The organism is Caballeronia sp. LZ008, assembly GCF_031451435.1.
GTDB lineage: Bacteria > Pseudomonadota > Gammaproteobacteria > Burkholderiales > Burkholderiaceae > Caballeronia > Caballeronia zhejiangensis.
This window is the reverse complement of the sequence record NZ_JARUXK010000001.1, coordinates 1,890,932-1,947,308: the sequence shown is the minus strand read 5'-3', so window position 1 is coordinate 1,947,308 and position 56,377 is coordinate 1,890,932. Positions and strand designations below refer to the sequence as shown.

Below are 56,377 nucleotides of genomic sequence, written 5' to 3'. Positions count from 1 at the left end.
AGAGGGTGGGATTCCCGTCTACGGCCCGGCTGGCGAGCGCATCGAGCATCTGACGCAGCGCGTCACCGGCGGCGACAGGGTGCGCATCGACAAGCCGGCGCTCGAACTCTCCGTGATCGACGTGCCGGGTCACACGGCCGGACACATCGCCTATTTCCAAGCGGGCGATCCGAACGGCACGCCGCATCTTTTCTGCGGCGACACGCTCTTCGCGAGCGGCTGCGGCCGTCTTTTCGAGGGCACGCCGCAGCAGATGCTCAGTTCGCTCGACGCGCTCGCCGCGCTGCCGGACAACACCCAGGTTCACTGTGCGCACGAGTACACGCTGTCGAACATCAAGTTCGCACGCGCGTGCGAGCCGGACAACACCGCGCTGCTGCGCTGGAGCGAGGACGCGCAGGCGTTGCGCGCCGCCGGCAAGCCGACTTTGCCGACGACCATCGGCCACGAAAAAACGGTGAATCCGTTCCTGCGTGCGGACGTCCCGGCGATCCACGCAACGCTTGCGTCGCAATTCGGCGCGCCCGTTTCGGACCGGCTCGAAGCGTTTCGAATGATGCGCGGCTGGAAGGATAAGTTCCGCTAACCCGAACCTATTTGGGGCTAACTTCAACCGAAACGTTGGAATCGACGTTAGATGCAGGATTTTGCAGGGGTTTTGCGCGCATTCTTATTGACGTCTTAAGTGCTGTTCCGTACTATCGGCTGCAAATTTCCAAGCATCATCTTTTGGAAGCAGAGACGTTCTCCATGCGACTAACCCTTAGCGCGCTGTCCGTCCTGATGCTCGCCGCGTGCGCGAGCCAAGGACCTACGGCGTCAGATCCAATTACAGCAACAGCCAACTCCAACGCTTCGCCGCAACAAGTCGCCGACACGATTCGCCGCACCGCAGCAGCCAAGGAAACCATTAACGTCGACAAGACGCCCGTGACTTCGCTCGCGGGTTCGTCCGATCTCTGGAACCGCATCCGCGGCGGCTTCCAGATTCCCGATCTGCAAAGCGACCTCGTCGACATGCAGGTCAACTGGTACGCGCAACGCCCGGATTACGTCGAGCGCATGACCACGCGCTCGCAGAAGTATCTGTATCACATCGTCGAGGAACTCGAGCAGCGGCATATGCCGACCGAGCTCGCGCTCCTGCCGTTCATCGAATCGGCATACAGCCCGCAGGCGCTATCGGTCGCGAAGGCCGCGGGCATGTGGCAGTTCATGCCGGGCACCGGCCGCGATTACAACCTCAAGCAGAACATGTGGCAGGACGAGCGCCGCGACGTGCTCGCGTCGACGTCTGCCGCGCTCGACTACCTTTCGCGTCTGCACGACATGTTCGGCGACTGGCATCTCGCGCTCGCCGCATACAACTGGGGCGAGGGCAACGTGCAGCGCGCGATCGCGCGCAACGAAGCGGCGGGCTTGCCGACCGACTACGAAAGCCTGCGCATGCCCAACGAGACGCGCAACTACGTGCCGAAGCTGCAGGCCGTGAAGAACATCGTGAGCAATCCGCAGATGTACGGTCTCACGTTGCCGGACATCCCGAATCACCCGTATTTCGTGACGGTCACGACCGCGCGCGACATCGACGTGACGATGGCCGCGAAGCTTGCCGGCATGAGCGTGGAAGAATTTCGCTCGCTGAATCCGTCGTTCTCGAAGCCGGTGATTCTCGGCGCGACCAATCCGCAGATTCTGCTGCCGTTCGATAACGCTGCTTCGTTTCAGCGCAACCTTTCGTCGTACTCGGGCGCGCTGTCGTCGTGGACGACGTACACCGTCACCGAGCGCGCGCGTCCGGCGGCGATCGCCGAAAAAATCGGCGTGGACGCTGACACGCTGATGTCCGTCAACCGCATTCCGGCGGGCATGCGCCTGAAGCCGGGCTCGACGATCGTCGTGCCCCGCACGGACGATGACGACGAAGACATCAGCGCCGACGTCGCGGCCAACGCGATGCTCGCAATCGAGCGCGACGTGCCCGACACGCGCCGGCTCGTCATCCGCGTGCGCCGCAAGCAGTCGATCGGCACGCTGGCAGACCGCTACAACGTTTCGCCGGCACAGTTGCGCGCATGGAACCGCACGCGCGGAGACATGTTCATGCCGGGGCAGGTGGTCGTGCTGCATGTGCCGTATGGCCGACCGGTTCCGGCCGAGCCGGGTCCGGCGCGTGTGGAGACGGTGGCGGCGTCGAGCCGTTCATCGGGCGGCGTGTCGAAGATCGGCACGCGTGTACCTGAGCCGAAGACATCGCGCGGCGGCAAGACGAGTGCCCATACGTCGGGGAAGGTGACCAAGGTGTCGTCTTCTTCGGCATCGCATGCTGCAAAGCCTGCTGCCGCGGCCAAGACCGCGAAGCCGGCTGCCACGTCGAAGAGCAGCAAGAAGAAATAACGCACGCGGTTTTGCCGGCGCGATAACCCACGCCGTCACCAAGGTGACGGCGTGTTCTTTTGCGGACGCCGCTAAACTGTCGATCCGAAAGAATCGATGAAGCGTCCGTTTCATATGTCGTCCACCGTTCGTCTCCGCGTTTTCATCCTCTTTGCCGCCGGCTACTTCGTCTCGTACGTGTTCCGCGGCGTCAATCTCGGCTTCGCGCCGCTCATCACGCACGAACTCGGCTTGTCGGCCGCCGATCTCGGCCTGCTGACGGCGCTGTACTTCATCGGCTTCGCTGCCGCGCAGATTCCTGTCGGCGTACTGCTCGATCACTTCGGGCCGGCGCGTGTGACGGCCGGCATGCTCGTGTTCGCCGCGGCGGGCATTGGCGTGTTTGGGGCATCGAATAGCCTGGCAGGGCTGATGGCCGGGCGCCTGCTCATCGGCGTGGGCGTGTCGGTGTGTCTGGCGGCGGCGTTCAAGGCGTCGGCGCAGCATTTCCCGATCTGGCGCCTGCCGCTCATCAACGGATTCACGATGGCCGTCGGCGGATTGGGCGGCGTCGTCGTCGGATCGCCGCTGTCGGCGCTGCTGCAATTCGCAACGTGGCGTCAGGTGTGCTTCGGGCTCGCGGTGTTCACGCTCGTCGTCGCGGCGGCGATTGCGCTCTTCGCGCCGCGCAAGGCGGATACGCATCATCAGGCGGACATCGTCACGCAGTTCAAGGGCACGTGGCACATCATGAGAAGCGCCGCGTTCTGGAAGATCGCGTCGTTTCCGGTCGTCACGCAGGGCGTCTTCTTCGCGATGCAGTCGCTCTGGATCCGTCCCTATCTCATCGACGTGATGAATCTCACGCCCGCGCATTCGTCGGCGATCGTCTCCGTGCTCGGTTTCGCGATGATGTTCGGCTCGGTGGGCTTCGGCGCGGCGGCGCGCAGTCTGGAGCGGCGCGGCGTGTCGGTGTACGCGTTCTGCGGCGCGGGCATGGTGCTTTTCGTCGCCACGCAGTTGCTGATGGTGCTGCGCGTGCCGCTGCCGCCCGCGACGCTCATCGCCGCGTATGGCGTATTCGGCGGCACGGGCATCCTGAGCTATGCGGTCGCGGCGAAGTATTTCCCGTCGCACATGGCGGGGCGCGTGAATACGACGCTCACGCTCGTCATCTTCCTGCTGATCTTCGGCTTTCAGGTCGGGGTCGGCACTATGTTGTCGCTTTGGCCTGCGGAAGCGGGGCGCTATCCGGCATCGGCGCATATTTCGGTGTGGGCGGCACTGATTGCGCTGCAAGTGGCGAGCGCGATCTGGTACATGTTGCCGGGCCGCGCGCTGCACGAACGCGAGGCGGAAGTGGAAAACGCGGCGTCGTGATCGGGGGGGGGGGGCGGGAGGCAAGCAGAGCGCTCCCAAATTTGGCAGATGTGTCAATTTAACGCTATAATTCGAAGGTTTGAGCACATCAACCCGCACCCTAGCGCCTACCTCCCACACACCGTCGTTCGCTGCGCCAGTCGGCGCGCGCCGCACGCCGCCAGTCGCCTGCTTCGTCACTGCGTTTGCCCCATGCAAGCGAGCTGAACCGAACCGCGACGCGCGCCTCGCGAGCCGCCGCCACACTGCGCGAAGGAAACCCCTCGTTCTTCGAGCGACGGGAAGCCAAGCCTGAATTTCGGACAGACAGGTCGGTAACAGGGTGTTCCCCAAGGAGCTTCCCGTGTTGCCGTCATTTTCCCCCGCACTTCTCGCACTTGCCGACGGCACGGTCTTTCGTGGTCAATCGATCGGCGCGCCCGGTTCGACGATCGGCGAAGTGGTGTTCAACACCGCCATCACCGGTTATCAGGAAATCCTGACCGATCCGAGCTATGCCCGCCAGATCGTCACGCTGACCTATCCGCACATCGGCAACTACGGCGTGAACGCCGAAGACGTCGAAGCCACCAAAGTCCATGCCGCCGGCCTCATCATTCGCGACCTGCCGGTGCTCGCATCCAACTTCCGTTCCGAGCAGACGCTCTCCGACTATCTCAAGGCGCAAGGCGTCGTCGCGATCGCCGGCATCGACACGCGCAAGCTCACGCGTATCCTGCGCGAGAAGGGCGCGCAGAACGGCTGCATTCTCGCCGGTTCCGATGACGAAGCGAAAGCGCTCGAGCTCGCACGCTCGTTCCCGGGCCTCGCGGGCATGGACCTCGCGAAGGTCGTGTCGACGGACCAGCCCTACGAATGGACACAGACCGAATGGCGTCTGGGCAGCGGCTACGGCAAGCAGGAAGCGCCGAAGTTTCGCGTCGTCGCGTTCGACTATGGCGTGAAGTACAACATCCTGCGCATGCTGGCGGAGCGCGGTTGCCACGTGACCGTGCTGCCCGCGCAATCGACCGCCGCCGATGCGCTCGCGCTCAATCCGGACGGCATCTTCCTGTCGAACGGCCCCGGCGATCCGGAGCCGTGCGATTACGCCATCGCGGCCACCAGGGAATTCATCGAGCGCGGCATTCCGACGTTCGGCATCTGCCTCGGCCATCAGATCATGGGTCTCGCCGTCGGCGCGAAGACGATGAAGATGAAGACCGGCCACCACGGCGCGAACCATCCGGTGAAGGACATGGACGACGGCCGCGTGGTCATCACGTCGCAGAACCACGGTTTCGCGGTCGATGCGTCGACGCTGCCCGCCAACGCGAAAGTCACGCACGTCTCGCTCTTCGACGGCACGCTGCAAGGCTTCGCGCTCACCGACAAGCCCGCCTTCTGCTTCCAGGGCCATCCGGAAGCGTCGCCCGGCCCGCACGACATCGCGTATCTGTTCGACCGCTTCATCAAGCTGATGGAAGCACAGAAGGTCGCAGCCTAAGAACAGAACATCGCAAATATACAGAGCACAGTTATGCCGAAGCGCACAGACATCAAGAGCATCCTCATCATCGGCGCGGGTCCGATCATCATCGGCCAGGCGTGCGAGTTCGATTATTCGGGCGCGCAAGCATGCAAGGCGCTGCGTGAGGAAGGCTACAAGGTCATCCTCGTCAACAGCAATCCGGCGACGATCATGACGGATCCGAACACGGCCGACGTCACGTATATCGAGCCGATTTCGTGGGAAGTGGTCGAACGCATCATCGCGAAAGAGCGCCCGGACGCGATCCTGCCGACCATGGGCGGACAGACCGCGCTCAACTGCGCGCTCGACCTGTTCCATCACGGCGTGCTGGAAAAGTACAAGGTCGAGCTGATCGGTGCGTCGCCGGAAGCGATCGACAAGGCGGAAGACCGCCAGAAGTTCAAGGACGCGATGACGAAGATCGGCCTCGGTTCGGCCAAGTCGGGCATCGCGCATTCGATGGAAGAAGCGCTCGCCGTGCAGCAGCAGATCGCCGAAGCGACCGGCAGCGGCGGCTATCCGACCGTGATTCGTCCGTCGTTCACGCTGGGCGGCTCGGGCGGCGGCATCGCGTACAACAAGGAAGAGTTCGAAGAGATTTGCCGTCGCGGTCTCGATCTCTCGCCGACGCGCGAGCTGCTCATCGAAGAATCGCTGCTCGGCTGGAAAGAGTACGAGATGGAAGTCGTCCGCGATAAAAAGGACAACTGCATCATCGTCTGCTCGATCGAAAACCTCGACCCGATGGGCGTGCACACCGGCGATTCCATCACGGTCGCGCCGGCGCAGACGCTCACCGACAAAGAGTATCAAGTGCTGCGCAACGCGTCGCTCGCGGTGCTGCGCGAGATCGGGGTCGATACCGGCGGCTCGAACGTGCAGTTCGCGATCAACCCGAAGGACGGCCGCATGGTCGTCATCGAAATGAATCCGCGCGTGTCGCGTTCGTCGGCGCTGGCATCGAAGGCAACGGGATTCCCGATCGCCAAGGTCGCCGCGAAGCTCGCGTGCGGCTACACGCTCGACGAACTCAAGAACGAAATCACCGGCGGACAAACGCCCGCATCGTTCGAACCGACGATCGATTATGTCGTGACGAAGGTGCCGCGCTTCGCGTTCGAGAAATTCCGCGAAGCCGATTCGCGCCTGACCACGCAGATGAAGTCCGTCGGCGAAGTCATGGCAATGGGCCGCACGTTCCAGGAATCGTTCCAGAAGGCGTTGCGCGGTCTGGAAGTCGGCGTCGACGGTCTCGATGAGAAGACCACGAGCCGCGACGAAGTCATCCGCGAAATTGGCGAGCCGGGTCCGGACCGCATCTGGTATCTCGGCGACGCCTTCCGTCTCGGCCTGACGATGGAAGAAATCTTCGAAGAGACGTCGATCGATCCGTGGTTCCTCGCGCAGATCGAACAGATCATCCTCAAGGAAAAGGCGCTCGAAGGCCGCACGCTCGCGAGCCTCACGCGTGACGAACTGCTGTATCTGAAGAAGAGCGGCTTCTCGGACCGGCGTCTGGCGAAGCTGACCGGTTCGACGCAAGCAGACGTGCGCAAGAAGCGTCACGAAATGAAGGTGCGCCCGGTGTACAAGCGCGTCGACACGTGCGCGGCCGAGTTCGCGACGAAGACCGCCTACATGTACTCGACGTACGAAGAAGAGTGCGAAGCGAATCCGACCGACAAGAAGAAGATCATGGTGCTGGGCGGCGGCCCGAACCGGATCGGGCAGGGCATCGAGTTCGACTACTGCTGCGTGCATGCCGCGCTCGCCATGCGCGAGGACGGCTATGAAACCATCATGGTCAACTGCAATCCGGAGACGGTTTCCACCGACTACGACACGTCCGACCGTCTGTACTTCGAATCGCTGACGCTCGAAGACGTGCTCGAAATCGTCGATCTGGAAAAGCCGGTCGGCGTGATCGTGCAGTACGGCGGCCAGACGCCGCTCAAGCTCGCGCTCGATCTGGAAGCGAACGGCGTGCCGATCATCGGCACGTCGCCGGACATGATCGACGCCGCCGAAGACCGCGAGCGCTTCCAGAAGCTGCTCAAGGATCTCGATCTGCGTCAGCCGCCGAATCGCACGGCGCGCGCCGAAGACGAAGCGCTGAAGCTCGCGGAGGAAATCGGTTATCCGCTGGTCGTGCGTCCGTCGTACGTGCTCGGCGGCCGCGCGATGGAAATCGTCCACGAGCCGCGCGACCTCGAGCGCTACATGCGCGAAGCCGTGAAGGTGTCGAACGATTCGCCGGTGCTGCTCGACCGCTTCCTGAACGACGCGATCGAATGCGACGTCGACTGCATCTCCGATGGCGACGACGTGTTCATCGGCGGCGTGATGGAGCACATCGAACAGGCGGGCGTGCACTCGGGCGACTCGGCTTGCTCGCTGCCGCCGTATTCGCTGTCGCAGGAAACCGTCGACGAACTGAAGCGGCAAACCGCCGCAATGGCGAAGGCACTGAACGTCATCGGCCTGATGAACGTGCAGTTCGCGATTCAGCAAGTCGCGCAAGACGACGGCTCCAAGAAGGACATCATCTACGTGCTCGAAGTGAATCCGCGCGCATCGCGCACGGTGCCGTACGTGTCGAAGGCAACCGGTTTGCCGCTCGCCAAGATCGCCGCTCGCGCGATGGTCGGCCAGAAGCTCAAGGCACAAGGCGTGACGAAGGAAGTCATTCCGCCGTACTTCAGCGTGAAGGAAGCGGTGTTCCCGTTCGTGAAGTTCCCGGCGGTCGATCCGGTGCTCGGACCCGAAATGCGCTCGACCGGCGAAGTGATGGGCGTGGGCCGCACGTTCGGCGAAGCACTCTTCAAGTCGCAGCTCGCGGCGGGCTCGCGTCTGCCGGAATCGGGCACGGTGCTTCTGACCGTGATGGACGCCGACAAGCCGAAGGCCGTCGAAGTCGCGCAGATGCTGCACGAGCTCGGCTATCCGATCGTCGCGACCAAGGGCACGGCCGCGGCCATCGCGGCGGCAGGCGTGCCGGTGAAGGTCGTCAACAAGGTGAAAGACGGCCGTCCGCACATCGTCGACATGATCAAGAACGGCGAGATCGCGCTCGTCTTCACGACCGTCGACGAAACGCGCGCCGCCATCGCCGATTCGCGCTCGATCCGCATGAGCGCGCAGGCCAACAAGGTCACGTACTACACGACGATGTCGGGAGCGCGCGCGGCGGTCGAAGGGTTGAGGTATCTCCGAGATTTGGAAGTCTATGATTTACAAGGCTTGCATGCTCGCCTAAACTAAGGCTTCGATTACTGGTCTAAGTATCACGAGCCGCGGTTAAGCGGCGTCTCCTGCTCTGTGGGAGATGCGCTTAACCGCGGTAATTTTTTTGACGAAATTGTTTGTGAGTGGTCTATGAGCACGATTCCTTTGACGAAGCGCGGCGCGGAGTTGCTGCGCGACGAATTGCAACGCCTGAAGGCCGTGGAGCGTCCGGCGGTCATCAACGCGATCGCGGAGGCGCGCGCGCAAGGCGACTTGTCGGAAAACGCGGAATACGACGCCGCGAAGGAAAAGCAGGGGTTCATCGAGGGCCGCATCGCGGAAATCGAGTCGAAGCTGGCCGCCGCGCAAGTGATCGATCCGACGCAGGTCGAAGCCGAAGGTCGCGTGGTGTTCGGCGCGACCGTCGAACTCGAGGACCTGGAATCGGGCGACATGGTGACGTATCAGATCGTCGGCGATGACGAAGCCGACATCGATCACGGCCTCATCTCCGTGAGCTCGCCGATCGCGCGCGCACTGATCGCGAAGTCGGAAGGCGACGTGGCATCGGTGCAGGCGCCGAGCGGCGCACGCGAATACGAGATCATCGCGGTTCGCTACGTCTGATGGAGCACCGGCTCTTTCGCACCATCAGCATGGTCTGGGTCGGCAGTCTGCTGACCCTCGGCCTGGTCGCTGCGCCCGTGCTCTTTTCGATGCTCGACCGCACGTCGGCGGGCTCGGTGGCGGCGCAGCTCTTCCGCATCGAGGCGATCATCGGCGTGATCAGCGCGCTGGTGCTGATCCTCATCGGCAATCGCTTCGTGAAAAGCGGCATCGTCGATTACAAACGCGTGCGGTGGATCGTCGCGGTGATGCTCGTGTGCGTGCTGGTCGGCTATTTCGCCTTGCAGCCGTTCATGAACTCGCTGCGAATGGCGGCGCAGGAAGCGGGCACCGATCTCGCGAGCTCGCCGTATGCGAAGGAGTTCGGCATTCTGCACGGCCTATCCAGCGCGATCTATCTGATCGAATGCCTGTTCGGCATTGCGCTGGTGTGGCGCTTGCCGGGCGCGGCGCCCGTCAAGATCGTGCCGAAGGGGAAATCCGCCAAGGTGGCGGCGAAAAGAGCGCGAAGCTGAATCGCGCTTGCTCGGGACGGCGCGTGCGTTTCATTGGAAATGCACACGCCGTTCGATCATTTGACCGTCTGATGCTGGCGCTTCGAGCTGGTCTGACGTTTCTTCGCGCGCTTCACGTTGCCGCCGGCGGTCACACGTTCGTTGCCCAGTACCTTCAGCGTCTGCTTTTTGGGTTTCTTGAACGCGGGCGCATCGCGGGTGATTTTCACTGCCTTCACCGTGCGCGGCGCGCGGCCCTTCGTCTCGCGTTCGGCGGCTTCGCCTGCGCTCGGAGGCATCGTGCTGCGCGTGCGGGTGGCGCGGGTTTTCGGAGCGGCGCCTTCGGGCCTCCAGATCACGAGCAGCTTGCCGATATGCTGAATAGGCGCGGCGTTCAGGCGATCGCAGATTTCGTCGTAGATTTCGACGCGTGCTTCGCGTTCGTCGCCGAATACGCGGACCTTGATGAGCTGATGCGCTTCCAGGTGGACGTTGATTTCCTTCAGCACGGCATCGGTCAGACCCTCCGCGCCGACGAGCACGACGGGCTTGAGCGCATGGGCCTGGGAGCGCAGATCGGCGCGTTCGGCGGGGGAGAGTTTAAGAGCTGGCATGAGAAATTTCGGACTCGACTAAAATGTGGGCGGCGTGAGGTAGATTCGCGAGGCGGTTTGAACACGCTGCAGCGAAAGCGCACGGCTTCGTGCCGGATCTTCGGCGCATCGGTCGCGCCACCGCCCACCAGAAACAGAACAGGCCGGATGCACGGGTTTTCGGAGCGCGAGCGCGCCGAGGACCGGTCCGGCCGACAAGACGCGTATTATCCGCTAAAAGCCTCGCGCGATGCAGCAAAATACGCACCGGGCGTGCTGTCAGCGCGCCACATGAGCTCAGTTTGAATGGCAAAGAACCGTTTTAATCATTCGTGGTTGCATGACCACATCAACGATCCCTACGTAAAGATGGCGCAGCGCGAGGGCTATCGCGCGCGCGCCGCATACAAGCTGAAGGAGATCGACGAGCAGGACAAACTCATCAAGCCGGGTCAGGTCATCGTCGATCTCGGCTCGACGCCCGGCTCCTGGAGCCAGTACGCGCGCAACAAACTCGCGCAGGGCGCGAAGCGCGATGCCGAGCGCCAGGGCGGCATCGACGGCACGATCATCGCGCTGGATATTCTGCCGATGGAGCCGATTTCGGACGTCACGTTCATCCAGGGCGACTTTCGCGAGGACGAAGTGCTTGCGCAACTCGATGAAATCGTCGGCGAGCGTCAGGTGGACCTTGTAATCTCCGACATGGCCCCCAACCTCTCAGGCGTGGCGAGTGCGGATGCCGCGCGCATCGAGCATCTATGCGATCTGGCGCTGGAGTTCGCGCAGAACCATCTGAAACCGGAGGGTGCGCTGCTGGTCAAATGTTTTCACGGCAGCGGGTACAGCCAGATCGTTGAGAAGTTCAAGCAACAGTTCAAGGTGGTTGCGCCACGCAAGCCGAAAGCTTCTCGCGACAAATCGTCGGAGACTTTTATTCTCGGGCGGCGGCTCAAGCAACCGAACTGAACGGCCCGCTCGAGCGATTCGGCGAATTACGGCGATATTTTCGCGGAATATGCCGAAAAAAACCTCTCTGCCGCTATTTGTGCGGTAGTTAAACCTTATGGCAGGGGTTAGCGGTCTGGATTAGAATGCTTTGGTGGCGTCGCAAGGTTTATGTAGGCGCCCGTCTATGAGTGAGGAGTGGTGCTTTGAACAACAATATGTTCTCTAAAGCGGCAGTGTGGCTCGTGATCGCACTGGTGCTGTTTACGGTGTTCAAGCAGTTCGATAAGCCCCGCGTCCAGGAAGGTGTGTCCTATTCGCAGTTCATGGACGACGCGAAGAACGGCAAAGTCAAGAACGTCACCGTTCAGGGCCGCAATCTGACGGTCACTCCGAACGACGGCCAGAAGTACCAGATCGTGTCGCCCGGCGACATATGGATGGTCGGCGACTTGATGAAATACGGCGTTCAGGTCAGCGGCAAGGCTGACGATGAACCGAATGCGCTCGTCTCCGCGCTGTACTACCTCGGACCTACGATCCTGATCATCGGCTTCTGGTTCTACATGATGAGGCAGATGCAGGGAGGCGGCAAAGGCGGGGCGTTTTCGTTCGGGAAGTCGCGAGCGCGGCTGATCGACGAAAACAACAACGCAATCAATTTCACCGACGTCGCGGGTTGCGACGAAGCCAAGGAAGAAGTCTCGGAACTCGTGGACTTCCTGCGCGACCCGCAGAAATTCCAAAAGCTCGGCGGACGCATTCCGCGCGGCGTGCTGCTGGTCGGCCCGCCGGGAACTGGTAAGACGCTGCTGGCGCGCGCCATCGCGGGCGAAGCGAAAGTGCCGTTCTTCAGCATTTCGGGTTCGGACTTCGTCGAAATGTTCGTCGGCGTGGGCGCGGCTCGTGTGCGCGACATGTTCGAGCAGGCGAAGAAGCATGCGCCGTGTATCGTGTTCATCGACGAAATCGACGCGGTCGGCCGTCATCGCGGCGCCGGCATGGGCGGCGGCAACGACGAGCGCGAGCAGACGCTGAACCAGATGCTCGTCGAGATGGACGGCTTCGAGGCGAATTCCGGTGTGATCGTGATCGCGGCGACGAACCGTTCGGACGTGCTGGACAAGGCGCTGCTCCGTCCGGGCCGTTTCGACCGTCAGGTCTATGTCGGTCTGCCGGATATCCGCGGCCGCGAGCACATCATGAAGGTGCACCTGCGCAAGGTGCCTATCGCGAACGACGTCGATGCATCGGTCATCGCGCGCGGCACGCCGGGTTTCTCGGGCGCCGATCTCGCGAATCTCGTGAACGAGGCTGCGCTGTTCGCGGCGCGTCGCGGCAAGCGCATCGTCGAGATGCAGGATTTCGAGGACGCGAAGGACAAGATCTTCATGGGTCCGGAGCGCAAATCGGCTGTGATGCGCGAAGAAGAGCGTCGCAATACGGCATACCACGAGTCGGGTCACGCGGTGGTTGCGAAGCTGCTTCCGCATGCCGATCCGGTGCACAAGGTCACGATCATGCCGCGCGGCTGGGCGCTGGGCGTTACGTGGCAGTTGCCCGAGCATGACCGCGTGAACCTGTATCGCGACAAGATGCTGGAGGAAATCGCGATCCTGTTCGGTGGCCGCGCAGCGGAAGAAGTGTTCCTGAATTCGATGTCGACCGGTGCGTCGAACGACTTTGAGCGCGCAACGAAGATGGCGCGCGACATGGTGACGCGCTACGGCATGTCCGACGTGCTCGGCACGATGGTCTACGTCGATACGGAAGACAACGGCATGTTCGGCAAGATGGGCGCGAAGTCGGTGTCCGAAGCCACGCAGCAGAAGGTCGATGCGGAAATCCGCCGCATCCTCGACGAGCAATATGCGCTCGCCCGGAAGCTGCTGGAAGACAACCGCGACAAGGTCGAAGCGATGACCAAGGCGCTGCTCGAATGGGAAACCATCGACGCGGACCAGATTGGCGACATCATGTCGGATCGTCCGCCGCGTCCGCCGAAGAACATGCCGCCGCCGTCCGGCGACACGCCATCCGGTGGTAGCAGCGGCACCGAGGTCAAACCGGGTAACGCGCCGGCAACGGCCTGAGTTTCCTGCATGAGTTCATGGGCCGGTGTGCATAGCACGCCGGCCCATTTTCACTTTCTGGCGTCCGTTTTTAATCAGGTGCTGAACGCGGCGCCGTCTCCGTCCCTCCGTTCCGTTCTATCCGCTTGGCCACTTCAACCCCATCCCCGATTTCAGCCGCGCCGCTCCAATGCGGACGCTTCACGCTGACCTTCGACCGCCCGCTCGTCATGGGCATCCTCAACGTTACGCCGGACTCGTTCTCCGATGGCGGCCGCTTCATTTCGCGCGACGCCGCACTGGCTCGCGCCGAGCAGATGCTCGCCGACGGCGCCGACATGATCGATATCGGCGGCGAATCCACGCGTCCCGGCGCGCCGCCCGTGCCGCTCGACGAGGAACTCGAGCGCGTGGTGCCGATAGTCGAGGCATTGCGCGCCGTTCGAGTGCCGCTTTCCGTCGACACGTACAAACCAGCCGTGATGCGCGCCGCGCTCGACGCCGGCGCGGACATGATCAACGACATCTGGGGCTTGCGTCGGGACGGCGCGATCGACGCCGTCAAGGGCAGCAACTGCGGACTTTGCGTGATGCACATGCTCGGCGAGCCGCGCACGATGCAGCTTCACGAGCCGGTGTACGAAGACGTCGTCGCCGACGTGCGCGCGTTCTTCGCGGAGCGCGTCGCCGCGCTCGGGCGCGCGGGCATTGCGACAGACCGCATCAGTCTCGATCCGGGTTACGGCTTCGGCAAGACGGTCGAGCATAATTACGCGTTGCTCGCGCATCTCACGGACACGTCGCCCGCCGGGACGAACTTTCCGTTGCTCGCGGGCATGTCGCGCAAGTCGATGCTCGGCGCCGTCACCGGACGCGGCGCGGGCGAGCGGCTCGCGGCGAGCGTCGCCGCGGCGGTGTGCGCGGCAGAGCGGGGCGCGGCCATCATCCGCGTCCACGATGTCGCCGAAACCGTCGATGCGCTGAAAGTCTGGCAGGCAACAAAGAATGCTGCCGGGAATGGGCATTATTGACACTGGCCTCATTCATCAGCAATTTGGGCGCAGGCGCGCGCCGATAGAACTCATTAACTAAAATCGTGGACCGATACGATGCGCCGAACGGTCGCGAGGAGGGTCAAGCAACAATGGCACGTCAATATTTTGGAACCGACGGCATCCGCGGCCGCGTAGGCGTCGCGCCGATCACGCCGGATTTCGTACTCAAGCTCGGCTACGCGGCCGGAAAGGTGCTTGCGGGCGCCGACCGCGCACAGCAAAAGAAGGGCAATCGTCCGACGGTATTGATCGGCAAGGACACGCGCGTGTCGGGCTACATGCTCGAAGCCGCGCTGGAATCCGGCTTTTCGGCGGCGGGTGTCGACGTGATGCTGGCCGGCCCGATGCCGACGCCTGGCGTCGCCTATCTGACGCGGGCACTGCGGCTGTCGGCGGGCGTCGTGATCAGCGCGTCGCACAATCCGTACGACGACAACGGCATCAAATTTTTCTCCGCCGACGGCAACAAGCTGCCCGACGAAGTCGAACTGGAAATCGAGCGCCAGCTCGAGCAGCCGATGGAATGCGCGCCTTCCGAGCGCCTCGGTAAAGCCCGGCGTCTGGATGATGCAGGCGGACGCTACATCGAATTCTGCAAGAGCACCTTTCCCGCGAGTTTCGACTTGCGCGGTCTGAAGCTCGTCGTCGATTGCGCGCACGGCGCCGCATATGACGTCGCGCCGCACGTTTTCCACGAACTCGGCGCGGAAGTCGTGTCGATCGGCGTGTCGCCGAACGGCTTCAACATCAACGACGGCGTTGGCGCGACCGCCCCGGACGCGCTCGTGCGCGCGGTGGTCGAGCACAAGGCGGATATTGGCATCGCGCTCGACGGCGACGCGGACCGTCTGCAGGTCGTCGATTCGTCCGGCCGTCTCTATAACGGCGACGAATTGCTCTACGTGCTGGTCAAGGATCGCATCGCGACCGATGGCAAGGTGGAAGGCGCAGTCGGCACGCTGATGACCAACATGGCCGTCGAGGTGGCGCTGAAGGAGGCGGGCGTGCAGTTCGTGCGCGCAGCGGTCGGCGACCGCTACGTCCTCGAAAAATTGCGCGAGAACGGCTGGCTGCTGGGCGCGGAAGGCTCGGGCCACATCCTTTCGCTGGACCGTCACTCGACCGGCGACGGCATCGTCTCGGCGCTCCTCGTGCTGGCAGCGATCCAGCGCAGCGGCAAGTCGCTCGCCGATCTGCTTCGCGGCGTCAGCCTGTTCCCGCAAAAGCTCATCAACGTGCGGATGAGCGCGGGCGCGGACTGGAAAGGCAGCGCCGCGATTCGCCGCGCGGTCGAGCAAGCCGAGCAATCCCTCCAATCGCACGGCCGGGTCTTGATTCGCGCGTCGGGAACCGAACCGGTCTTGCGCGTGATGGTGGAAGCATCGGCGCAACAGGACGCGGTTCGATACGCGGAAACGATTGCGCAGGTCGTAAAGGACGCGACTTCGTAGGCGTTCACTGAAGTTCATCGCGTTTCGCTAAAAGCGGGCTTCGGCCCGCTTTTTTATTTGCGCCACCGGCTTGACGGATCGGCTGTGATCAAACTTTCAGCGCGTAAGCGCATTGACATGCTGGCTTCACGATTAGTCATATTACTGTCACAGACTCCTCCTATATTTCGCGGTGTCGTCTACACGCTCACGCGACACACGCTCACTACTGGAGATTAAGAATGAAATTGATGCAAACCGCGCTGGCCGGCCTGATTGGTGCAGTGTTCGCCATCTCCGCTCAAGCAGCCGACATCACCGGCGCGGGTTCCACCTTTGCAGCGCCGATCTACACGAAGTGGGCGGACGCCTACCAGAAAACGGGCGGCGGCAAGGTGAACTACCAAGGCATCGGCTCGTCGGGCGGTATCAAGCAAATCATCGCGAAGACCGTGGATTTCGCGGGCTCGGACGCTCCGCTGAAAGACGACGAACTCGCGAAGAACGGCCTGTTCCAGTTCCCGACGGTCGTCGGCGGCGTGGTGCCGGTCATCAACGTGCCGGGCGTGAAAGCTGGCGAAGTGACGCTATCGGGCCAGGTGCTCGGCGACATCTACCTCGGCAAGATCAAGAAGTGGAACGACCCGGAAATCGCCGCGCTGAACCCGAAGGTCAAGCTGCCGGATACGGACATCGCGGTCGTGCGGCGCGCCGACGGCTCCGGCACGAGCTTCATCTGGACGAACTATCTGTCGAAGGTGAACACCGAGTGGAAGTCGAAGGTCGGCGAAGGTTCGACGGTCAACTGGCCGACGGGCACGGGCGGCAAGGGCAACGACGGCGTCGCGGCATTCGTGCAGCGTCTGCCGGGCGCGATCGGCTACGTCGAATGGGCGTACGCGAAGCAGAACAAGATGACCTACGTCGGCATGAAGAATTCGGCCGGCACGGTCGTCGAGCCGAAGACCGACACGTTCAAGGCAGCGGCAGCGGGCGCGGACTGGTCGAAGTCGTTCTATCAGATCCTGACGGACGAGCCGGGCAAGAACGCATGGCCGATCGTCGGCGCGACCTTCGTGCTGCTGCACGCGACGCAAGAGAAGCCGGCGCAGGGCACGGAAACGCTGAAATTCTTCGACTGGGCGTTCAAGAACGGCGGCCAGGCTGCGAACGATCTCGACTATATCTCGCTGCCGGATTCGGTCGTCGCCGAAATCAAGACGCAATGGAAGGCGAAGGTCAAGGACGCATCGGGCAAGGCGGTCGCGGAATAAGGGAAGCAAGCAGTCGTTTGAAACTGTCCTAAGCTTCTGATTCGCGGGACAGCAACGCAGCAAGGAAGCCGCGCGGCGAGCCAACGTTCGCCGCGCGGTCTGACACGTAGCGAAACCAAGGCTCCCATGTCGGACATCAACCTATCGTCGGCCGTGCCGGCGGCGCATACGCAGCGCGCGCCGAGCCGCATCGGCGACATCATTTTCGGCGGCGTGACGCGGCTTGCGGCTGTCATCACGCTGCTCCTGCTCGGCGGCATCATCGTTTCGCTGATCATCGCGTCGATGCCGACCATTCAGAAATTCGGCCTCTCGTTCCTCTGGCGTTCGGAATGGGATCCGCCCAGCGACTCGTTCGGGGCGCTCGTGCCCATCTACGGCACGATTGCGACGTCGATCATCGCGCTCATCATCGCGGTGCCGGTGAGCTTCGGCATCGCGCTCTTTCTGACCGAACTGTCGCCCGCGTGGCTGCGCCGTCCGCTCGGCGTCGCGATCGAACTTCTCGCGGCGATTCCGTCGATCGTCTACGGCATGTGGGGCCTGCTCGTGTTCGCGCCGATCTTCGCGCAATACTTCGAAAAGCCCCTCGGCAAGCTGCTCGGCGACGTGCCCCTGATCGGCATCTTCTTTCAAGGCGCGCCGATCGGCATCGGCATTCTGTGCGCCGGCGTGATTCTCGCGATCATGATCATTCCGTACATCGCATCCGTGATGCGCGACGTGTTCGAAGTAACGCCCGTGCTGCTGAAGGAATCGGCATACGGCATCGGCTGCACGACGTGGGAAGTCATGTGGAAGATCGTGCTGCCCTATACGCGCGCCGGCGTGATCGGCGGCGTCATGCTCGGCCTCGGCCGCGCGCTCGGCGAGACGATGGCTGTGACGTTCGTCATCGGCAATACGAACCTGCTCGACAACGTGTCGCTCTTCTCGCCCGGCAACAGCATCACCTCGGCGCTCGCGAACGAATTCGCGGAAGCGAGTCCGGGCCTGCATACGTCGGCGTTGATGGAGCTCGGTCTGATTCTTTTCGTCATCACGTTCTTCGTGCTCGCGCTCTCGAAGCTGATGCTTCTGCGCATGGAACGCGGGGAGGGCCGTAAATAATGAGCCGTCCCGTTACGTTCAACCAGGATTCGAGCCGCGTGGAAGCCACGCGTCAGAAGCTGCAGCGCCGCCGCCGCGGCACGAACGCGGTTGCGCTGACGCTCTCGCTCGCCGCGATGGCCTTCGGCCTCATCTGGCTCGTGTGGATTCTCTTCACGACGCTCAGGCTCGGCATCGGCGGGTTGTCGGTCGATCTGTTCACGCAATCGACGCCGCCGCCGAACACCGATGGCGGCGGTCTCGCCAACGCGATCGTCGGCTCGCTGATGCTCGTCGTGCTCGCAACGTTCGTCGGCACGCCGCTCGGCATTCTCGCGGGCGTCTACCTCGCGGAGTACGGCCAGAAGCGCTGGCTCGCGAGCGTCACGCGCTTCATCAACGACATCTTGCTGTCGGCGCCTTCGATCGTCGTCGGTCTCTTCGTGTATGCGATCGTCGTCGCGAAGATGGGCCGCTTCTCGGGCTGGGCCGGCGTGATCGCGTTGGCGCTGCTGCAGATTCCGATCGTGATCCGCACGACGGAAAACATGCTGAAGCTCGTGCCGAACGCATTGCGCGAAGCCGCGTTCGCACTCGGCACGCCCAAGTGGAAGATGGTGATGTCGATCACGCTGAAGGCGTCGGTGGGCGGCATCGTGACGGGCGTGTTGCTGGCGGTCGCGCGTATCGCCGGCGAAACCGCGCCGCTGCTTTTCACGGCGCTGTCGAATCAATTTTTCTCGTGGGACATGAATCAGCCGGTGGCCAATCTGCCGGTGACGATCTACAAGTTCGCGATGAGTCCGTTCCCGCAGTGGCAATCGCTCGCGTGGGCCGGTGTGTTCCTGATTACGCTCGGCGTGCTGGGTCTGAATATCCTGGCGCGCGCGATCTTCTCGAAGAAATAAGGGTGGAGTGATTCCATGAACATGGTCGAAAGCGGTGTCAACCACCAGGAAAAGCAGATCGAGCGCGGCCCGGTGCCGGGCAGCGTGCGCCCGACGCACAGTTCGCAGCCTGCCGATTCCATCAAGCCGAAGATCGAGGTGAACAACCTCAACTTCTTCTACAACAAGTATCACGCGCTGAAGAACATCAACCTGCGCATTCCCGAGAAGAAAGTGACGGCGTTCATCGGTCCGTCGGGCTGCGGCAAGTCCACGCTTCTGCGCACGTTCAACAAGATGTATGCGCTTTATCCGGAGCAGCGCGCCGAAGGCGAAATCCTGATGGACGGCACGAACCTGCTCGACACGACGAAGGATATTTCGCTCCTGCGCGCGCGCGTCGGCATGGTGTTCCAGAAGCCCACGCCGTTCCCGATGTCGATCTACGACAACATCGCGTTCGGCGTGAAGATGTTCGAGCAACTGTCGCGCTCGGAAATGGATGACCGCGTCGAATGGGCGCTCACGAAAGCCGCGCTCTGGACCGAAGTAAAGGACAAGTTGCAGCAAAGCGGCTACGGTCTGTCGGGTGGCCAGCAGCAGCGTCTGTGCATCGCGCGCGGCATCGCGATTCGTCCGGAAGTGCTGCTGCTGGACGAACCTTGCTCGGCGCTCGACCCGATTTCGACGGGCCGTATCGAAGAGCTGATCGCCGAACTGAAAAGCGATTACACGGTCGTCATCGTCACGCACAACATGCAGCAGGCGGCGCGTTGTTCGGACTACACTGCCTATATGTATCTCGGTGAATTGATCGAGTTCGGCGACACCGAAAAGATCTTCATCAAGCCGGCCCGCAAGGAAACGGAAGACTACATCACGGGCCGCTTCGGCTGATCGTCAGCCAGGTGAAACAGAAGGCTTAAGGAGCATATATGTCCGATAAACATCTTTCGAGCCAGTTCGACGCCGACCTCAACGCGGTGTCGTCGAAAGTGCTGGAAATGGGCGGTCTGGTCGAGTCGCAGATCATCGCGGCGATGCAGGCGCTGAACGAATTCGACATCGGCATCGCGGATCAGGTGATCGCGGCCGAAGCGCGTCTGAACATGATGGAAGTCGAGATCGACGAAGAGTGCAGCAACATCATCGCGCGCCGTCAGCCGGCTGCGCGTGACTTGCGTCTGTTGATGGCGATCTCGAAGACGATCACGAATCTCGAACGCGCCGGCGACGAAGCGGAGAAGATCGCCAAGCGCGTGAAGCGCATCAACGAAGACGGCGCGGGCCGCACGGTGAACATCGCCGAGATCAAGCTGTCGGGCGAAATGGCGGTATCGATCCTGCGCCGCGCGCTCGATGCGTTCGCGCGTCTCGACACGGTTGCCGCCGCGCAGATCGTGCGCGACGACAAGGCCATCGACGAGGAATTCCGCGCCTTCGTGCGCAAGCTCGTGACGTACATGATGGAAGATCCGCGCACGATTTCGGCGGGCCTCGATTATCTGTTCATCGCGAAAGCGGTGGAGCGCATCGGCGATCACGCGAAGAACATCGCTGAGTTCATCATCTACATCGTCAAGGGCACCGACGTGCGGCATATTTCGCGCGATCAGCTCGAACGTGAGGCGCTGAGTTAATCGCGCGCAATCGTTTCATTTCAAGCAAAAGGTCAAGAGGTGCCGATGCCCAGCAGTATCCTCGTCGTCGAAGACGAACCCGCGATCTCCGAACTGATTTCGGTGAACCTTCAACATGCGGGACATTGCCCGATTCGTGCGTATAACGCGGAACAGGCGCAAAACCTGATCAGCGACGTGCTGCCCGATCTCGTGTTGCTCGACTGGATGTTGCCGGGCAAGTCGGGCATCGCGTTCGCGCGAGAGCTGCGCAACAACGAGCGCACGAAGCACATTCCGATCATCATGCTGACAGCGCGCGGCGACGAGCAGGACAAGGTGCTTGGCCTCGAAATCGGCGCGGACGATTACGTCACGAAGCCGTTCTCGCCGAAGGAACTGATGGCGCGCATCAAGGCGGTGTTGCGCCGGCGCGCGCCGCAGTTGACCGAAGACGTCGTCGCGATCAACGGGCTGCGTCTCGATCCGGCGACGCATCGCGTGGCGGCGAGTCATTCGGGCAACGACATCAAGCTCGATCTCGGTCCGACGGAATTTCGCCTGCTGCACTTTTTCATGACGCATCCTGAGCGCGTGCACAGCCGCACGCAATTGCTGGATCAGGTGTGGGGCGATCACGTGTTCGTCGAAGAGCGCACGGTCGATGTGCATATCAAGCGTCTGCGTGCTGCGCTCAAGCCGGCGGGTTGCGATGCTATGATCGAAACGGTGCGCGGCAGCGGATACCGGCTTGCGAAGAGCGCCTGAGTTCTGCTTCAACGTTATCCGCTCTAACTTGCCGCATCAACGTCACTCAGACTCACCGACAACATGAACATCATCTGGACGCGTGCGATCGTGTCCCTCGCGCTGCTCGCCGCGCTCTGCGCCGCGATCGGCGCATTCGCGGGCTTGCGCATCGCGCTTGCCTTCGCGGTGCTCATGCTCGTCGTGCAGGGCTTCTTCGTCACGTATCACATGCAGCGCCTCTGGCGTCTGCTCGAAGCGCCGGTTTACGGCGAGGTGCCGAGCGCGCTCGGCATCTGGGGCGAGATCTACTATCGCCTGCACAAGCTCGCGAAGCGCTGGCACGCGCAAGTGCGTCAGGTCGAGCAACAGCATGCGCGCTTCATTCAGGCGATCCAGGCGTCACCGAACGGCGTCGCGATGCTCGACGATCACGATCAGATCGAGTGGTGTAACGACATCGCCGAGAAGCACTTCGGTCTCGATGCGAAGCGCGACTTGCGCCAGCACATCACGCATCTCGTGCGCAATCCCGATTTCGTCCGCTATCTGAACGCGCACCACTACGAAGAGATGCTTGTGATGCGCGGCATGGGCGTGAATCGCAAGTACACGGTTTCGGTGCAGGTGTTTCCGTACGGTGACAATCGCAAGCTGCTTCTGACGCAGGACATTACCGAACTGGAGCGCACGGATTCGATGCGCCGCGATTTCGTCGCCAATGTCTCGCATGAGTTGAAGACGCCGCTTACCGTGCTATCCGGCTTTCTCGAAACCATGCGTGAGTTGCCGCTCGATGAAGCCGATCGCATGCGTTATCTCGACATGATGGAGCAGCAGGCGTCGCGCATGCAGAACATCGTGCGCGATCTGCTCGTGCTCGCGAATCTCGAAGGCGACATGCGGCCGCCTGGCGATGAACTGCTGGATATGCGCGCCGTGCTGCGTCATTTGGAAGACGACGCGAACAATCTGTCGAACGGGCGCCATCGCATCACGTTTCATAGCGACGATGCGCTGACGGTTGCGGGCGTCGAGACCGAAGTGATGAGTGCGCTCGGCAATCTCGTGACCAACGCCGTGCGTTATACGCCTGATGGCGGGACCATCGAGGTGACGTGGCAGCGCATGAAGGATCGTGCGGTTTTTACGGTGCGGGATACGGGGCTCGGGATTCCTGCGGAGCATATTCCGCGTTTGACGGAGCGGTTTTATCGAGTGGATCGGAGCCGGTCGCGGGATACGGGGGGGACAGGGCTTGGGCTTGCCATCGTCAAGCATGTGCTGCAACGGCACGGTGCAGAGCTCGACGTTAAAAGCGAAGTGGGGAAGGGGAGTATGTTTATCGTGAGGTTTCCAGGGTCGCGGACAGCGTTTAGGAAGTCGCTTGCGGCTTGAGTGGGTTCTGGTGATTGTCGCCGGATCCCGTTGTCGTGTCGGGCTTGTGCTTGTTTGCTTCCGCTTTCGTAGAATCCTGTTTTCGCGTCGGTCTATTAGCGTTGCCCCTGTGCGGGGCGGCAGTGCTAATAGACCGACACGAACGCAGGATTCTACGAAAGCGGAAGCGAACAAGCACAAAGCCCGACACGAATACCGAATCCAGCGAAGAAGAAAACACGCACGAAAAAGGGCAAAAAACATCAAGAACAAAACTTAGCCAGCAACCCCAACTGCGCGTTGCGAATAGACTTACCCGGACGGCGCTTCCGATAATGCCCATCGCTCTGCATGACCCAAGCCGATTGATTATCGCCAAGACAAACCGATAACCCTTCAGCAATAACCCGCCGCTTCAACCGCCTATCGCGAATCGGAAACGCCACTTCCACACGACGAAAGAAGTTGCGATCCATCCAGTCAGCGCTCGACAAAAACACATCTTCCCTGCCATTCGCATAGAAGTAAAAAATCCGATGATGCTCGAGAAAGCGCCCGACGACTGACCGAACCGTAATGTTCTCCGAAAGATCCTCGACGCCGGGCTTCAACGAACAAACCCCGCGCACGATCAGATCGATCTTCACCCCCGCATGCGAAGCCTCGTAAAGCGCGGCAATAACCGTAGGCTCGAGCAGGGCATTCATCTTCGCGACGATGCGCGCACGCCGTCCCGCCCGCGCATGCTCGGCCTCGGCGCGGATCGCATCGATCAGCTTCGCATGTAGCGTGAAAGGCGATTGCCATAACTGATGCAGCGGAATCTCTCCGCCAATGCCCGTCAGTTGCTGAAAGACGTGATGCACGTCCTCGCACATTTCCTGATCGGAAGTCATCAGACCGAAGTCGGTATAAAGACGCGCCGTGCGCGGATGATAGTTGCCCGTGCCCAAATGGGCATAACGCTTCAACACGAACTTGCCGCCTTGCGACACGCGCCGCACGATCAGCATCATCTTCGCGTGGCACTTATGGCCGACGACGCCATACACCACATGCGCGCCAACCGCTTCGAGCTGCGACGCCCAATTGATGTTCGTCTCTTCATCGAAGCGCGCGAGCAGTTCCACGACGACCGTCACTTCCTTGCCATTGCGCGCGGCCTGCATGAGCGCATCCATGAGCGGCGAATCGGTGCCCGTGCGATAAATCGTCTGTTTGATCGCGACGACCTGCGGATCCTTCGCGGCCTGAAGCAGCAGCTCCAGCACCGGCTGAAAACTCTCGTACGGATGATGCAAAAGGATATCGCCCTGATCGATCGCATCGAAAAGATTCGACGTGTTCACGATGGCCTTCGGCACCGACGGAATATGCGGCACGAACTTGAGATCGGGTCGATCGACCATCTCGGGCAACTGCATGAGCCGCACGAGATTCACCGGCCCGTTCACGCGATACAGATCGCGTTCGCTCAGCTGACCTTCGTCGAGCAGACGCCGCACGAGATGCGGCGGCGTTTCCGCCGACACTTCGAGACGCACCGCGTTGCCCAGATGCCGCGCCGGCAATTCGCCCTGCAGCGCGACGCGCAGATTGGTGATTTCGTCCTCATCGACGAAAAGCTCGCTGTTGCGCGTGATGCGAAACTGATTGCAACTGCGCACGACGAGATGCGGAAACAGCTCGTTCACGAAGTGCTGCATGAACGAACTCAGCAGCACGAAACCATGCGGATAGCCCGACAGCGCTTCGGGCATGCGAACGAGCCGCGGCAGCGCGCGCGGCGCCTGCACGATGCCCATCATCGCCTGACGGCCGAAGGCATCGGTGCCTTCCAGCTCGACGACGAAGTTCAGGCTCTTGTTCAGCACGCGCGGAAACGGATGCGCGGGATCGAGCCCGATAGGCGTCAGGACGGGGAGCAGTTCGTTGTAGAAGTAGTCGCGCGCCCATCCGGTCTGCTGCTCCGTCCAGTCCTCCGCGCCGTGAAAATAGATGCCTTCCATTTCGAGCGCGGGCAGCACGATGTCATGCAGCATCGAATATTGCTGGCGCACGAGCCGCTGCGCGCGCTCGGAGACGAGGTCGTAGACGTGCTGCAGCGACATGCCATCCGGCGAGAGCGAGCCGGGGTTGTCGCGCATCTGCTCTTGCAGACCCGCCATACGGACTTCGAAGAATTCGTCGAGATTGCTGCTGGTGATGCAGATGAAACGCAGGCGTTCCAACAGGGGAACCGTCGTATCGGCGGCTTGCGCGAGGACGCGCTCGTTGAAACCTAGTATGCCCAGTTCGCGGTTGAAGAGCGGATAGCGTATGGACATCGGAGGGAGGGAAGGTGTCTCGATCAGATGGGCAAGGGAACTCTCGGATGCTCTCACAGTATGATGTATTTTTTATGACATAACGGATGTCACAAATTCTACTCACATTGCCGATAGCGTTGCCAGCGCAAACGCGCGGTTCCGAACGGGACGGCAAGGCCCGCTCGCCAACCCGGCATAGAATAGAATTCGTGCGCTGCAGCAGCGCCGCTGTGACAGTGCTTCCCCCCACTTCACGATTTCTGGATATCCGATGGTCACACATCCCCATCTACTTGCCGCGGTCGACCTCGGATCGAACAGTTTCCGGTTGATCGTCGGACGGGTCGAGGAAACGCCCGCCGGCAGCCAGATCTATCAGGTCGACGCGCTGCGCGAGCCCGTGCGCCTCGGCGGCGGCCTCTCCAAGGACAAGATGCTCGACCGCGCATCGCAGGTGCGCGGCTGGGACGCGCTGAAGCGCTTCGGCGAACGTCTGCGCGATTTCCATCCCGACCAGGTGCGCGCCGTCGCCACCAACACGCTGCGCGTCGCGAAAAACGCGCCCGACTTTCTCGCCGAGGCGGAAGCCGCGCTCGGGTTTCCGATCGAAGTCATCGCCGGGCGCGAGGAAGCGCGCCTCATCTACGCGGGCGCCGCGCATTCGGTGCCGGCGAGCGCGGGCAAGCGGCTCGTGGTCGATATCGGCGGCGGCTCGACGGAATTCATCATCGGATCGCATTACACGCCGATCCACATGGAAAGCCTCTATATCGGCTGCGTGAGCCATAGCCGCCAGTTTTTCCCGGCCGGCAACGTCGACGAATACACGATGCGGCAGGCCGAACTCGCCGCCAAACGCGAGATCCAGATCATTTCGAGCGAATACAAGGGCACCGGCTGGGATCAGGCGATCGGCTCGTCGGGCACGGCGCGCGCGCTCGCGGAACTGATCGAGGCGAACGGCTTCAACGACGAAGGCATCACGCACGGCATCTCGCGCGGCGGGCTGGAGAAGCTCAAGCGCGCGCTCATCAAGGCCGAGAACGTGAACCGGCTGAAGCTCGTCGCGTTGAAGCCCGATCGCGTGCCGGTGCTGGCGGGCGGGCTTTCGATCATGCTCGGCGTGTTCGAGGAACTGGGCATCGACTATGCCGATACGACCGATGCCGCGCTGCGCCTCGGCGTGCTCTACGACCTGCTCGGACGCTCGCAGCATCAGGACATGCGGACGGTGACGGTCGAAGGCTTCAAGCGCCGTTATGGCGTCGATGCCGCGCAGGCGGAGCGCATCGGCGAACTGGCGATCAGCTTCTACGACCAGCTCGGCGAACCCGACGAAGACGTGCGCGAGGAGAACCGCATGTTCCTCGCGTGGGCCGCGTCGCTGCACGAGATCGGACTGTCGATCGCGCACAGTGCGTATCACAAGCATTCAGCGTATATCGCGAGCAACGCCGACATGCCGGGGTTTTCCCGCACCGATCAGGCGCGTCTCGCCGCGCTCGTGCTCGGCCACGCCGGCAAGCTCGGCAAGCTCGCGCAGGCGCGCGACGTCGAATGGACGCTGCTGTTTTGCCTGCGGCTCGCCGCGCTGCTGTCGCGCCGGCGCACGGATGTCGGGCTGCCCGGCATCGAAGTGAGGCAGGCGAGTGGCGGTTTCGAAGTGCATCTGCCGAACGAGTGGGTGGCGAACAATCCGCTCACCGACTACAGCCTCGTTCAGGAAGCGATGGAATGGGAGAAGATCGGGCGGCCGTATCGCGTGGTCTATACGGGCGACTGATTTTCGCGTCGTGAGAAAAGAGAAGGCCCCGTCGAGTCAACGGGGCCTTTTGCGTTTCAGGGCTTCAACGTCCCTGCATGTCGCCGATGAAATGCCGCGCGTAACGAGCGTTGATATCGGACAGACGGAAGAGCGTGAGGAAGTCGGCGGTGTTGAAATCCGGATCCCATGCCGGCGCGCCGCAAATCCTCGCGCCGAGCCGCAGATAACCCTTCACGAGCGGCGGCGGGCTCACGTTCGCGCCGGTGCGCAACTCCTCGACGGGCAGCGGCGTGTGCGGGAACGCGCGGTACTCAGGGGCGGTGAGCGCATCGGCGGGTAGCGACGTGTAGAGATTCGCGGCGTAATGACCGCCGTCGATCATGCCGACGCTCGCGCAGCCGAGCATCGTCTCATAGCCGTTTTGCATCATGTACGCGGCGAGGCCGCCCCACAGCGACATGATCACCGCGCCGTTGCGATAATCCGGATGCACGCACGAGCGTCCTACTTCGACGAGCTTCGGGCGCAGGTGCGTGAGGCGCGACACGTCGAATTCGCTTTCAGCGTAGAGACGCCCGATGCGCGCCGCCTGATGCGGCGGCAGCACGCGATACGTGCCCACGACCTGCAGCGTGTCGAGATCGCGCACGAGCAGGTGATCGCAATAGGCGTCGAAGGCGTCGACGTCGAGCCCTGCGGGGCCGGACAGACGCGCGCCCATTTCCTCCGAGAACACGCGAAAGCGCAGGCGCTGCGCGTCGCGCAGGGCGTCGTCGTCGCGCGCCCACGCGACTTGCAGGCGCTCGCGGCCCGTGTTCGTTTCCGACGTGCGCGGAAGGTGGCGGCGCGAATCGAGCGAGAGCGATGACGCTCCGAGTTGCAGGAAAGGCGTCGGCAGTTCTTGCATTGGCGTTCCTCGACAGGACGTTGCTGTGGCTTCAAGTCCTCGCCAATGTAGTAATGCACGGTGACGCTCGCATGGCATCGCAATGACGTTTCGATGAAACGACATCCGCATGAACGCGAGCTTACGACGCCTGAAGCAGGTCCGGATTGATCACCGCGCGCAGCACGCTTTGCCCGTCGCCGCCGCGCGTGCGCGACTGGAGCCACCAGATGCCCGACTTCTTGATCGACCAATCCGCTTCGTGGCCCGTCATGAGGAGCGCGGCCACCCGGCCGAGCGTCGGCTGATGCCCGATGACGACGACCGTCTCCGCAATGCCGTCCGGCCAGCCCGCCGCATCGAGCACGGCCTGCGCGCCGTTGCCGGGCGCGAGCGCGTCGACGACGCGATAGCGGTCGCCGAAGGCTTCGGCCGTCTGGATCGTGCGCGTCGCGGGACTGGCGAGCAGCACGGCGTCATCGTCGATGCGCGCCTTCAGCCACTTCGCGATGCCTTGCGCCTGTTTGCGCCCGCGCGGCGTGAGCTGCCGCGCGAGATCGCTCGACGCCTGATCTTCTGCTTCGGCGTGTCGCCAGAGAATGAGGTTCATCGATTGTCTCCGGATGATGAGGTTCGCTTTCGGATGCAGCAGAAAGTTGCGTGCCTGAGTTCGGCATTGCGGACGCGGGTCAGGCACGCTACAATCTGCGGCTCGTCGGAGCGTAGCGCAGCCTGGTAGCGCATCTGATTTGGGATCAGAGGGTCGAAGGTTCGAATCCTTTCGCTCCGACCACGATACACGAAGGGGTTACAAGTTACGGCTTGTAACCCCTTTGTCTTTTCTACGCTCTTCCAGGAGTCTCAATGCGCGCTGTTTCCGCCTTCGCTTGCGCCGTTTTCTTTACGCTCGGTCTCGCCGCCTGTGCGGAGTCTGGCCATCAAAAGCACGAACCGAAAGATCCGCCCGACTACAAGGGCGTGCCGACGGACATGACGCCGCCGTCGATGATCTCCGATCCTGCCAAGCCTCAGTAAGCCCCGCAAAGACGAAGCCCCGATGCGGGCGCACCGGGGCTTCTGACCCGCGCCAACCGTTCGCGCGGAGATACGGCACGGGCTGCCGCCAGTCTAGGAATTCGAGCGCGTCACGGCTGTATGCGCTTGTTTCCGTGCGTAACGGGATGCAAGGCGCGCCTCGTGCAGGGATGCAAGAAACCGTAATGCGTAACTCTTTCCGTTTCGGCGATTTCGGCGGGATTCATCCAACGAAACTTTTGCCGCTCGGGTATCATCGCCCGAACTTGTTGCAAAATGTATCTTCATGGATCTGCTCTGGATTTTTGCTGCTGTCGCGCCGCTCGCCGTCGCTTCGCTCGTGGCGTTTGCCGCGCATATCGATCCGTTGTCGGGGCATTGGCGCACGTGGGCGCCGAAAGACCGCTGACGGGCGTTACTGCTTGCAGCGGATCACCATCGAACGGTTCTTGATGTTCGCGCCGAAGATTCCGCCCACCGTGCCGCCTGCGGTCGCGCCGTTGTCGGCGTCCTTCGAAATCACGTCGTAACCATACGCGCCGCACGTTTCACCCGCCTGCTTGTAGCAGGCCGCCCAGCTCGTCGCCGCGTCGCCGCCGCTGCAGTTGATCGCGAAGCCCGTGTCGCCCGAAGGCAGATAGGTCATCGTCGGGCCGCTCGCGCAGCCGGCCAGCGCGCCGGTGAGCGCGAGAGCCGCGCCGAGCGCGGCAGTGTTGATCCTCATCGTCAATCTCATCGATCTTCCTTAAAGCGGCCGCCGGCTGTCAGCGCGGCGGCAGATAGCGCGCCGGGTCCGTCGAGCGGCCCAAGTAGCGCACTTCGAAATGCAGCATGGTGCGATTGCTGTCGGTGTCGCCCATTTCGGCGATTTGCTGGCCCTGCTGCACGGTCTGGCCTTCCTTCACCAGAAGCACGCGATTGTGGGCGTAGGCGGTCAGATAATCGTCGTCATGCTTGACGATCAGCATGTTGCCGTAGCCGCGCAGACCGTTGCCGGCGTAGACGACATTGCCGCTCGCGGCGGCGACGACGGGCGTGCCCGCCGCATTGGCGATGTCGATGCCCTTCGAGTTCTTGCCGTCGAAGCTGCGAACGACGCTGCCCTGCGCCGGCCACACGAGCGTGACGCCCGGTCCGGCCTTGCTCTGCGAGGACGCCTGCGCGCCGGCTTCGCTCTTCGCGCTGCCCGTTGCCGCCGCACCCGATGAATCCGCGGTGCTCGCGCTGCCCGCAGGCGGCGCGATGCGCAGCACCTGTCCGACCTCGATGGCGTCAGGATTCGCGAGCCCGTTCCAGCGCTTGATGTTCGCGATCGTCGTGCGATTCTCGCGCGCGATTTTGGAAACCGTGTCTCCACGCTCTACACGATAGAAACCCGGCGCGACCGGCCCCGTTCCACAAGCGGCCAACACTGCGATGAGCGATGCGCAGACGAGCCGTCGAATTGTTTTTTGCAAACCTGACCTCGCAAAGCATCGCCGCGAGCAGTGCGAGCACAGCCGCGCGGCGAATCGAAAGGCAGGATTTTACCGTCTCGGGTTTCCCCGGACAGAATGACGCCGCTTCGCCTACGCCTGCTCGCCGACGACGAGCCGCAGCGAAGCCGTCTCCGTCTTGCCCGGCGCGAGCCAGCGCAGGCCGCGCCCGTTGTGGATGGCATCGGGCAGGCCGATCCACGGTTCGACGCAGTAGAAGTCCGATGCGTCGGATTCGGTCCAGGTCGTGACCGCGTACCACGGCACGGAATCGGGCTGCTGCAACTCGAAGGCGATCGTGCGCTTGAGGCCCGGCAGATTCAACAGCACCGGTTCGTCGGACTGCCGCGTGAGGCAATGAAACGTATCGACGATGCCCGGATCGGCGAGCGAATAACGCGGCAGGCCGGGCTCGGCTTCGGTGATCGAGCCGTCCGGAAGCTGACGGCGCCGTTCGGTATGCGGCAGCGCGACGCTGCTCTCGCCGCGCTGGCCGTGCGGCAGATGAAAATAGAAGTGATGCCCGGCGTAGTAGGGCAGCGCGACCTCGCCCGGATTCGACGTCGTCAGCTCGACTTCGAGCGTATGGCCGTCGACGATGCGGTACGCCGCCTCGAAGCGGAACGCGAACGGATAGCCGTCGCGGGTGGCGTCGCTGTCGACGAGCGTCATGCGCAGGCCGTGGCCGTCGGCGTCGCGCGTGTGGGAAAAGGGCAGGTTGCGCGCGAAGCCGTGCGTCGGCAGCGCATGCACGATGCCTTCCGGATCGCGCCACTTGCCGATTTCGCCATCGACGAAATGCCGTCCGAGAAACGGAAAGAGCAGCGGATTGCCGCCGCGGATCTTCGCGGGATTGGACCAGTCGGCGGCGTCGGGCCAGTGCACGACGGGCTTGCCGCCGACGCGCCAGGTCATGAGCCGTCCGCCCGCGTGCGGCGCGAGCTGGATGGCGGCGCCGTCGCGCTCGATTTCGATGATGTCGGATTCCGGTGACATGATGGCAGGCGCTCCGTTGGATGGCGAGACGCCGCGCACGCTCCTGAGCGACGCGGCTTAACCCGACGATTCTGCCTTGGAATTCTGTCCGGAAAAACCCTTTGCGGGAAATTGCGACTAAGCAAGGCTTATGCAATATGTTGTTATATGCTCCCTGTGTTGGGAATCAGACGGACAAGGAGTAACCATGGATCTGGCGATGGCAATGGGCGTCGCGATGTTCGGGCTCTTCGGGGCAAGCACGGCGCTTTTCCTCTACAAGCTGAAGGCCTGACGGGCGATCGCCGAATTGCGAGTCCGCGTCCCGTTCGGAGGCGCGCTCGCTTTCGTATTGCCTGTCATCGACTTTCGATAATGCTTCGTTTTGCCGACGATTGACTGTCGGCGCAATTTGTGTGCGGTAAGCGCTTGGCGCTCGATTTAGCCGACGGCATAATCGGTCCCGTTTGCGCGCCGTATCGACTCATCCTTCCTGTTCCACATTCCCTGTCCGGCATCTTTGGCTTCGCGTGACGCGAGGAATGGAACTGCACGGCGCGTCCTCCACCTTCCCCGAAAAAGGACCGACGCGTGACTTTGTGGTTTCTCGTTTTCTTAAGCGTGCTCCAGGGCGTAACCGAGCTCTTTCCTGTCAGCAGCCTCGGGCACACGCTCCTCGTTCCCGGCCTGATCGGCATGCACATCGACAAGCACGCGCCGCAACTGCTGCCGTTTCTCGTCGCGCTGCATCTGGGCACGGCCGTCGCGCTGCTCTGGTATTTTCGTGAACGCTGGATCGCGCTGATCCGCGGCTTCTTCGCGTCGCTCGGCGGACGCAAGAACGACGATGGGCACATGATGTGGGCGCTCATCATCGGCACGATTCCGACGGGCATCGTCGGCTTGCTGCTCGAGAAGCGGCTCGAGGCCATCTTTCACGATCTGCGGATCGTCGCGGCGGCGCTGATCGTCAACGGCGTGCTGCTGTGGCTCGGTGACCGTCTGCAGCGAAGCCGCGCGACGCGGGCGCCGGAAAAGCTCACGTTCAGGCAGGCGTTTCTGGTCGGGCTCGCGCAGATCGGCGCGCTGATTCCGGGCTTTTCGCGCAGCGGCCTGACGATGATCGCGGGCGTGGGCGCGGGTCTCACGGCTGAAGCGGCGGCGGAATTCTCGTTCCTGCTCGGCACGCCGATCATCTTCGCGGCGGGCGTGCTCGAATTGCCGAAGCTCTTTCACGCGCCGGGACAACTCGCCGATTCGGTGCTGGGCGGGGTGCTGACGGGCATCGCGGCGTATCTGAGCGTGCGCTTCCTGATGCGCTACTTCGAAGGCCACGGCAAGCTCGCGTCGTTCGGCGTGTATTGCGTGATCGCGGGAATCTTCTTCCTCGGCTGGTTCATGATGCATCCGCAGCCGATGTGACGAGCCGGGACAAGGGCAGCGGCGAATGAGGTAAAATCGCGATCTCTTCTGATTCGCGGCGGTTTTCGCGGTTGTCTCGCGTCTTACTCGCGTTGCTTCCGCCGCGCGCTCCGGTTCTCCGCCCTTAGCTCAGCTGGATAGAGCAACGGCCTTCTAAGCCGTAGGTCACACGTTCGAGTCGTGTAGGGCGGGCCAAACGGCCTGCACACAGGCAAAAGCCCAGTCTTCCTTCGGCCGGGCTTTTTGCTTTGCGCTCCGCGCAAAGCAAGCAGCGAGGCACCATCGCCTGGCCCGCTTCCTGCCCGTCCTTCCCCCGCGTGCGCGCCCGATCCCCGCAACTCCGCGCCACACAACGCTTCACAAATTTAACCATCTCGTACAAGCAGACGTGCCGCCCATCGACGGTGCGCCGATGCGTCATCGTGGCGCGCGGTGCGCCACAACGGTGACGGTGCGTACCGCATCGTCGAAAGAGGGTGACTTGAACAATCGAGCATACGAAACCAGCCCGGCGCAATGCTCGCTATGGAATCGCAAGAAGCTGCGCCTGCAACCGGAATCGCGCCGCGTGCTGCTCGCGCTGCCGGAACGCGTGCTCGGCGCGTCGCTTGCGTCGCTGTTCGAGCTGAAGGGCTTTCCGGCGCAGCTTGCGGCGGATGTGTCATCGGCCAGAAACATCGTCGAGCAATGGCGTCCGCATGTGCTTTTTCTCGATACGCGCATCGGAGGTTCCGGCAACTACGCGCTGGTGCGGGCGCTGCGCGAAGCCGATGACGACGCCACTCGCCTCATCATCGCGATGAGCGGTTTCCTGCCCGAAGAGCCGATCGCGCATCTCAAGGAAGCGGGCTACGACGGCCATTGCCGCCGTCCGTGTCCCGTATGGCAGATGACCGATCTGCTCGACGAGTTCTTCGCCTGTCACGCGGTTCGCTGACCCGCGCGGACCGCATCGCGCGCGCGTACCCGCGCGGGCCGAACACGACGTCGAGCGCGATCATCGCGACGAGGCTCGCGGCGAGCATCATCCACGACATCGAGAAGCCGCCGCTCACGTCGCGCACGATGCCCGCGACGACCGGCGCAATCGCCGCGATCACGAACCCCACGCCCTGCACGAACGCGACGAGCCGCGCGGCCAACGCGGGATCGTCGGCGTGATCGAGCGTCAGCACGAGCGAAAGGGCGAACACACCGCCAAGGCCCGCGCCGAGCAACGCGACGACGGCGAGCGGCGCGGCAAGCGGCGCCACTAGCAACAGCGCGAACCCCGCGAGCTGCGCGGCGAGGCCGAGCGCGATCCACGGACGACGATCCCTGCCGCGTCCGAAACGCGCCGCCGCCATCGGCAACAGCAGCGCGGACGACGCCTGGAACGCCGTGAGCATCGCCAGCAGCGCGCCGCTTTCGGTCACGCCGCGGCCGAGTTGCTGGTAATACGCGGGCATCCACGCGACGAGGCTCGTATAGCCGCCATTGACGAGCCCGAAGAAAATCCCGAGCGTCCACGCGCGACGATTGAGAAAGAGCGACGGCGCGGGCTTCGCGCGGCCCGTCGATGCGACGCGCGGCAGCGCATCGGCGCGCATCAGCATCATCCAAGCCGCGAGCGCCATCAGCGCGGGAACAGCCCAGAACGCGAGTCCAGCCTGCCACGTCACGCGCGATGCGACCGCCGGCGTGATGCTCGCGCCGAGCCCGCCACCCGCCATGATCGATGCGGAATAGAGGCCCATCGCGAAGGGCAGGCGCGCGGGAAAGCGCGTCTTCATCACGCCCGGCAAGAGCGCCTGAATGACGGCGACGCCCGTGCCCGCGATGGCCGCGCTCGCGACGAGCGCCACCGCGTTCCCCGCGACGAGGCGCGCCGCGCACGCCGCGACGATCGCGATGAGCCCGAGCGCCACGCCGCGCGCATTGCCGACCGAGCGTGACAGCGCGCTCGCGCCGAACGCGCACGCGCCCATCGCGACGACGGGCAAGCCGGTCAGCATCGACGCCCCGCGAAACGACAGTCCTGTCGCGTGCAAGATCACGCCCATCAGCGGACTGACGGACGTGAGCAGCGGCCGCAGATTCAGGCCGATCGCGACGATCACCGCGAGCCACGCGACGTTCGATGCTTTCATGTGACTCATCCTCGGTGCGAAATGGTTGACCATTCTATCTATTTTTGGTCAACCAAAAATACGACGAACCGAATAGGGCGCATTCGTACGCGGCGGTGCGCGCTCGCTACAATGCGATTCATCGCAAGCACGGCGGGCATCATGGCATCACGCAAGGACACTTCATCGAAGGACATTTCCGCGGACGAGCGCGTCTACGCGGCAATCGCGTCCGCGCTTTTGCAGGGCAAGCTCGCGCCCGGCGCGCAGCTCGTCGAGCGCGAGCTCGCCGCAGCCTTCGAGTGCACGCGCGGCACGATCCGCAAGGTGCTCGCGCGCCTCGGCGCGGAAGGCAAGCTCACGCTCGAAGCGAATCGCGGCGCGTTCGTGCCGTCGCCGACCGTCGACGACATCCGCGAGGTTTATCGCGCGCGGCAAGTGGTGGAGGCGGGCATCGTCGCATCGCTGTGCGGCGCGTTGAGCGTGAAGGCGTTGCGTGCGTTGCGCGCTCACGTCAAGGCCGAACAGCGCGCGCTGAAAGCGGGAAGCGTCGCGGAATGCGTGCGTCTCGCGGGCCACTTTCATGTGCTCCTCGCGGAACTCGCGGGCGCGCCGGAAGTGGAGGCGTTTCTCGCGAGGCTCGTCGCGAAGACCGAGCTCTACAAGGCGCTTTTCGATCCATCGAAGCTGTCGAACTGCTCATCCGATGAACACGCGCAACTCATCGACGCCCTCGAACAGGGCGATCTCGATGCCGCGCTAACTGCGATGCGTACGCACATCGACGAACTGGAAGCGCGCGTTCTCGCGCAAGCGGGCGCGTCGCGCACGAGCGATCTGGCGACGATCTTCGCGCTCGCGTGATCGTCGGCAAAAAGAAAGGGCCGCGGCTTCGAAAGCCGCGGCCCTGTCATTGTTGCGTGCGCGCGATGCTTACTGCGAGAAGTCGAGCGCGTTGGTCAGATCGCCCATCTTCGGCGCGCCGTTCGCCACCAGCGCGGCGTCGCGCGAGGCGAGGCCCGGCAGCGTCGGCAGGTTGAAGCGCTTCGTGATGAAGCGAAGGATCGACGTGGTGTCGTACTGCGTGTGATCGACGAAGCCCTTCTTCGCGTACGGCGAAATGATGAGCGCCGGAATGCGCGTGCCCGGACCCCAGCGATCGCCCTTCGGCGGCGCGACGTGATCCCAGAAGCCGCCGTTTTCGTCATACGTCACGACGACGACCATGTTCTTCCACTGCGGGCTCTTCTGCAGATGCGAGATCAGATCGGCGATGTGCTGGTCGCCCTGCGCGACGTCCGTGTAACCGGCGTGCTCGTTCAGGTTGCCCTGCGGCTTGTAGAACGCGACTTGCGGCAGCGTGCCCGCGTCGATCGCCTTGATGAACTCCGAACCGTTCGTGCCGCCGTCGAGCAAGTGTTGCGCGCGGTTCGCCGTACCGGGCGCGAGATCGGCGAAGTAGTTGAACGGCTGATGATGCGTCTGGAAGTCAGGCACGACGTTGACCGCGCCGTTGATGACCGAGCGGTTCGCGAGCGCCGCCGCCCACGAGCCGCCGTACCACGCCCAACTCACGCCCGCGCTGTTCAGCAGATCGCCGATGTGCTGCTGCGTCTGCGGCGGCAGCGTGTTGGCCTTGGTCGCATCGCCGAGCGCCGGATCGACGCCCGCGGGCGCCGGGTTGCCGCTCGGCTGATACGGCGGCTGCATCGTGTTGACGGCGTAGAAGTCGGGCGTGAGCGTGCCCGAGTTCACGAACTGCGCGTCCGCCGAGCCGGTGAGCGCCGAAGGCGGCGGATTCGTCTTGAGCTTCAGCGACACGCCATCGGCATTCACGGCCGAAATCGAGCCGGACGCGACGCTCTTGTCCGCGTTCGGATAGATCGGCGTGCAGGCGCAGACGAGCCACTGGTGATTCAGGAACGAGCCGCCGAACGCGCCCATGAAGAAGTTGTCCGCGAGCGTGTATTGCTGCGCGATCTTGTAGAGGGGCAGCTTGTCCGGCGGCGTGTCGTAGTGACCCATCACGAGCGCGCCCGAATCGCCCCACGCGGCGAACTTGTCGTTCTTGCCGCCGTCGATCTGCATCTGATTCTCGTAGAAGCGGTGATACAGATCGCGCGTCGTGACGTTGAGCTGGATGTTGAAGCCCTTCGGATCGTCGATGGCGAAGGGCGCGTTCGGCAGATTCGTCGTCATCGCCGCGGTGATCGCGGGCGTCACGCCCGTCGCCGTCAGGCCGGTCCAGATCGTCGGCAATGTCGGCAGAACGCTGCCGTCGCGGTCGAGCTGCTGCGCGCTCGCCGCCGTTACGTTTTGCAGGCCGTTCGCGCCGGGGAAATGCCCGTACAGATTGTCGAAGCTGCGATTTTCCGCGTAGATCACGACGACGTTCTTCACCGAAGAAATATCGCTGCTGTCGTGATGGTCGTCGCCACCGCATGCGTAGAGGCCGAATGCGGCAGTGGCCACGATCGGCACCGCGCAAACGAGTTTCTTGTTCATTGAGGATCTCTCTTGTGTTGGGGACCGGCGCACGGCGCGGCTTCATCGTCGAATGAGTCTTTGCTCGCCGGCGTGCGCAGTGTCGCAACGCAAATTGACGCAACCATGTAATAACGCTTTCGTTTGCGTAATGTTTGCTTAATAAATTTCGCGTAAATGGTTCGATGTGAAAGCGTCGAGGCTTGTCACATGAAAGACACGCAGACGACATACGCTTCGGCATCTTTCGATTCCGCCTCCTACGCCATGTCTTCGATGCGCCTGCCGTTCGTCCTGTGTTCCATCGCGCTTGCCGCGTTTTCGGCGGCGATGAGCGGCTGCGATTCGCACGCGGCGAACGTCGCGGCCAGGACGGTGAATGCGGCCAACGCGGACAACACGGCGCCGCACGGTCAATCGCGCGCGGAAGTATTCGCGCATGTGAAACAGATCACCTCGCTCGGCGAGAAGCTTTTCTTCGATCCGTCGCTGTCCGGGTCGGGCAAGCTCGCGTGCGCGTCGTGCCATAGCCCGAGTCATGCGTTCGGGCCGCCGAATGCGCTGTCCGTGCAGCTCGGCGGCAACGACATGCATCAGGCGGGCTTTCGCGCGGTGCCGTCGCTCAAGTACTTGCAGTCGGTGCCGGCCTTCACGCGTCACTTCCACGATTCCGACGATGAAGGCGACGAAAGCGTCGATGCCGGACCGACCGGCGGCCTGACGTGGGACGGCCGCGTCGATCGCGGATCGGATCAGGCGCGCATCCCGATTCTGTCGTCGTTCGAAATGGGCAGCACGCCGGGCAAGGTCGTCGCGGCGGTGAAGGCGTCGTCCTATGCCGATGATTTCCGCCGCGCGTTCGGCGCCGATGTCTTCGCAAGCGACGACAAGGCGTTCGCGTCGGTGCTGGAATCGCTCGAAGCGTTCGAGCAATCGCCCGACAAGTTCTATCCGTACACGAGCAAGTACGACGCGTTCCTCGCCGGCCGCGCGAAGCTCAACGACGCCGAAATGCACGGCCTGCAACTCTTCAACGACGAGAACAAGGGCAATTGCGCGTCGTGCCACATCAGCCAGCGCGCGAAGGACGGCTCGCCGCCGCAGTTCAGCGACTTCGGCCTGATCGCGATCGGCGTGCCGCGCAACCGCGCCTTGCCGATCAACAAGAATCCGAATTTCCACGATCTCGGCGCATGCGGTCCCGAGCGTCGCGACCTGAAGGGCATGGACGAGTATTGCGGGATCTTCCGCACGCCGTCGCTGCGCAACGTCGCGACGCGCAAGACCTTCTTCCATAACGGCATCTATCATCGTCTGGAAGACGTGGTGCGTTTCTATGTCGAGCGCGACACGAATCCGGAAAAGTTCTATCCGGTGCCGAAGAACGGCGCCGTGCAGAAGTTCGACGACCTGCCGAAGAAGTACTGGGAGAACGTCAACACCGAGCCGCCGTTCGATCGCAAGAAAGGCGACAAACCCGCGCTCGACGAAGCCGAGATCAAGGACGTCGTCGCGTTCCTCGGCACGCTCACCGACGACTACGATCCGGCGAGGGACAAGGACTCGCAAAAGGGCATCGGCATCAACGAAATGAAGTCCGCGCATAACTGAGACAGCGCGGGCGGCGCGGCCCGCGCCTCATGCTATTCTCGTTGCAGCCGACGGCCGGCGCGGTCATCGGCGAAACACCAATGCAACGAGGAGAAACTTCATGCCGATACGAGATCGAGCGTTCGCTCACGCCTCTCTCCGGACGATCGCGGCAGCCGCGCTCGTCGCCGTGAGCGCGACCGCATCCGCCGCCAATCTCGGCTTCCTGAACAACACGCCGATCACCTACATGAAGCAGCGCGACCTGCAGGCGCTCAACAAGGCCGCGCAGATCGCGCTCAACACGAAGCAGGACGGCGAATCGCTCGACTGGAACAACGAGGGCACGGGCAACACGGTCCCGATCAACGGAACGGTGACGCCGCAGGAAACCTTCGAATCCGGCGGCCTCAAATGCCGCAAGGTCACGCTCGTCGCACACGCGAAGGGACAGACGCAAACCTGGATCCCGACCGCATGCAAGCAGAGCGACGGCACGTGGAAACTCAAGAAGCAGTGACGAACCGGGCAAGCGATCGATGACCTCGCGCACCGTATCGTGCGGCGTGGTCATCCTCAACGAACAGGGCGACGTGCTGCTCTGTCACGCGACCGAAACCACGCACTGGGACGTGCCCAAGGGCGCCGCCGATCCGGGCGAAAGCCCGCGCGAGGCGGCGTTGCGCGAGCTCGTCGAGGAGACGGGCATCGTGCTGCCCGCTGAACGTCTGAAGGATCTCGGGCGCTTCGTCTATCGCCGCGACAAGGATCTGCATCTGTTCGCGGTGCGCGTTTCCGCCGAGGAAGTGCAGCTCGAAAACTGCGTGTGCGAATCGTTTTTCCCGCGCTACAGCGACGGCACCATGATTCCGGAGATGGATGCGTATCGCTGGGTCAGTCCGGCGGATGTCGATCAGTTCGCGAGCCGCAGTCTCGCGCGGCTCTTTCAGACCACGCTCTCGCTCGCCGAACTGCACGAGACGCTTTGACCGGCGCGATCAGTCGATCGTGCGGTCGTTGGGATTGGCGAAGAGCGCCTTCATTTCCGGCGACATCGGGAATTGCAGGTTGATGCCGTCGGGGGGAATCGGGCGCATGAACCACGTCTCGTAGAGCTTCGTGGCTTCGCCCGAGCGCTGCATGCCGGCGATCACGTCGTCGACGATGCGCTTGAACACCGGGTCGCCCTTTCTCATCATGCAGCCGTACGCTTCGTTCGCGAGCGGTGCGCCCGTCACCGTGTATTCATTGCGCGCCGCGCCTTCCTGCGCGATCTTGCCGTAGAGAAGCGGATCGTCCATCACGAACGCGACCGCGCGATCCGACTTCAGCGCGGCGAACGCCTCCGCATGATCGCGCGCGCTGATGATGCGCAGGTTCAGCTTCCTGTCGATGCTCATCTGCCGCAGCATGCGCTCGTCCGACGTGCCCGCCGTCGTCACGACCGTCCTGTTCGCGAGATCGTCGTAATCGCGGATGCCCGACTTCTTCTTCACGGCCATGCGGATGCCGTACTGAAAAAAGCTGTTCGAGAACGCGACGAGCGGATCGCGATCGGCCACATGCGCGGTCGAGCCGCATTCCAGATCGACCTGATTGTTCACGACATAAGAGATGCGGTTCGCCGACGTGACCATCACGTTCTTGACCGCGAGGTTCGGCATCTTGAGGCGCTTCCTGATGTCGTCGACGACCTTCAGTGCGATGTCGTACGAGTAGCCCACTGGCTGCTGCTTCACCGTGTACGAAAACGGCACCGACGATTCGCGCGTGCCCAGCACGATCGCGCCGTTCTCGGCGATCTTGCGCAGCGTCGCCGACGGCGGCATCTGATCGACGCTGGCTTGGGCCGTCGCCAGTTCGGCGCTCGTGGCGGCACCCGCGCCGGCGGATGCGAACAGCAGCACGGAGGCGAGGGCGGCGCTTCGTTGGGCCCGTGTGCGGCGCGGCGCGAAGGAATGCGACTGCTTCATGTTCTCCTCGTTGGAAGCGGCGTATGGCCGGGCCGCCAGACACGACGAGGGCGCCGCGCGGCGCCCTCGTCGCATCGATGTCAGGCCGGCTTGCCCCAGCTGTCGCGCAGGCTGACGATGCGGTTGAACACGGGCTTACCCGGCTGCGAATCCACACGGTCCGCGACGAAGTAGCCGTGCCGCTCGAACTGGAAGCGGTCTTCGGCGTTCGCATCGCGCGCGCTCGGTTCGAGATAGGCGTTCACGACGCGCTTCGAATCCGGATTGAGCGCGTCGAGGAACTCCGCGCCGCCCGCGCCCGGCTGCGGTTCCTTGAACAGACGGTCGTACAGACGCACCTCGGCCGCATAAGCGGTCGCCGCGCTGACCCAGTGGATCGTGCCCTTCACCTTGTAGTTGTTCGCGCCTTCGGTGCCCGACTTGCTGTCCGGGAAGTAGTTGCAGTGCACGGCGATCACGTTGCCGTTCTCGTCCTTGTCCGCGCCCGTGCATTCGACGATGAAGCCGTACTTCAGACGCACCTTGTTGCCGGGGAAGAGGCGGAAATAGCCCTTCGGCGGCGTTTCCTGAAAGTCCTCGCGCTCGATCCACAATTCGCGCGAGAACGGGAACGTGCGTACGCCGCGATCCGCATGATGCGGATGCACCGGCGCGCTGCATTCCTCGCTCTGTCCTTCCGGATAGTTGTCGATGATGAGCTTCAGCGGATCGAGCACGGCGATCGCGCGCGGCGCTTTCTCGTCGAGATCGTCGCGCAGTGCGCCTTCGAGAATGCTCATGTCGATCCATGAATCGACCTTCGTCACGCCGACGCGCTCGACCATCAAACGAATGCTTTCCGGCGTAAAGCCGCGGCGACGCACGCCGACGATGGTCGGCATGCGCGGATCGTCCCAGCCGTCGACGTGATTGTCCTGCACGAGCTGCAGCAGCTTGCGCTTGCTCGTGATCGCGTAGGTGAGGTTCAGGCGCGAGAACTCGATTTGTTGCGGGAGCGGACGCTGAAACACGCCGTCGTCCGCGAGCTGCGCGAGGAACCAGTCGTAGAGCGGCCGATGATCTTCGAACTCCAGCGTGCAGAGCGAGTGCGTGATGTTCTCGATCGCGTCCGACACGCAGTGCGCGTAGTCGTACATCGGGTAGATGCACCACGTATCGCCGGTACGGTAATGATGCGCGAAGCGGATGCGGTAGATGACCGGATCGCGCATGTTGAAGTTCGGCGACGCCATGTCGATTTTCGCGCGCAGCACGTGCTCGCCTTCCTTGAACTCGCCCGCCTTCATGCGGCGGAAGAGGTCGAGGTTTTCTTCGGGCGAACGATCGCGATACGGCGAGTTGATGCCGGCTTCGGTGGCCGAGCCGCGCGTCGCGCGCATCTCTTCGGCCGTTTGACTGTCGACGTACGCCTGGCCCTTCTTGATGAGCATTTCGGCGTATTCGTACAGCTTGTCGTAGTAGTCGCTCGCGAAATAGCGGTGCTCGATGCCGTTCTTGTTCCAGTCGAAGCCGAGCCATTTCACGGCGTCGATGATCGAATCGACGTATTCGACGCTTTCCTTCTCGGGATTCGTATCGTCGAAGCGCAGATGGCACACGCCGCCGTAATCCGCGGCGAGGCCGAAGTTCACGCAGATGCTCTTCGCATGGCCGATATGCAGATAGCCGTTCGGCTCCGGCGGAAAGCGCGTCTCGACCCGCTGCGACCATTTGCCGGAGCGGTTGTCGTCTTCGATGATGTTGCGAATGAAATTGGATGGCGCCGGAGCGTCGTTGCGATCGGTGTTCATGCGGAAAAAGTGGCAGCGGATGCGCTCGCGCGCGTGATCGGTTCGGGAAGCGCTCGATGAAACTCGAAACGCGTACGAAGGCCTTGAATATTGGGTCGATTCTACCTTACGCAACCGTCCGGGGCAGGCCGCGGCGGCGTATGAGGAAGCGCTCGCGCTTTGTTTCGCCGGGCGGTTCCAGCCGTCGCGCCGTTTCGCGAGTTCCGTTACATGGTTTACGTGCCGCGGCACGCCTCGTAACCGCCGTAACGGGACGTAAATCGCGTTGAAAGGCGCGCGCGCGGGCTCTTAAGATCGGCTCGCGTGCATCGAGCGCGCCGGTTCCGGGGGCACGCTCGAGCGCCAGGCACAACACATCACAACGACAACACAAGGAAGCCCATCATGAAGAAGATCGCCCTCACGACGCTCAAATTCGCCGCCGCAGCCGCGCTCGTATCGAGCCTCGCCGCCTGCGCAAACGTCTCGCGTCAGCAGGCTCACGCGGGCGTCGGCGCGGCCGCCGGCGGCGCGCTCGGGTATCTGGTCACGGGCGGGCCGATCGGCACCGTCGCGGGCGCGGCGGCGGGCGGTCTGATCGGCGCGGGCGTTCGATAAGGGTTCAGATCGCCTTCTTTTCCCGCAATCGCGCGATTTTCGCTTCGTCGTAGCCGAGCACGTCGGCCAGCACGCTCGACGTGTGCTCGCCTAGCAGCGGCGGATGCGTGCGCGCTTCGGGCGGCGTCGCGCTCATCTTGATCGGGCTCGCGACGAGTTTCACGGTGCCGGCCGTCGGATGCGGCAGATCGATCTGCATCCTGCGCGCGAGCACTTGCGGATCCTCGAATACTTCGCCGAGATCGTTGATCGGCCCGCACGGCACGCCCGCCGCCTCGAGCTCGGCGATCCATTCGTGCTTGCCTTTCAGACGCACCATGTCCGCGAGAATCGGCACGAGCATGTCGCGGTTGCGCACGCGCGACGGATTCGCCGCGAAACGCGCGTCGTCGGCCAGCTCGGGGCGTCCGCCCGCTTCGACGAACTTGCGGAACTGCCCGTCGTTGCCCACCGCGACGATGATCCAGCCATCGCTCGTCTGGAAGGTCTGATACGGCACGATGTTCGGATGCGCGTTGCCCCAGCGCACCGGCGGCTTGCCGCTCGCGAGAAAATTCGTGTTCATGTTGGCGAGCATCGCGACCTGCACGTCGAGCAGCGCCATGTCGATGTATTGGCCCTCGCCCGTGCGGTCGCGGTGCGCGAGCGCGGTGAGCACGCCGATGGTCGCGTACATGCCGGTCATCAGATCGGCGATCGCCACCCCCGCTTTCTGCGGACCGCCGCCGGGCTGGCCGTCGCGCTCGCCGGTGATGCTCATGAATCCGCCGATGCCCTGCACGATGAAATCGTAGCCCGCGCGCGACGCGTACGGCCCCGTCTGCCCGAAGCCCGTCACCGAGCAATAGACGATGTCCGGCTTCACGGCCTTCAGCGACTCGTAGTCGAGCCCGTACTTCTTCAGTTGCCCGGCCTTGTAGTTTTCGAGGACGACATCGCTTTGCGCGGCCAGTTCGCGCACGATCTGCTGGCCTTCGGGCGTGGCGATATCGACCGTCACCGAGCGCTTGTTGCGGTTCGCCGCGAGGTAGTACGCGGCTTCGTGCGTGTCGTTGCCCTCGGGCGTCTTGAGGTAGGGCGGGCCCCAGTGACGGGTGTCGTCGCCGGTTCCGGGCCGCTCGATCTTGATGACGTCCGCGCCGAAGTCGGCGAGCGTCTGCGCGCACCACGGTCCCGCCAGCACGCGGGTCAGGTCCAGCACGCGAATATGGCTCAAGGCTCCCATCGATGTGTCTCGCTACGTTGTGTCTCCGGAGTGCGACTGTCGCACAGAACCGCGGCGTGCGCGATAGCGCGGGCGTCCGCATCGCCCGGGCGCGCGCGGCGAATCCCGTATAATCGACAATCACCCTTGTTCCGCCGGCAGCCTGCGAAATCAGCTGCCCGCGGGCGCCATCAAAGAACCGAAGACACGCCCCGTACGCTATGAAAGCCGCCGAAATACGCGAGAAATTCCTGAAGTTTTTCGAATCGAAGGGCCATACGATCGTGCGTTCGTCGAGCCTCGTGCCCGGCAACGACCCGACGCTGCTCTTCACCAACTCGGGCATGGTCCAGTTCAAGGACGTGTTCCTGGGCAGCGAATCGCGTCCGTATTCGCGCGCGACGACCGCGCAGCGCAGCGTGCGCGCGGGCGGCAAGCACAACGATCTGGAGAACGTCGGCTACACCGCGCGGCATCACACGTTCTTCGAGATGCTCGGCAACTTCTCGTTCGGCGATTACTTCAAGCGCGACGCGATTCACTACTGCTGGGAACTGCTGACGAAGGTCTACAACCTGCCGGCGGAAAAACTCACGGTCACGGTCTATCAGGAAGACGACGAAGCCTTCGATATCTGGGCGAAGGAAATCGGCGTGCCGGTCGAGCGCATCATCCGCATCGGCGACAACAAGGGCGCCCGTTACGCATCGGACAATTTCTGGCAGATGGCCGACACCGGCCCGTGCGGTCCGTGCTCCGAAGTGTTCTACGACCACGGCCCGGAAATCTGGGGCGGCCCGCCGGGATCGCCCGAAGAAGACGGCGACCGCTTCATCGAGATCTGGAATCTCGTGTTCATGCAGTTCAATCGCGACGCGCAAGGCAACATGACGCCGCTGCCCAAGCAGTGCGTCGATACCGGCATGGGCCTCGAACGTCTCGCCGCGGTGCTGCAGCACGTGCACAGCAACTATGAGATCGACCTGTTCCAGAATCTCATCAAGGCCGCGGCGCGCGAAACGAACACGCCGGACCTGGAAAACAACTCGCTGAAGGTGATCGCGGACCACATCCGCGCATGCTCGTTCCTGATCGTCGACGGCGTCATTCCCGGCAACGAAGGCCGCGGCTACGTGCTGCGCCGCATCGTGCGCCGCGCGATCCGTCACGGCTACAAGCTCGGCAAGAAGGGCGCGTTCTTCCACAAGCTCGTCGCGGATCTCGTCGCGGAAATGGGCGCGGCGTATCCGGAACTCACCGATGCGCAACAACGCGTGACCGACGTGCTGCGTCAGGAAGAAGAGCGCTTCTTCGAGACCATCGAGCACGGTATGTCGATCCTCGAAGGCGAACTCGCCGATCTCGAAAAGAAGGGCGTGAAGCAACTGGACGGCGAACTCGCGTTCAAGCTGCACGACACCTACGGCTTCCCGCTCGACCTCACGGCGGACGTGTGCCGCGAGCGTGGCGTGACCGTCGACGAACCCGCGTTCGACGACGCGATGGCGCGTCAGCGCGATCAGGCGCGCGCGGCCGGCAAGTTCAAGCTGGCGGCGGGCCTCGAATACTCGGGCGCGAAGTCCACGTTCCACGGCTACGAAAAGGAAATCTTCGACGACGCGAAAATCCTCGCGTTGTACGTCGAAGGCGCATCGGTCAATGAAGTGAAGGACGGCCAGCAAGCGGTCGTCGTGCTCGATCACACGCCGTTCTATGCCGAATCGGGCGGCCAGGTCGGCGATCAGGGCGTGCTCGCGAACGCAAGCGTGCGCTTCGCCGTCGCGGACACGCTGAAAGTGCAGGCCGATGTCGTCGGTCATCACGGCACGGTCGAGCAGGGCACGCTCAAGGTCGGCGACGTCGTGAAGGCGGAAATCGACGGCGTGCGCCGCGCCCGCACCGCGCGCAATCACTCGGCCACGCATTTGATGCACAAGGCGCTGCGCGAAGTGCTCGGCGGTCACGTGCAGCAGAAAGGCTCGCTCGTCGATGCGGACAAGACGCGCTTCGACTTCGCCCACAACGCGCCGATGTCGGACGAAGAAATCCGTCGCGTCGAGCAGATCGTCAACAACGAGATCATCGCGAACGCGCCGGGCGTCGTGCGCGTGATGCCGTACGACGACGCGGTGAAGGGCGGCGCGATGGCGCTCTTCGGCGAGAAATACGGCGACACCGTGCGCGTGCTCGATCTCGGCTTCTCGCGCGAGCTGTGCGGCGGTACGCACGTGCAGCGCACCGGCGACATCGGCTTCTTCAAGATCGTGATGGAAGGCGGCGTCGCGGCGGGCATTCGCCGCGTCGAGGCGATCACCGGCGACAACGCCGTGCGCTACGTGCAGGAACTGGATCAGCGCATCAATGCGGCGGCGGGCGTGCTGAAGGCGCAACCGTCCGAACTCACGCAACGCATCGCGCAGGTTCAGGAGCACGTGAAGTCGCTGGAGAAGGAACTGGGCGCGCTGAAATCGAAGCTGGCGGCGAGCCAGGGCGACGAACTCGTCTCGAAGGCCGTCGATGTTTCCGGCGTGCAGGTGCTCGCCGCGCAACTCGAAGGCGCGGACGTGAAGACGCTGCGTGAAACCGTCGACAAGCTCAAGGACAAGCTCAAGAGCGCGGCGATCGTGCTTGCATCGGTCGATGGCGGCAAGGTCAGCCTGATCGCGGGCGTGACGCCGGACGCGTCGAAAAAGGTGAAGGCGGGCGAGCTCGTCAATTTCGTCGCGCAGCAGGTCGGCGGCAAGGGCGGCGGCCGTCCCGACATGGCGCAGGCAGGGGGCACGGAGCCGGCCAATCTGCCGGCCGCGCTGGCCGGCGTGACCGGATGGGTGCAGCAGCAGCTTTAAGCGTTCATCGCTTCTGACAAAACGGCTCGATCGGACGAAGATCGGGCCGTTTTTCTTTACACGCTGTCAGGTATGGCGCGTGCGTCTTCCCGTGAAGTTCCATCAACACAAGGGAGACGACATATGAATCGCAGACTCGCATCGATCATTCTGGCTTCGACGATGCTCGCAGCAACGGGCGCCGCGCAGGCGAAGGGCTGTCTGAAGGGCGCGGCGGTCGGCGGCGTCGCGGGACATGTCGCGGGCGGACATGGCACCGCGGGCGCGATCGGCGGCTGCGCGATCGGCCATCACGAAGCGAACAAGAAGGACAAGCAGGCGCAACAGGCGCAGCAGGCCAACGCCGCGAGCGCGCCGAACACCAAGTAGGCGCACGCGGTTCGGAAGGCGATGAACCGCTAAAATGGCCCGATTGCCGGCGCGCGCGATGACGTTCGATGTTTTAGCGCCCGCGCGCGCCGCGTTCAAAAACCGGCCATCACAGCGACCCCATGACAGCGCCCACGGACCCGATCCAACACTTCGCCTCCGACAACTACGCAGGCATCTGCCCGGAAGCGCTCCAAGCGCTGATCCAGGCCAACACGAGCGGCCACGAACCCGCCTATGGCGACGATTCGTGGACCACGCAAGTCTGCGACCGCATCCGCAACCTCTTCCAGACCGATTGCGAAGTCTTTTTCGTCTTCAACGGCACGGCGGCGAATTCGCTCGCGCTCGCGTCGCTCTGTCAGTCGTATCACTCGGTGATCTGCCACGAACTCGCGCATATCGAAACCGATGAATGCGGCGGCCCCGAATTCTTCTCCGGCGGCTCGAAGCTGCTCACCGCGAAGGGCGAGAACGGCAAGCTCACGCCCGACGCGATCGAGGAACTCGTCACGAAGCGCTCGGATATCCACTATCCGAAGCCCAAGGTCGTCTCGCTCACGCAGGCGACGGAAGTCGGCACCGTCTACACCGTCGAGGAGATCCGCGCGATCGCGGCCATCGCCAAGCGGCGGCATCTGAAGATCCACATGGACGGCGCGCGTTTCGCGAACGCGGTCGCGACGCTGAACGTGCATCCGTCGGAGATCACGTGGCGCGCGGGCGTCGATGTGCTGTGCTTCGGCGGCACGAAAAACGGTCTGCCGGTGGGCGAGGCGGTCGTGTTCTTCGACAAGGCGCTCGCCGCCGATTTTGCCTATCGCCTGAAGCAGGCCGGGCAACTCGCCTCGAAGATGCGCTTCATTTCCGCGCCGTGGCTCGGTCTGCTCGACGACGACGTCTGGCTGCGCAACGCGCGTCACGCGAACGCGATGGCATCGCTGATGGCCGAGCGCCTCGCCGGCATTGCGGGCGTGTCGCTGCTCTTCAAGCCCGAGTCGAACGCGGTGTTCGCGGAGTTGCCGGCGCACGTCGCGGCGGCGCTGCGCGCGAAGGGCTGGCGCTTCTATCAGTTCATCGGCTCGGGCGGCTGCCGTCTGATGTGCGCGTGGGATACGCAGCGGGGGACCGTCGAGCGCTTCGTCGATGAAGTGCGCGCCTTGTCGGCGTCGATCTAACCCCGATTGACACTTCCGGCGTGCGGTTTCAACATGGCCGCACCTCTTTTATCGACGCTGACGCCATGGCCTTCATCTTCTATCTGACCCACATTCATCTCGGCTACGACGCGCTACAGACGCTGCAAAGCGAATGCGCGCGCATCGGGATGAAGCGTCCGCTCGTCATCACCGATAAAGGCGTGAAGGCAGCGGGGCTTGCCGATCGCGTGATCGAAAGCGCGCGGCTCGGCGCGCTGCCGGTGTTCGACGACACGCCGTCGAATCCGACCGAAGCGATGGTCATGCAAGCCGCCGCGCAATACAAGCGCGAAGGCTGCGACGGCCTGATCGCGGTGGGCGGCGGCTCATCGATCGATCTGGCGAAGGGCGTGGCGATTGCCGCGACGCACGACGAGCCGCTCACGACCTACGCGACGATCGAAGGCGGCAGCGGCAAGATCACCGAGCGCGCGGCGCCGCTGATCGCGGTGCCGACCACGTCGGGCACGGGCAGCGAAGTGGCGCGCGGCGCGATCATCATCCTGAACGACGGGCGCAAGCTCGGCTTCCATTCGTGGCATCTGCTGCCGAAATCGGCGGTCTGCGATCCGTCGCTCACGCTCGGCCTGCCGCCGCCGCTCACCGCCGCGACCGGCATGGACGCGATCGCGCATTGCATCGAAACGTTTCTCGCGCCCGCGTTCAATCCGCCCGCCGACGGCATCGCGCTCGATGGACTCGAACGCGCGTGGGCCAACATCGAGCGCGCGACGCACGACGGCCAGGACCGCGACGCGCGTCTGAACATGATGTCCGCGTCGATGCAGGGCGCGATGGCGTTCCAGAAGGGCCTCGGCTGCGTGCATTCACTGTCGCATCCGCTGGGCGGGCTGGCGGTGAACGGACGCACGTCGCTGCATCACGGCACGCTGAACGCGGTGGTCTTGCCTGCCGTGCTGCGCTTCAACGAAAGCGCGCCGACGGTCGTCGCGGACCGGCGTTTCGCGCGCATGCGCCGCGTGATGAATCTCCCCGATAACGCCGATGTCGCGCAGGCCGTGCACGACATGACCGCGCGCCTCGGCCTGCCGACGCGTCTGTCGCAGATGGGCGTCGACGAAAGCATGTTCGACAAGGTCGTGAAGGGCGCGCTCGCGGATCACTGCCACAAGACGAACCCGCGCGAGGCGAGCGCCGACGATTATCGACGCATGCTGATGGAGTCTCTCTGAGCGATGAGCAAGCCGGTCCCGACCACGCGCGCCGATTACGCGCACTTCCTGCCGATCAGCACGCGCTGGTCGGATAACGACGTCTACGGCCACATCAACAACGTCGTCTACTACAGCTACTTCGATACGGTCGTGAACGAGTATCTGCTGCGCGCGGGCGTGCTCGATTTCAGCGAGGGCGCAACCATCGGCCTCGTCGTCGAGACGCGCTGCAATTTCTTCGCGCCGGTCGTGTTTCCCGAACCGATCGAGGCGGGCTTGCGCGTCGAGAAGCTCGGCAATACGAGCGTGCGCTACGAAGTCGCGATCTTCACGCAAGGCGCGGACGAAGCCGCCGCGCAGGGGCATTTCGTGCATGTCTACGTGGATCGCGTGACGCGCAGGCCGGTGCCGCTGCCCGCGCCGCTCGTCGATGCGTTGAAGCCGCTCATCACCGGCTGAGGGTCGCGTTTTGCTTCAGTGGTTTTGCGTGAGTCTGCTCAACGGCGTGAGCGTGGGATTGCTGCTGTTCATGCTGTCGGCGGGACTCACGCTGATTTTCTCGATGCTCGGCGTGCTCAACTTCGCGCACGCGAGTTTCTACATGCTCGGCGCGTATGTCGGGCAGGCGCTCGCCGCGTACGGCGGATTCTGGTTCGCGCTCATCTGTGCGCCATTGATCGTTGGCGTTGCCGGGGCCTTGTTCGAGCGCCTGCTATTGAGGCGCGTCCATGCGCGCGGCGCGCTCGCCGACATGCTGCTGACCTTCGGCGCGGCCATCGTCATCGGCGAGGGCGTGAAGCTCGTCTGGGGACTCGGGCCGTTGCCCGCCGCCGTTCCGCGCGTGCTCGACGGACCGCTTTTCATGCTGTACGGCGCATCGTTCGCGCGCTATCGCGTGTTCATGATGACGGTCGCCGTCGTCATGCTCGGCGCGCTGTGGCTCGTGTTGCGTACATCGAAAACGGGGCTCATCGTGCGCGCGGCGCTTACGCATCCCGCGACCGTCGAAACGCTCGGCCACGATGTGCCGCGCGTCTTCACGATGGTCTTCGCCGCCGGCACCGCGCTCGCCGCGCTCGCTGGCGTGATCGGCGCGCCGCTCGCCGTCATCGAACCGGCGATGGCCGATGCGATGGGCCCGATCGTGTTCGTCGTCGTCGTGATCGGCGGGCTCGGATCGCTCGGCGGCGCGCTCGTCGCGTCGCTTCTGATCGGCTGCGTCCAGACCTTCGCGGTCGGCGCGAGCGCGACGGCGGGCGGCATCGCGGCATCGCTCGGCGTGACCTTGCCGCCTGCGTGGAGCGCGTTGACGGTCGCGCAACTCGCGCCCGTGCTGCCGTATCTGCTGCTCGTCGCGATGTTGGCCGCGCGGCCGCGCGGGCTTTTCGGCGAGCGCACGCGCGATGCTTAAGGTCTTCATCGCGCTGATCGTCGCGCTCGCGCTGCCGCCGCTCGTCGTCGATCAATCGTGGCTGCTCGCGTATCTCGCGCAGACGGCGACGCTCATCGTCCTCGCGCTTTCGTACAACCTGTTGCTCGGCGAGACGGGTTTGCTCTCGTTCGGGCACGCGGTCTATTCGGGTCTCGGCGCGTTCGCCGCCGCGCATGCGTTCGCTCGATTCGGCGTGCCGTTGCCGTTACTGCCGATGATCGGCGGATGCGCGGCGATGCTCGTCGCGGTCGTTTTCGGCGCGATTTCGACGCAGCGCGCGGGCACGTCCTTCGCGATGATCACGCTGGGCTTGAGCGAACTCGTCGCCGCATGCGTGTGGCTCGTGCCGGGGTGGTTCGGCGGCGAGGGCGGCGTGACGATCGATCGCGCGAGCGGGCCTTCGTTCTTCGCGATGACCTTCGGGCCGCCGCGCGAGGCGTATGCGTTGATCGCGTGCTGGTGCGTGATATCGGCGGTCGCGATGTTCGCGTTTTCGCGCACGCCGATGTGCCGTCTCGCCAACGCCGTGCGCGACAATCCCGCGCGCGCCGCCGCGATCGGCTTCGCGCCCGCGCGCGTGCGCTTGCACGTGTTGATCGTGTCGGCGTTTTTCGCGGGCATCGCGGGCGTGCTGGCGTTGATCAACGTCGAGCTGGTGTCGTCGGAGAGCGTCGGTCTCGCGCGATCGACGAGCGCGCTCGTCGCGACCGTCATCGGCGGCGCGGGCACGTTCGCCGGGCCGGTCGTCGGCGCGGTGCTGCTCACGTTCTTCAGCGTCGGGCTCGCGAGCGTCAGCACCGCGTGGCCGATGTATCTCGGGCTCTTGTTCATGTGGGTCGTCGTGGCCGCGCCGGAAGGCGTCGCGGGCCTCGTTCGGCGCGATGCGCGGTCCTTGTGCATCGGCATGCTGAGCGCGATCGCGTGGGGCGTCGCGGTCGTCGTGCCGGTCGAAGCGCTTTACGCCGGACGAACCGATGCAGGCGCGTGGATCATCGCGTTGCCGTGCGCGTTGCTGGGCTTGTGGCTCGCGCGACGCACGAGGACCGCGCGATGAACGCGGCGCTCGAATTGCATGGCATCGTCAAGCGCTTCGGCGTGACGCGCGTACTGCGCGGCGTCGACTTGCAGGTCGCTGCGGGCGAGCGGCACGCGCTCATCGGACCGAACGGCGCGGGCAAATCCACGCTCTTCGATCTGATCTCGGGACGCACGCGGCCCGACGATGGACGCATCGTCGCGAGCGGAATCGATATCACCGGCAAGCCGCCGCAACGCGTATCGCGCTCGCTTGCCCGCAGCTTTCAGACGACGAGCGTGTTCGGCGGCTTGTCCGTGTTCGAGAACCTGCGTTGCGCGGCGCTCGGCGCGGCATCGTCGCGGCTTGTCGATCGATGGCTGCCTTCGCGACGAATCGACGAACGCGCGCACGCGATGCTCGATGCCATCGGCCTTGCCGCGCGCGCCGACGAACTCGCGGCACGCCTGACGTACGCGGAGCAACGCGCGCTCGATCTGGGCATCGCGCTTGCCACCGATGCGCCGCTGATCTTGCTCGACGAGCCCACCGCCGGCATGAATCGCGCGGAGGCGACTCGCGCGCTCGAACTGATTCGCGCGACGACGGAAGGGCGCACGCTGCTCGTCATCGAACATGACATGGATGCGGTTTTCGGCCTCGCGGATCGCATTTCGGTGCTCGTGCAAGGGCGCGTGATCGCCACCGATACGCCCGCTGCGATACGCGCGAATCGCGCTGTTCAGGACGCGTATCTCGGTGGAGTCGCGTCATGAAGGCGCAGTTGCGTATCGACGATTTGCGCGCGTGGTACGGCGCGGCGCAAGTGCTGCACGGCGTGCACCTGTGCATTGACGAAGGCGAAGCGGTGGCGCTTGTCGGCCGCAACGGATCGGGACGATCGACGCTCGCGAAAGCCATCATGGGACTCGTGCGATGCGCGGGCGACATGCGCTATCGCGATGTTCAGCTCGTCGGCTTGAGGGCGCATCGCATCGCGCGGCTGGGCATTGGTTACGTGCCCGAAACGCGCGATGTGTTCCCTGCGCTCACGGTGCGCGAAAATCTCGTGCTGGGCGAAAGAAGGGGCACGCGTTTTAGGTTGCGCGATGCTTATCGGCTGTTTCCCGTGCTCGAAGAACGCGCGTCGGTGAAGGCGGGCGCGCTGTCGGGCGGCGAGCAGCAGATGCTCGCGCTCGCGCGCACGTTGACGGGCGATCCGTCGCTGGTCGTCATCGACGAACCGGGCGAAGGGCTCGCGCCGCAAGTGCTCGCGGAAGTGGCCGCGTGTCTCGCGATGCTGCGCAACCGCGGCGTCGCGACGCTGCTGATCGAAGAGCGATTGACGATCGCGCGCACGCTCGATGCGCGCGTCGCGGTCATGGGGCATGGGGCGATACAGTTCGATGGGACGATCGAGACGCTCGCGCGCGATGAAGCGATCTCGCGGCAATGGCTGTCGGTCGGTGGCACGTTCGATTCGAGTCAATATGCCTGAAGTTCCTGCGTATGCAGGCAGCGAAGCACGGTCGCTCGATGGAGGAAGAGGCTCGCGACATTCTGCGGACAGCTCTTTGGACAGAACCGGCGCAAGGAAAGAATCTTGTCGAATCGATTCGTGGCCGCATCGATCCGCTTGGCGGAGTCGAGTTGGAGCTTCCCAAGCGCGAGGCGATTCGTAACCCGTCGGGGTTCGATGAATGATCGTTCTAGATACCAACGTCCTTTCCGAGTTGCTGCGTCCGGCGCCGGAACAGCGCGTTTTGACATGGCTCGCCAACGAGCCGCGTTCGGCACTGTTCACCACGACTGTCACGCGTGGAGAAATTCTCTATGGAATATGGTCGATGGCCGCAGGTATCAGGCGGCAGCGCCTATGGGACGCCACGCGGATCATCTTCAGTGAAGATTTCGCTGGCCGTCTGCCGAGTTTCGATAACGATGCAGCCGATGCGTACGCGGAAATCGCTGCGTCGAGAAAGAGCATCGGCACCCATTAGTCAGTTCGACGCGACGATCTTCGATCCCTGGAACGCGTAGTGCAGCGAATGCCGCGACATGCGGCATTCGCCTTCCCGCTCGCTTAACCCTGCGCCTTGCTATCCCTCTCCACGATCCACTCATGCTTCGGATCGTTCTTGAAGTGCCACGTCCGCTTGTCGCCGGCCATCACGTTCAGATAGTAGTTATCGTAGCCATACGGCACGACCACCGGATGATACCCACGCGGCACCATGACGACATCGTGATCCTCGACGGCCATCGTTTCATCGAGATCGCGTTCATCGGTATAGACGCGCTGAAACGCGAAGCCTTGCGGCGGATTCAGTCGATGGTAATACGTCTCTTCGAGCGAGCTTTCGACGGGCACATTGTCCTGATCGTGCTTGTGCGGCGGATAGCTCGACGCATGTCCGCCCGGCGTGCGCACTTCCACGACCAGCAACGACTCGGCATCTTCCGTTTGCGGAAGAATGTCGCACACGTAGCGCGTATTCGCGTTCTTGCCGCGCGTCGAGCGCTTCATTTGCGATGGCTCGATGAGACGCGGCGGAAACTCGCCCTTCGCGGGCGCGCTCGCGACGCCGATCTGCGCATCGCGTTCCGCACGCACGATGGCGGCGAGCTTCGGCGGCACGTAGACGGCATACGGGGCGGCGTCTTCGAACACGCTGTCGCGCGAGCCGATCGACTGATAATGCTCGTCGCCCGCTTCGACGCTCACCGTGCCCGTCAACACGACGATGCAGCTTTCGCGATCCGCGTCGTAGACATGCACGACATCGCCCGCATTCAGGCGATACGCCGCGAAGCCGACGTGCTTCCAGCCCGCGGAATCGGGCGTGACGCGCGCGATGGTTTGTCCTTCGCGCGATGCTTTCACTAGCAGGCTCATGCTGCCTCCTTGAATGTTGCGTCGACGAGCGTACGCAGCGTGCGATAGCCCTTGTCGGCGTATGCGTAGCTCGGCGCGATCACCGGATCCTGTTCCGCTTCCACGACGAGCCAGCCTTCGTAATCATGGTTTGCGAGACACGCGATGATGCCCGGATAGTCGACGCAGCCATCGCCGGGCACGGAGAACGCGCCGTTGATGACCGCATCGAGAAAGCTCCAGTTGCGATTGCGCGCGAGCTTCACGATTTCGGGGCGCACGTCTTTGCAGTGGACGTGGCATACACGAGCGATGTGCTTTTGCAGCACGCTCAGGGCATCGCCGCCCGCGAACGTGATGTGTCCCGCGTCGAACAGCAGGCCGACCGAATCGTTGGTGAGCGCCATGAGGCGGTCGACGTCGGCGGGCGTTTCGACATACGCGCCCATGTGATGATGATAGGCGACGCGCACGCCGCGCGAGAGGGTGTATTCGGCGAAGCGGTTCAGGCGGTCTGCGTACCCGGTCCATTGCGCATCCGAGAAAAAGCGCGGACGTTGATAGAGCGGTTTTGGCGCGCCCTGGATCGAGTTGGCGACCTCGCCGTAGACCATTACGGTCGCGCCGTTTTGCGCGAGCAGGTCGAGATGGGGGCCCGCGGCTTCGATTTCTTCTTCTGCGCTGCGTTCTGCGAGTCGGCCCGAGTACCAGCCTGAGACTAGCGCTAGCTCGTACTGCGCGAGCAAGGCTTTTAGCGCTTGCGGTTCGCGAGGGAACTTGTTGCCTAGCTCGAAGCCTTCATAGCCGATCTGTTTTCCTTCCGTCAGGGCGGTGGAGAGAGGCGTCTCGCCGCCGAGCGAAGGCAGGTCGTCGTTCATCCATGACAATGGATTGATGCCGATGCGTATCTTTTTCAAAGGCATGATGTTGGGGTTCTCCTTTTTGCTTTTTGCTTTTTGCTTTTTGCTTTCGCTTTCGCCGGATCCCGGTTTCGCGTCGGTCTATTAGCACTGCCCCTGTGCGGGGCGGCAGTCACTTTCTTTGCTGCTGCAAAGAAAGCAACTGTATTGAGCGTCAAGGGTTGAGTTGGTAAGGATCATGGTTTTGGGGGATTCCAAGTTGTGCCGTCGCGCATCATGGCGTTGAG

The 56,377-nt window shown here is 63.4% G+C and carries 53 protein-coding genes and 2 tRNA genes (1 of these 55 only partly in view); 41 read left to right on the top strand and 14 right to left on the bottom strand.

Annotated elements, in window-relative coordinates; genetic code table 11:
• From gloB to QCE49_RS09065, 7 genes are all read left to right on the top strand, one after another.
• Window positions 1–586, top strand: partial view of a hydroxyacylglutathione hydrolase gene (gene gloB, locus QCE49_RS09095; protein ID WP_250440003.1) — the 3' portion only. It extends 266 nt beyond the left edge of the window; only the last 586 of its 852 coding nucleotides appear in the window; its start codon lies beyond the left edge, outside the window; it ends in the stop codon at window positions 584–586.
• Between the two features lie 164 nt (window positions 587–750).
• On the top strand, window positions 751–2,397 hold the full coding sequence (locus QCE49_RS09090) for a transglycosylase SLT domain-containing protein (protein WP_033537087.1): 1,647 nt from the start codon (window positions 751–753) through the stop codon (window positions 2,395–2,397).
• 96 nt (window positions 2,398–2,493) lie between these two features.
• On the top strand, window positions 2,494–3,756 hold the full coding sequence (locus QCE49_RS09085; protein ID WP_409017178.1) for an MFS transporter: 1,263 nt from the start codon (window positions 2,494–2,496) through the stop codon (window positions 3,754–3,756).
• A 343-nt stretch (window positions 3,757–4,099) separates the two neighbouring features.
• Entirely contained in the window at window positions 4,100–5,242 is a 1,143-nt protein-coding gene (carA, locus tag QCE49_RS09080; protein ID WP_175980372.1) for a glutamine-hydrolyzing carbamoyl-phosphate synthase small subunit, read from the top strand.
• Between the two features lie 33 nt (window positions 5,243–5,275).
• Window positions 5,276–8,530, top strand: a complete 3,255-nt coding sequence (gene carB, locus QCE49_RS09075) for a carbamoyl-phosphate synthase large subunit (protein ID WP_008342048.1) — start codon at window positions 5,276–5,278, stop codon at window positions 8,528–8,530.
• Between the two features lie 114 nt (window positions 8,531–8,644).
• Entirely contained in the window at window positions 8,645–9,121 is a 477-nt protein-coding gene (gene greA / locus QCE49_RS09070) for a transcription elongation factor GreA (RefSeq protein WP_008342047.1), read from the top strand.
• The gene (locus QCE49_RS09065) at window positions 9,121–9,636 is read left to right on the top strand and encodes a DUF4149 domain-containing protein (protein WP_008342046.1); all 516 of its coding nucleotides are present in this window, start codon (window positions 9,121–9,123) and stop codon (window positions 9,634–9,636) included. The genes greA and QCE49_RS09065 overlap by 1 nt, the downstream gene beginning before the upstream one ends.
• A 56-nt stretch (window positions 9,637–9,692) precedes the next feature.
• On the opposite strand, the gene QCE49_RS09060 is transcribed toward QCE49_RS09065, so the two are convergent.
• Window positions 9,693–10,229, bottom strand: a complete 537-nt coding sequence (locus QCE49_RS09060) for a YhbY family RNA-binding protein (protein ID WP_175980371.1) — start codon at window positions 10,227–10,229, stop codon at window positions 9,693–9,695.
• A gap of 285 nt (window positions 10,230–10,514) precedes the next feature.
• Here QCE49_RS09060 and QCE49_RS09055 point away from each other — a divergent pair, with 285 nt between their 5' ends.
• The 11 genes from QCE49_RS09055 to phoR all read left to right on the top strand — a co-directional run bounded on the left by QCE49_RS09055 (window position 10,515) and on the right by phoR (window position 22,727).
• Window positions 10,515–11,177 (top strand): RlmE family RNA methyltransferase, encoded by a 663-nt coding sequence (locus QCE49_RS09055; RefSeq protein WP_008342044.1) that lies wholly within the window; start codon window positions 10,515–10,517, stop codon window positions 11,175–11,177.
• Window positions 11,178–11,362: 185 nt separating this feature from the next.
• A complete protein-coding gene (ftsH, locus tag QCE49_RS09050) occupies window positions 11,363–13,249 on the top strand; it encodes an ATP-dependent zinc metalloprotease FtsH (protein ID WP_008342043.1) in 1,887 nt (628 codons plus the stop codon).
• A 209-nt stretch (window positions 13,250–13,458) separates the two neighbouring features.
• Window positions 13,459–14,259 (top strand): dihydropteroate synthase, encoded by an 801-nt coding sequence (gene folP, locus QCE49_RS09045; RefSeq protein WP_250458333.1) that lies wholly within the window; start codon window positions 13,459–13,461, stop codon window positions 14,257–14,259.
• 113 nt (window positions 14,260–14,372) lie between these two features.
• A complete protein-coding gene (glmM, locus tag QCE49_RS09040; protein ID WP_008342040.1) occupies window positions 14,373–15,734 on the top strand; it encodes a phosphoglucosamine mutase in 1,362 nt (453 codons plus the stop codon).
• Window positions 15,735–15,955: 221 nt separating this feature from the next.
• Window positions 15,956–16,987, top strand: a complete 1,032-nt coding sequence (pstS, locus tag QCE49_RS09035; protein ID WP_008342038.1) for a phosphate ABC transporter substrate-binding protein PstS — start codon at window positions 15,956–15,958, stop codon at window positions 16,985–16,987.
• Between the two features lie 126 nt (window positions 16,988–17,113).
• The gene (pstC, locus tag QCE49_RS09030) at window positions 17,114–18,097 is read left to right on the top strand and encodes a phosphate ABC transporter permease PstC (protein WP_008342037.1); all 984 of its coding nucleotides are present in this window, start codon (window positions 17,114–17,116) and stop codon (window positions 18,095–18,097) included.
• Window positions 18,097–18,984: a phosphate ABC transporter permease PstA gene (gene pstA, locus QCE49_RS09025; protein ID WP_244807467.1), complete on the top strand. Its 888-nt coding sequence runs from the start codon at window positions 18,097–18,099 to the stop codon at window positions 18,982–18,984. The genes pstC and pstA overlap by 1 nt, the downstream gene beginning before the upstream one ends.
• 15 nt (window positions 18,985–18,999) lie before the next feature.
• The gene (gene pstB / locus QCE49_RS09020) at window positions 19,000–19,860 is read left to right on the top strand and encodes a phosphate ABC transporter ATP-binding protein PstB (RefSeq protein ID WP_008342032.1); all 861 of its coding nucleotides are present in this window, start codon (window positions 19,000–19,002) and stop codon (window positions 19,858–19,860) included.
• Between the two features lie 38 nt (window positions 19,861–19,898).
• Window positions 19,899–20,603 carry a phosphate signaling complex protein PhoU gene (gene phoU, locus QCE49_RS09015; RefSeq protein ID WP_008342031.1) on the top strand — a complete coding sequence of 235 codons (705 nt, stop codon included), beginning with the start codon at window positions 19,899–19,901 and terminating at the stop codon, window positions 20,601–20,603.
• A 45-nt stretch (window positions 20,604–20,648) separates the two neighbouring features.
• The gene (phoB, locus tag QCE49_RS09010; RefSeq protein ID WP_008342029.1) at window positions 20,649–21,350 is read left to right on the top strand and encodes a phosphate regulon transcriptional regulator PhoB; all 702 of its coding nucleotides are present in this window, start codon (window positions 20,649–20,651) and stop codon (window positions 21,348–21,350) included.
• Window positions 21,351–21,413: 63 nt separating this feature from the next.
• Window positions 21,414–22,727, top strand: coding sequence for a phosphate regulon sensor histidine kinase PhoR (gene phoR / locus QCE49_RS09005; RefSeq protein ID WP_008342027.1), 1,314 nt, complete (start codon window positions 21,414–21,416; stop codon window positions 22,725–22,727).
• Window positions 22,728–22,969: 242 nt separating this feature from the next.
• Here the strand turns inward: phoR and ppk1 are convergent, their stop codons facing one another.
• Window positions 22,970–25,033, bottom strand: coding sequence for a polyphosphate kinase 1 (gene ppk1, locus QCE49_RS09000; RefSeq protein WP_008342026.1), 2,064 nt, complete (start codon window positions 25,031–25,033; stop codon window positions 22,970–22,972).
• 253 nt (window positions 25,034–25,286) lie between these two features.
• Between ppk1 and ppx the strand changes: the two genes are divergently transcribed.
• On the top strand, window positions 25,287–26,798 hold the full coding sequence (gene ppx / locus QCE49_RS08995) for an exopolyphosphatase (protein WP_008342024.1): 1,512 nt from the start codon (window positions 25,287–25,289) through the stop codon (window positions 26,796–26,798).
• 64 nt (window positions 26,799–26,862) lie between these two features.
• Here ppx and QCE49_RS08990 read toward each other — a convergent pair whose 3' ends face one another.
• On the bottom strand, window positions 26,863–27,687 hold the full coding sequence (locus QCE49_RS08990) for a GNAT family N-acetyltransferase (RefSeq protein ID WP_008342022.1): 825 nt from the start codon (window positions 27,685–27,687) through the stop codon (window positions 26,863–26,865).
• A gap of 121 nt (window positions 27,688–27,808) precedes the next feature.
• Window positions 27,809–28,276, bottom strand: a complete 468-nt coding sequence (locus QCE49_RS08985) for a histidine phosphatase family protein (protein ID WP_034474269.1) — start codon at window positions 28,274–28,276, stop codon at window positions 27,809–27,811.
• A gap of 106 nt (window positions 28,277–28,382) precedes the next feature.
• Here QCE49_RS08985 and QCE49_RS08980 point away from each other — a divergent pair.
• From QCE49_RS08980 to QCE49_RS08970, 3 genes are all read left to right on the top strand, one after another.
• A tRNA-Pro gene (locus QCE49_RS08980) sits at window positions 28,383–28,459 on the top strand.
• Window positions 28,460–28,530: 71 nt separating this feature from the next.
• Window positions 28,531–28,701: a hypothetical protein gene (locus tag QCE49_RS08975; RefSeq protein ID WP_167561874.1), complete on the top strand. Its 171-nt coding sequence runs from the start codon at window positions 28,531–28,533 to the stop codon at window positions 28,699–28,701.
• Between the two features lie 286 nt (window positions 28,702–28,987).
• A complete protein-coding gene (locus tag QCE49_RS08970; protein WP_284504273.1) occupies window positions 28,988–29,110 on the top strand; it encodes a hypothetical protein in 123 nt (40 codons plus the stop codon).
• 6 nt (window positions 29,111–29,116) lie between these two features.
• Here the strand turns inward: QCE49_RS08970 and QCE49_RS08965 are convergent, their stop codons facing one another.
• From QCE49_RS08965 to QCE49_RS08955, 3 genes are all read right to left on the bottom strand, one after another.
• Entirely contained in the window at window positions 29,117–29,437 is a 321-nt protein-coding gene (locus QCE49_RS08965; RefSeq protein ID WP_008342014.1) for a hypothetical protein, read from the bottom strand.
• A 28-nt stretch (window positions 29,438–29,465) separates the two neighbouring features.
• Entirely contained in the window at window positions 29,466–30,158 is a 693-nt protein-coding gene (locus QCE49_RS08960; protein WP_250434943.1) for a peptidoglycan DD-metalloendopeptidase family protein, read from the bottom strand.
• Between the two features lie 111 nt (window positions 30,159–30,269).
• Complete coding sequence (locus QCE49_RS08955; RefSeq protein ID WP_250434941.1) at window positions 30,270–31,172, bottom strand: aldose epimerase; 903 nt, start codon at window positions 31,170–31,172, stop codon at window positions 30,270–30,272.
• Between the two features lie 570 nt (window positions 31,173–31,742).
• Here QCE49_RS08955 and QCE49_RS08950 point away from each other — a divergent pair.
• The 3 genes from QCE49_RS08950 to QCE49_RS08940 all read left to right on the top strand — a co-directional run bounded on the left by QCE49_RS08950 (window position 31,743) and on the right by QCE49_RS08940 (window position 33,510).
• Entirely contained in the window at window positions 31,743–32,573 is an 831-nt protein-coding gene (locus QCE49_RS08950) for an undecaprenyl-diphosphate phosphatase (RefSeq protein WP_008342009.1), read from the top strand.
• A gap of 118 nt (window positions 32,574–32,691) precedes the next feature.
• Window positions 32,692–32,768, top strand: a tRNA-Arg gene (locus QCE49_RS08945).
• Between the two features lie 286 nt (window positions 32,769–33,054).
• The gene (locus QCE49_RS08940) at window positions 33,055–33,510 is read left to right on the top strand and encodes a response regulator (RefSeq protein ID WP_063828766.1); all 456 of its coding nucleotides are present in this window, start codon (window positions 33,055–33,057) and stop codon (window positions 33,508–33,510) included.
• Here the strand turns inward: QCE49_RS08940 and QCE49_RS08935 are convergent.
• Window positions 33,410–34,702, bottom strand: coding sequence for a cyanate transporter (locus QCE49_RS08935; protein WP_250458324.1), 1,293 nt, complete (start codon window positions 34,700–34,702; stop codon window positions 33,410–33,412). The genes QCE49_RS08940 and QCE49_RS08935 overlap by 101 nt on opposite strands.
• A 141-nt stretch (window positions 34,703–34,843) precedes the next feature.
• Between QCE49_RS08935 and QCE49_RS08930 the strand changes: the two genes are divergently transcribed.
• Window positions 34,844–35,545 (top strand): GntR family transcriptional regulator, encoded by a 702-nt coding sequence (locus QCE49_RS08930; RefSeq protein WP_239295557.1) that lies wholly within the window; start codon window positions 34,844–34,846, stop codon window positions 35,543–35,545.
• A 69-nt stretch (window positions 35,546–35,614) separates the two neighbouring features.
• Here the strand turns inward: QCE49_RS08930 and QCE49_RS08925 are convergent, their stop codons facing one another.
• The gene (locus QCE49_RS08925; protein ID WP_244807461.1) at window positions 35,615–37,186 is read right to left on the bottom strand and encodes an acid phosphatase; all 1,572 of its coding nucleotides are present in this window, start codon (window positions 37,184–37,186) and stop codon (window positions 35,615–35,617) included.
• 309 nt (window positions 37,187–37,495) lie between these two features.
• Between QCE49_RS08925 and QCE49_RS08920 the strand changes: the two genes are divergently transcribed.
• The 3 genes from QCE49_RS08920 to QCE49_RS08910 all read left to right on the top strand — a co-directional run bounded on the left by QCE49_RS08920 (window position 37,496) and on the right by QCE49_RS08910 (window position 39,744).
• Window positions 37,496–38,776 (top strand): cytochrome-c peroxidase, encoded by a 1,281-nt coding sequence (locus tag QCE49_RS08920; protein WP_409017212.1) that lies wholly within the window; start codon window positions 37,496–37,498, stop codon window positions 38,774–38,776.
• A gap of 100 nt (window positions 38,777–38,876) precedes the next feature.
• Window positions 38,877–39,275, top strand: a complete 399-nt coding sequence (locus QCE49_RS08915; RefSeq protein WP_008342001.1) for an RT0821/Lpp0805 family surface protein — start codon at window positions 38,877–38,879, stop codon at window positions 39,273–39,275.
• Window positions 39,276–39,294: 19 nt separating this feature from the next.
• The gene (locus QCE49_RS08910; RefSeq protein WP_250458326.1) at window positions 39,295–39,744 is read left to right on the top strand and encodes an NUDIX hydrolase; all 450 of its coding nucleotides are present in this window, start codon (window positions 39,295–39,297) and stop codon (window positions 39,742–39,744) included.
• A gap of 9 nt (window positions 39,745–39,753) precedes the next feature.
• Here the strand turns inward: QCE49_RS08910 and QCE49_RS08905 are convergent, their stop codons facing one another.
• Window positions 39,754–40,728, bottom strand: coding sequence for a transporter substrate-binding domain-containing protein (locus QCE49_RS08905; RefSeq protein WP_008341999.1), 975 nt, complete (start codon window positions 40,726–40,728; stop codon window positions 39,754–39,756).
• Window positions 40,729–40,808: 80 nt separating this feature from the next.
• A complete protein-coding gene (locus tag QCE49_RS08900) occupies window positions 40,809–42,518 on the bottom strand; it encodes a glutamine--tRNA ligase/YqeY domain fusion protein (RefSeq protein ID WP_008341998.1) in 1,710 nt (569 codons plus the stop codon).
• Window positions 42,519–42,902: 384 nt separating this feature from the next.
• Here QCE49_RS08900 and QCE49_RS08895 point away from each other — a divergent pair, with 384 nt between their 5' ends.
• Window positions 42,903–43,115: a hypothetical protein gene (locus QCE49_RS08895; protein ID WP_008341996.1), complete on the top strand. Its 213-nt coding sequence runs from the start codon at window positions 42,903–42,905 to the stop codon at window positions 43,113–43,115.
• A 4-nt stretch (window positions 43,116–43,119) separates the two neighbouring features.
• On the opposite strand, the gene QCE49_RS08890 is transcribed toward QCE49_RS08895, so the two are convergent.
• The gene (locus tag QCE49_RS08890) at window positions 43,120–44,340 is read right to left on the bottom strand and encodes a CaiB/BaiF CoA-transferase family protein (protein ID WP_175982533.1); all 1,221 of its coding nucleotides are present in this window, start codon (window positions 44,338–44,340) and stop codon (window positions 43,120–43,122) included.
• 200 nt (window positions 44,341–44,540) lie between these two features.
• On the opposite strand from QCE49_RS08890, the gene alaS reads away from it, so the two are divergent.
• From alaS to QCE49_RS08835, 11 genes are all read left to right on the top strand, one after another.
• A complete protein-coding gene (gene alaS / locus QCE49_RS08885) occupies window positions 44,541–47,165 on the top strand; it encodes an alanine--tRNA ligase (RefSeq protein WP_008341992.1) in 2,625 nt (874 codons plus the stop codon).
• A 123-nt stretch (window positions 47,166–47,288) separates the two neighbouring features.
• Window positions 47,289–47,534, top strand: a complete 246-nt coding sequence (locus tag QCE49_RS08880) for a hypothetical protein (protein ID WP_008341990.1) — start codon at window positions 47,289–47,291, stop codon at window positions 47,532–47,534.
• Between the two features lie 143 nt (window positions 47,535–47,677).
• Window positions 47,678–48,712, top strand: coding sequence for a low specificity L-threonine aldolase (locus QCE49_RS08875; protein ID WP_244808126.1), 1,035 nt, complete (start codon window positions 47,678–47,680; stop codon window positions 48,710–48,712).
• A gap of 65 nt (window positions 48,713–48,777) precedes the next feature.
• The gene (locus QCE49_RS08870; protein WP_250439987.1) at window positions 48,778–49,926 is read left to right on the top strand and encodes an iron-containing alcohol dehydrogenase; all 1,149 of its coding nucleotides are present in this window, start codon (window positions 48,778–48,780) and stop codon (window positions 49,924–49,926) included.
• 3 nt (window positions 49,927–49,929) lie between these two features.
• The gene (locus QCE49_RS08865) at window positions 49,930–50,367 is read left to right on the top strand and encodes a thioesterase family protein (protein WP_008341987.1); all 438 of its coding nucleotides are present in this window, start codon (window positions 49,930–49,932) and stop codon (window positions 50,365–50,367) included.
• 70 nt (window positions 50,368–50,437) lie between these two features.
• Complete coding sequence (locus QCE49_RS08860; protein ID WP_051996832.1) at window positions 50,438–51,319, top strand: branched-chain amino acid ABC transporter permease; 882 nt, start codon at window positions 50,438–50,440, stop codon at window positions 51,317–51,319.
• Complete coding sequence (locus QCE49_RS08855) at window positions 51,312–52,394, top strand: branched-chain amino acid ABC transporter permease (RefSeq protein ID WP_250458327.1); 1,083 nt, start codon at window positions 51,312–51,314, stop codon at window positions 52,392–52,394. The genes QCE49_RS08860 and QCE49_RS08855 overlap by 8 nt, the downstream gene beginning before the upstream one ends.
• The gene (locus QCE49_RS08850; protein ID WP_250434930.1) at window positions 52,391–53,131 is read left to right on the top strand and encodes an ABC transporter ATP-binding protein; all 741 of its coding nucleotides are present in this window, start codon (window positions 52,391–52,393) and stop codon (window positions 53,129–53,131) included. The genes QCE49_RS08855 and QCE49_RS08850 overlap by 4 nt, the downstream gene beginning before the upstream one ends.
• Window positions 53,128–53,853 (top strand): ABC transporter ATP-binding protein, encoded by a 726-nt coding sequence (locus tag QCE49_RS08845; RefSeq protein WP_250458328.1) that lies wholly within the window; start codon window positions 53,128–53,130, stop codon window positions 53,851–53,853. Before QCE49_RS08850 ends, QCE49_RS08845 begins: the two co-directional genes overlap by 4 nt.
• Window positions 53,854–53,864: 11 nt before the next feature.
• Entirely contained in the window at window positions 53,865–54,059 is a 195-nt protein-coding gene (locus tag QCE49_RS08840; protein WP_250458329.1) for a FitA-like ribbon-helix-helix domain-containing protein, read from the top strand.
• The gene (locus QCE49_RS08835; protein WP_239295554.1) at window positions 54,056–54,355 is read left to right on the top strand and encodes a PIN domain-containing protein; all 300 of its coding nucleotides are present in this window, start codon (window positions 54,056–54,058) and stop codon (window positions 54,353–54,355) included. Before QCE49_RS08840 ends, QCE49_RS08835 begins: the two co-directional genes overlap by 4 nt.
• An 83-nt stretch (window positions 54,356–54,438) precedes the next feature.
• Here QCE49_RS08835 and iolB read toward each other — a convergent pair whose 3' ends face one another.
• Together iolB and iolE are read right to left on the bottom strand one after the other, a co-directional pair.
• Window positions 54,439–55,251 carry a 5-deoxy-glucuronate isomerase gene (gene iolB / locus QCE49_RS08830; protein ID WP_008341974.1) on the bottom strand — a complete coding sequence of 271 codons (813 nt, stop codon included), beginning with the start codon at window positions 55,249–55,251 and terminating at the stop codon, window positions 54,439–54,441.
• Window positions 55,248–56,153: a myo-inosose-2 dehydratase gene (iolE, locus tag QCE49_RS08825; RefSeq protein WP_250458330.1), complete on the bottom strand. Its 906-nt coding sequence runs from the start codon at window positions 56,151–56,153 to the stop codon at window positions 55,248–55,250. The genes iolB and iolE overlap by 4 nt, the downstream gene beginning before the upstream one ends.
• Window positions 56,154–56,377: the final 224 nt, after the last annotated feature.

Coding starts and splice junctions, on each gene's coding strand:
- QCE49_RS09090 (WP_033537087.1), top strand. CDS start 751: ATGCGACTAACCCTTAGCGCGCTGTCCGTCCTGATGCTCGCCGCGTGC.
- QCE49_RS09085 (WP_409017178.1), top strand. CDS start 2,494: ATGAAGCGTCCGTTTCATATGTCGTCCACCGTTCGTCTCCGCGTTTTC.
- carB (WP_008342048.1), top strand. CDS start 5,276: ATGCCGAAGCGCACAGACATCAAGAGCATCCTCATCATCGGCGCGGGT.
- greA (WP_008342047.1), top strand. CDS start 8,645: ATGAGCACGATTCCTTTGACGAAGCGCGGCGCGGAGTTGCTGCGCGAC.
- QCE49_RS09065 (WP_008342046.1), top strand. CDS start 9,121: ATGGAGCACCGGCTCTTTCGCACCATCAGCATGGTCTGGGTCGGCAGT.
- QCE49_RS09060 (WP_175980371.1), bottom strand. CDS start 10,229: ATGCCAGCTCTTAAACTCTCCCCCGCCGAACGCGCCGATCTGCGCTCC.
- QCE49_RS09055 (WP_008342044.1), top strand. CDS start 10,515: ATGGCAAAGAACCGTTTTAATCATTCGTGGTTGCATGACCACATCAAC.
- folP (WP_250458333.1), top strand. CDS start 13,459: ATGGGCATCCTCAACGTTACGCCGGACTCGTTCTCCGATGGCGGCCGC.
- glmM (WP_008342040.1), top strand. CDS start 14,373: ATGGCACGTCAATATTTTGGAACCGACGGCATCCGCGGCCGCGTAGGC.
- pstS (WP_008342038.1), top strand. CDS start 15,956: ATGAAATTGATGCAAACCGCGCTGGCCGGCCTGATTGGTGCAGTGTTC.
- pstC (WP_008342037.1), top strand. CDS start 17,114: ATGTCGGACATCAACCTATCGTCGGCCGTGCCGGCGGCGCATACGCAG.
- pstA (WP_244807467.1), top strand. CDS start 18,097: ATGAGCCGTCCCGTTACGTTCAACCAGGATTCGAGCCGCGTGGAAGCC.
- pstB (WP_008342032.1), top strand. CDS start 19,000: ATGAACATGGTCGAAAGCGGTGTCAACCACCAGGAAAAGCAGATCGAG.
- phoU (WP_008342031.1), top strand. CDS start 19,899: ATGTCCGATAAACATCTTTCGAGCCAGTTCGACGCCGACCTCAACGCG.
- phoB (WP_008342029.1), top strand. CDS start 20,649: ATGCCCAGCAGTATCCTCGTCGTCGAAGACGAACCCGCGATCTCCGAA.
- phoR (WP_008342027.1), top strand. CDS start 21,414: ATGAACATCATCTGGACGCGTGCGATCGTGTCCCTCGCGCTGCTCGCC.
- ppk1 (WP_008342026.1), bottom strand. CDS start 25,033: ATGTCCATACGCTATCCGCTCTTCAACCGCGAACTGGGCATACTAGGT.
- ppx (WP_008342024.1), top strand. CDS start 25,287: ATGGTCACACATCCCCATCTACTTGCCGCGGTCGACCTCGGATCGAAC.
- QCE49_RS08990 (WP_008342022.1), bottom strand. CDS start 27,687: ATGCAAGAACTGCCGACGCCTTTCCTGCAACTCGGAGCGTCATCGCTC.
- QCE49_RS08985 (WP_034474269.1), bottom strand. CDS start 28,276: ATGAACCTCATTCTCTGGCGACACGCCGAAGCAGAAGATCAGGCGTCG.
- QCE49_RS08975 (WP_167561874.1), top strand. CDS start 28,531: ATGCGCGCTGTTTCCGCCTTCGCTTGCGCCGTTTTCTTTACGCTCGGT.
- QCE49_RS08970 (WP_284504273.1), top strand. CDS start 28,988: ATGGATCTGCTCTGGATTTTTGCTGCTGTCGCGCCGCTCGCCGTCGCT.
- QCE49_RS08965 (WP_008342014.1), bottom strand. CDS start 29,437: ATGAGATTGACGATGAGGATCAACACTGCCGCGCTCGGCGCGGCTCTC.
- QCE49_RS08955 (WP_250434941.1), bottom strand. CDS start 31,172: ATGTCACCGGAATCCGACATCATCGAAATCGAGCGCGACGGCGCCGCC.
- QCE49_RS08935 (WP_250458324.1), bottom strand. CDS start 34,702: ATGAAAGCATCGAACGTCGCGTGGCTCGCGGTGATCGTCGCGATCGGC.
- QCE49_RS08930 (WP_239295557.1), top strand. CDS start 34,844: ATGGCATCACGCAAGGACACTTCATCGAAGGACATTTCCGCGGACGAG.
- QCE49_RS08925 (WP_244807461.1), bottom strand. CDS start 37,186: ATGAACAAGAAACTCGTTTGCGCGGTGCCGATCGTGGCCACTGCCGCA.
- QCE49_RS08920 (WP_409017212.1), top strand. CDS start 37,496: ATGAGCGGCTGCGATTCGCACGCGGCGAACGTCGCGGCCAGGACGGTG.
- QCE49_RS08915 (WP_008342001.1), top strand. CDS start 38,877: ATGCCGATACGAGATCGAGCGTTCGCTCACGCCTCTCTCCGGACGATC.
- QCE49_RS08910 (WP_250458326.1), top strand. CDS start 39,295: ATGACCTCGCGCACCGTATCGTGCGGCGTGGTCATCCTCAACGAACAG.
- QCE49_RS08905 (WP_008341999.1), bottom strand. CDS start 40,728: ATGAAGCAGTCGCATTCCTTCGCGCCGCGCCGCACACGGGCCCAACGA.
- QCE49_RS08900 (WP_008341998.1), bottom strand. CDS start 42,518: ATGAACACCGATCGCAACGACGCTCCGGCGCCATCCAATTTCATTCGC.
- QCE49_RS08895 (WP_008341996.1), top strand. CDS start 42,903: ATGAAGAAGATCGCCCTCACGACGCTCAAATTCGCCGCCGCAGCCGCG.
- QCE49_RS08890 (WP_175982533.1), bottom strand. CDS start 44,340: ATGGGAGCCTTGAGCCATATTCGCGTGCTGGACCTGACCCGCGTGCTG.
- alaS (WP_008341992.1), top strand. CDS start 44,541: ATGAAAGCCGCCGAAATACGCGAGAAATTCCTGAAGTTTTTCGAATCG.
- QCE49_RS08880 (WP_008341990.1), top strand. CDS start 47,289: ATGAATCGCAGACTCGCATCGATCATTCTGGCTTCGACGATGCTCGCA.
- QCE49_RS08870 (WP_250439987.1), top strand. CDS start 48,778: ATGGCCTTCATCTTCTATCTGACCCACATTCATCTCGGCTACGACGCG.
- QCE49_RS08865 (WP_008341987.1), top strand. CDS start 49,930: ATGAGCAAGCCGGTCCCGACCACGCGCGCCGATTACGCGCACTTCCTG.
- QCE49_RS08860 (WP_051996832.1), top strand. CDS start 50,438: ATGCTGTCGGCGGGACTCACGCTGATTTTCTCGATGCTCGGCGTGCTC.
- QCE49_RS08855 (WP_250458327.1), top strand. CDS start 51,312: ATGCTTAAGGTCTTCATCGCGCTGATCGTCGCGCTCGCGCTGCCGCCG.
- QCE49_RS08850 (WP_250434930.1), top strand. CDS start 52,391: ATGAACGCGGCGCTCGAATTGCATGGCATCGTCAAGCGCTTCGGCGTG.
- QCE49_RS08845 (WP_250458328.1), top strand. CDS start 53,128: ATGAAGGCGCAGTTGCGTATCGACGATTTGCGCGCGTGGTACGGCGCG.
- QCE49_RS08840 (WP_250458329.1), top strand. CDS start 53,865: ATGCAGGCAGCGAAGCACGGTCGCTCGATGGAGGAAGAGGCTCGCGAC.
- QCE49_RS08835 (WP_239295554.1), top strand. CDS start 54,056: ATGATCGTTCTAGATACCAACGTCCTTTCCGAGTTGCTGCGTCCGGCG.
- iolB (WP_008341974.1), bottom strand. CDS start 55,251: ATGAGCCTGCTAGTGAAAGCATCGCGCGAAGGACAAACCATCGCGCGC.
- iolE (WP_250458330.1), bottom strand. CDS start 56,153: ATGCCTTTGAAAAAGATACGCATCGGCATCAATCCATTGTCATGGATG.